Annotated in this window: 60 protein-coding genes (2 of these 60 running past the window's edge); 34 read left to right on the forward strand and 26 right to left on the reverse strand. The window is 61.1% G+C overall.

The window, feature by feature from the left end; genetic code table 11:
- A protein-coding gene (locus tag AB4048_RS08955) for a glycosyltransferase family 4 protein (RefSeq protein ID WP_442201587.1) crosses the window boundary here: on the forward strand, positions 1-242 show its final stretch. It extends 802 nt beyond the left edge of the window; the window shows 242 of its 1,044 coding nt (coding positions 803-1,044); the start codon falls outside the window, past its left edge; the stop codon is at positions 240-242.
- A 13-nt stretch (positions 243-255) separates the two neighbouring features.
- Here the strand turns inward: AB4048_RS08955 and AB4048_RS08960 are convergent, their stop codons facing one another.
- Positions 256-723: an Lrp/AsnC family transcriptional regulator gene (locus AB4048_RS08960; protein ID WP_442201588.1), complete on the reverse strand. Its 468-nt coding sequence runs from the start codon at positions 721-723 to the stop codon at positions 256-258.
- Between the two features lie 239 nt (positions 724-962).
- On the opposite strand from AB4048_RS08960, the gene trxB reads away from it, so the two are divergent.
- The 6 genes from trxB to AB4048_RS08990 all read left to right on the forward strand — a co-directional run bounded on the left by trxB (position 963) and on the right by AB4048_RS08990 (position 6,512).
- On the forward strand, positions 963-1,937 hold the full coding sequence (gene trxB / locus AB4048_RS08965) for a thioredoxin-disulfide reductase (RefSeq protein WP_442201589.1): 975 nt from the start codon (positions 963-965) through the stop codon (positions 1,935-1,937).
- A gap of 23 nt (positions 1,938-1,960) precedes the next feature.
- On the forward strand, positions 1,961-2,857 hold the full coding sequence (locus AB4048_RS08970) for a LysR family transcriptional regulator VtlR (protein WP_442201590.1): 897 nt from the start codon (positions 1,961-1,963) through the stop codon (positions 2,855-2,857).
- Positions 2,858-3,407: 550 nt separating this feature from the next.
- The gene (locus AB4048_RS08975; RefSeq protein ID WP_442201672.1) at positions 3,408-3,701 is read left to right on the forward strand and encodes an ArsR/SmtB family transcription factor; all 294 of its coding nucleotides are present in this window, start codon (positions 3,408-3,410) and stop codon (positions 3,699-3,701) included.
- 79 nt (positions 3,702-3,780) lie between these two features.
- Complete coding sequence (locus AB4048_RS08980) at positions 3,781-4,905, forward strand: alkene reductase (protein ID WP_442201591.1); 1,125 nt, start codon at positions 3,781-3,783, stop codon at positions 4,903-4,905.
- A gap of 297 nt (positions 4,906-5,202) precedes the next feature.
- On the forward strand, positions 5,203-6,135 hold the full coding sequence (locus AB4048_RS08985; protein ID WP_442201592.1) for a ferredoxin reductase family protein: 933 nt from the start codon (positions 5,203-5,205) through the stop codon (positions 6,133-6,135).
- Positions 6,123-6,512, forward strand: coding sequence for a ferredoxin--NADP reductase (locus AB4048_RS08990; RefSeq protein ID WP_442201593.1), 390 nt, complete (start codon positions 6,123-6,125; stop codon positions 6,510-6,512). The genes AB4048_RS08985 and AB4048_RS08990 overlap by 13 nt, the downstream gene beginning before the upstream one ends.
- 247 nt (positions 6,513-6,759) lie before the next feature.
- On the opposite strand, the gene AB4048_RS08995 is transcribed toward AB4048_RS08990, so the two are convergent.
- Positions 6,760-7,041 (reverse strand): DUF2188 domain-containing protein, encoded by a 282-nt coding sequence (locus tag AB4048_RS08995; protein ID WP_442201594.1) that lies wholly within the window; start codon positions 7,039-7,041, stop codon positions 6,760-6,762.
- 238 nt (positions 7,042-7,279) lie between these two features.
- On the opposite strand from AB4048_RS08995, the gene AB4048_RS09000 reads away from it, so the two are divergent.
- Complete coding sequence (locus AB4048_RS09000) at positions 7,280-8,377, forward strand: calcium:proton antiporter (RefSeq protein WP_442201595.1); 1,098 nt, start codon at positions 7,280-7,282, stop codon at positions 8,375-8,377.
- Positions 8,378-8,456: 79 nt separating this feature from the next.
- Here the strand turns inward: AB4048_RS09000 and AB4048_RS09005 are convergent, their stop codons facing one another.
- The 3 genes from AB4048_RS09005 to AB4048_RS09015 form a co-directional block, all read right to left on the reverse strand.
- Complete coding sequence (locus AB4048_RS09005) at positions 8,457-8,843, reverse strand: type II toxin-antitoxin system VapC family toxin (protein ID WP_442201673.1); 387 nt, start codon at positions 8,841-8,843, stop codon at positions 8,457-8,459.
- Positions 8,843-9,106, reverse strand: coding sequence for a type II toxin-antitoxin system Phd/YefM family antitoxin (locus AB4048_RS09010; protein WP_442201596.1), 264 nt, complete (start codon positions 9,104-9,106; stop codon positions 8,843-8,845). The genes AB4048_RS09005 and AB4048_RS09010 overlap by 1 nt, the downstream gene beginning before the upstream one ends.
- A 112-nt stretch (positions 9,107-9,218) precedes the next feature.
- Complete coding sequence (locus AB4048_RS09015; RefSeq protein WP_442201597.1) at positions 9,219-10,421, reverse strand: pyridoxal phosphate-dependent aminotransferase; 1,203 nt, start codon at positions 10,419-10,421, stop codon at positions 9,219-9,221.
- A 286-nt stretch (positions 10,422-10,707) separates the two neighbouring features.
- On the opposite strand from AB4048_RS09015, the gene AB4048_RS09020 reads away from it, so the two are divergent.
- The 4 genes from AB4048_RS09020 to AB4048_RS09035 all read left to right on the forward strand — a co-directional run bounded on the left by AB4048_RS09020 (position 10,708) and on the right by AB4048_RS09035 (position 14,329).
- Positions 10,708-11,820, forward strand: a complete 1,113-nt coding sequence (locus AB4048_RS09020; protein WP_442201674.1) for a PQQ-dependent sugar dehydrogenase — start codon at positions 10,708-10,710, stop codon at positions 11,818-11,820.
- A gap of 122 nt (positions 11,821-11,942) precedes the next feature.
- Positions 11,943-12,836 carry a DMT family transporter gene (locus AB4048_RS09025; protein ID WP_442201598.1) on the forward strand — a complete coding sequence of 298 codons (894 nt, stop codon included), beginning with the start codon at positions 11,943-11,945 and terminating at the stop codon, positions 12,834-12,836.
- Between the two features lie 509 nt (positions 12,837-13,345).
- A complete protein-coding gene (locus AB4048_RS09030; RefSeq protein ID WP_442201599.1) occupies positions 13,346-13,561 on the forward strand; it encodes a cold-shock protein in 216 nt (71 codons plus the stop codon).
- 342 nt (positions 13,562-13,903) lie between these two features.
- Positions 13,904-14,329 (forward strand): BA14K family protein, encoded by a 426-nt coding sequence (locus AB4048_RS09035; protein ID WP_442201600.1) that lies wholly within the window; start codon positions 13,904-13,906, stop codon positions 14,327-14,329.
- Between the two features lie 59 nt (positions 14,330-14,388).
- Here the strand turns inward: AB4048_RS09035 and AB4048_RS09040 are convergent, their stop codons facing one another.
- Positions 14,389-15,033, reverse strand: a complete 645-nt coding sequence (locus AB4048_RS09040) for an MBL fold metallo-hydrolase (protein WP_442201601.1) — start codon at positions 15,031-15,033, stop codon at positions 14,389-14,391.
- A gap of 203 nt (positions 15,034-15,236) precedes the next feature.
- On the opposite strand from AB4048_RS09040, the gene AB4048_RS09045 reads away from it, so the two are divergent.
- The 6 genes from AB4048_RS09045 (at position 15,237) to AB4048_RS09070 (ending at position 19,980) form a co-directional block, all read left to right on the forward strand.
- Positions 15,237-15,875 carry a DUF1236 domain-containing protein gene (locus AB4048_RS09045; RefSeq protein WP_442201602.1) on the forward strand — a complete coding sequence of 213 codons (639 nt, stop codon included), beginning with the start codon at positions 15,237-15,239 and terminating at the stop codon, positions 15,873-15,875.
- Positions 15,876-16,153: 278 nt separating this feature from the next.
- Complete coding sequence (locus AB4048_RS09050) at positions 16,154-16,420, forward strand: hypothetical protein (protein WP_442201603.1); 267 nt, start codon at positions 16,154-16,156, stop codon at positions 16,418-16,420.
- A 370-nt stretch (positions 16,421-16,790) separates the two neighbouring features.
- Positions 16,791-17,288, forward strand: a complete 498-nt coding sequence (locus tag AB4048_RS09055; protein WP_442201604.1) for a MarR family winged helix-turn-helix transcriptional regulator — start codon at positions 16,791-16,793, stop codon at positions 17,286-17,288.
- A complete protein-coding gene (locus AB4048_RS09060) occupies positions 17,288-17,989 on the forward strand; it encodes a response regulator (protein ID WP_442201605.1) in 702 nt (233 codons plus the stop codon). Before AB4048_RS09055 ends, AB4048_RS09060 begins: the two co-directional genes overlap by 1 nt.
- A 17-nt stretch (positions 17,990-18,006) precedes the next feature.
- Positions 18,007-19,386: an ATP-binding protein gene (locus AB4048_RS09065; protein ID WP_442201606.1), complete on the forward strand. Its 1,380-nt coding sequence runs from the start codon at positions 18,007-18,009 to the stop codon at positions 19,384-19,386.
- Between the two features lie 12 nt (positions 19,387-19,398).
- Positions 19,399-19,980, forward strand: a complete 582-nt coding sequence (locus tag AB4048_RS09070; protein WP_442201607.1) for a DUF1349 domain-containing protein — start codon at positions 19,399-19,401, stop codon at positions 19,978-19,980.
- A gap of 6 nt (positions 19,981-19,986) precedes the next feature.
- Here the strand turns inward: AB4048_RS09070 and AB4048_RS09075 are convergent, their stop codons facing one another.
- From AB4048_RS09075 to AB4048_RS09100, 6 genes are all read right to left on the reverse strand, one after another.
- Positions 19,987-20,319, reverse strand: coding sequence for a helix-turn-helix domain-containing protein (locus tag AB4048_RS09075; protein ID WP_442201608.1), 333 nt, complete (start codon positions 20,317-20,319; stop codon positions 19,987-19,989).
- Complete coding sequence (locus AB4048_RS09080; protein WP_442201609.1) at positions 20,297-20,668, reverse strand: type II toxin-antitoxin system RelE/ParE family toxin; 372 nt, start codon at positions 20,666-20,668, stop codon at positions 20,297-20,299. The genes AB4048_RS09075 and AB4048_RS09080 overlap by 23 nt, the downstream gene beginning before the upstream one ends.
- Before the next feature lie 144 nt (positions 20,669-20,812).
- A complete protein-coding gene (locus AB4048_RS09085) occupies positions 20,813-21,154 on the reverse strand; it encodes a tRNA-binding protein (RefSeq protein ID WP_442201610.1) in 342 nt (113 codons plus the stop codon).
- Between the two features lie 19 nt (positions 21,155-21,173).
- Positions 21,174-22,007 (reverse strand): pyrroline-5-carboxylate reductase, encoded by an 834-nt coding sequence (proC, locus tag AB4048_RS09090; protein ID WP_442201611.1) that lies wholly within the window; start codon positions 22,005-22,007, stop codon positions 21,174-21,176.
- 1 nt (position 22,008) lies between these two features.
- Entirely contained in the window at positions 22,009-22,509 is a 501-nt protein-coding gene (locus AB4048_RS09095; protein WP_442201612.1) for a YbjN domain-containing protein, read from the reverse strand.
- 375 nt (positions 22,510-22,884) lie between these two features.
- The gene (locus AB4048_RS09100) at positions 22,885-23,145 is read right to left on the reverse strand and encodes an accessory factor UbiK family protein (protein ID WP_442201613.1); all 261 of its coding nucleotides are present in this window, start codon (positions 23,143-23,145) and stop codon (positions 22,885-22,887) included.
- 204 nt (positions 23,146-23,349) lie between these two features.
- Between AB4048_RS09100 and lgt the strand changes: the two genes are divergently transcribed.
- The 6 genes from lgt to AB4048_RS09130 all read left to right on the forward strand — a co-directional run bounded on the left by lgt (position 23,350) and on the right by AB4048_RS09130 (position 29,357).
- Positions 23,350-24,198 carry a prolipoprotein diacylglyceryl transferase gene (gene lgt, locus AB4048_RS09105; protein ID WP_442201614.1) on the forward strand — a complete coding sequence of 283 codons (849 nt, stop codon included), beginning with the start codon at positions 23,350-23,352 and terminating at the stop codon, positions 24,196-24,198.
- An 11-nt stretch (positions 24,199-24,209) separates the two neighbouring features.
- Positions 24,210-25,310: a class I SAM-dependent methyltransferase gene (locus AB4048_RS09110; RefSeq protein WP_442201615.1), complete on the forward strand. Its 1,101-nt coding sequence runs from the start codon at positions 24,210-24,212 to the stop codon at positions 25,308-25,310.
- A gap of 94 nt (positions 25,311-25,404) precedes the next feature.
- A complete protein-coding gene (gene pgeF / locus AB4048_RS09115; RefSeq protein WP_442201616.1) occupies positions 25,405-26,202 on the forward strand; it encodes a peptidoglycan editing factor PgeF in 798 nt (265 codons plus the stop codon).
- The gene (locus AB4048_RS09120; protein WP_442201617.1) at positions 26,202-27,353 is read left to right on the forward strand and encodes a M24 family metallopeptidase; all 1,152 of its coding nucleotides are present in this window, start codon (positions 26,202-26,204) and stop codon (positions 27,351-27,353) included. The genes pgeF and AB4048_RS09120 overlap by 1 nt, the downstream gene beginning before the upstream one ends.
- A gap of 87 nt (positions 27,354-27,440) precedes the next feature.
- The gene (locus AB4048_RS09125; protein ID WP_442201618.1) at positions 27,441-28,319 is read left to right on the forward strand and encodes a hypothetical protein; all 879 of its coding nucleotides are present in this window, start codon (positions 27,441-27,443) and stop codon (positions 28,317-28,319) included.
- A 105-nt stretch (positions 28,320-28,424) separates the two neighbouring features.
- Positions 28,425-29,357, forward strand: coding sequence for a ribose-phosphate pyrophosphokinase (locus AB4048_RS09130; RefSeq protein ID WP_442201619.1), 933 nt, complete (start codon positions 28,425-28,427; stop codon positions 29,355-29,357).
- A gap of 14 nt (positions 29,358-29,371) precedes the next feature.
- Here the strand turns inward: AB4048_RS09130 and AB4048_RS09135 are convergent, their stop codons facing one another.
- The 5 genes from AB4048_RS09135 to AB4048_RS09155 all read right to left on the reverse strand — a co-directional run bounded on the left by AB4048_RS09135 (position 29,372) and on the right by AB4048_RS09155 (position 36,471).
- The gene (locus tag AB4048_RS09135; protein WP_442201620.1) at positions 29,372-29,761 is read right to left on the reverse strand and encodes a DUF779 domain-containing protein; all 390 of its coding nucleotides are present in this window, start codon (positions 29,759-29,761) and stop codon (positions 29,372-29,374) included.
- A gap of 248 nt (positions 29,762-30,009) precedes the next feature.
- Positions 30,010-31,518, reverse strand: a complete 1,509-nt coding sequence (gene adh / locus AB4048_RS09140; RefSeq protein WP_442201621.1) for an aldehyde dehydrogenase — start codon at positions 31,516-31,518, stop codon at positions 30,010-30,012.
- Positions 31,519-31,694: 176 nt separating this feature from the next.
- On the reverse strand, positions 31,695-32,654 hold the full coding sequence (locus AB4048_RS09145) for a helix-turn-helix domain-containing protein (RefSeq protein WP_442201622.1): 960 nt from the start codon (positions 32,652-32,654) through the stop codon (positions 31,695-31,697).
- Positions 32,655-32,801: 147 nt separating this feature from the next.
- Positions 32,802-34,277: a hypothetical protein gene (locus tag AB4048_RS09150; protein WP_442201623.1), complete on the reverse strand. Its 1,476-nt coding sequence runs from the start codon at positions 34,275-34,277 to the stop codon at positions 32,802-32,804.
- A 121-nt stretch (positions 34,278-34,398) separates the two neighbouring features.
- Complete coding sequence (locus tag AB4048_RS09155; RefSeq protein ID WP_442201624.1) at positions 34,399-36,471, reverse strand: putative bifunctional diguanylate cyclase/phosphodiesterase; 2,073 nt, start codon at positions 36,469-36,471, stop codon at positions 34,399-34,401.
- Positions 36,472-36,799: 328 nt separating this feature from the next.
- Here AB4048_RS09155 and AB4048_RS09160 point away from each other — a divergent pair, with 328 nt between their 5' ends.
- The 4 genes from AB4048_RS09160 to pth all read left to right on the forward strand — a co-directional run bounded on the left by AB4048_RS09160 (position 36,800) and on the right by pth (position 41,566).
- A complete protein-coding gene (locus AB4048_RS09160; RefSeq protein ID WP_442201625.1) occupies positions 36,800-37,414 on the forward strand; it encodes a 50S ribosomal protein L25/general stress protein Ctc in 615 nt (204 codons plus the stop codon).
- Positions 37,415-37,657: 243 nt separating this feature from the next.
- On the forward strand, positions 37,658-40,024 hold the full coding sequence (locus tag AB4048_RS09165) for a putative bifunctional diguanylate cyclase/phosphodiesterase (protein WP_442201626.1): 2,367 nt from the start codon (positions 37,658-37,660) through the stop codon (positions 40,022-40,024).
- A gap of 29 nt (positions 40,025-40,053) precedes the next feature.
- Entirely contained in the window at positions 40,054-40,770 is a 717-nt protein-coding gene (locus AB4048_RS09170) for a substrate-binding periplasmic protein (protein WP_442201627.1), read from the forward strand.
- A gap of 79 nt (positions 40,771-40,849) precedes the next feature.
- Entirely contained in the window at positions 40,850-41,566 is a 717-nt protein-coding gene (gene pth / locus AB4048_RS09175; protein ID WP_442201628.1) for an aminoacyl-tRNA hydrolase, read from the forward strand.
- Positions 41,567-41,605: 39 nt separating this feature from the next.
- Here pth and clpS read toward each other — a convergent pair whose 3' ends face one another.
- The 3 genes from clpS to AB4048_RS09190 all read right to left on the reverse strand — a co-directional run bounded on the left by clpS (position 41,606) and on the right by AB4048_RS09190 (position 42,652).
- On the reverse strand, positions 41,606-41,917 hold the full coding sequence (gene clpS, locus AB4048_RS09180) for an ATP-dependent Clp protease adapter ClpS (RefSeq protein ID WP_442201629.1): 312 nt from the start codon (positions 41,915-41,917) through the stop codon (positions 41,606-41,608).
- Between the two features lie 82 nt (positions 41,918-41,999).
- Positions 42,000-42,401 (reverse strand): type II toxin-antitoxin system VapC family toxin, encoded by a 402-nt coding sequence (locus AB4048_RS09185; protein WP_442201630.1) that lies wholly within the window; start codon positions 42,399-42,401, stop codon positions 42,000-42,002.
- Positions 42,398-42,652, reverse strand: a complete 255-nt coding sequence (locus AB4048_RS09190) for an AbrB/MazE/SpoVT family DNA-binding domain-containing protein (RefSeq protein ID WP_442201631.1) — start codon at positions 42,650-42,652, stop codon at positions 42,398-42,400. Before AB4048_RS09190 ends, AB4048_RS09185 begins: the two co-directional genes overlap by 4 nt.
- Positions 42,653-42,800: 148 nt before the next feature.
- Here AB4048_RS09190 and ychF point away from each other — a divergent pair, with 148 nt between their 5' ends.
- The 3 genes from ychF to AB4048_RS09205 are packed head-to-tail and all read left to right on the forward strand — an operon-like array spanning position 42,801 to position 44,875.
- Positions 42,801-43,904 (forward strand): redox-regulated ATPase YchF, encoded by a 1,104-nt coding sequence (ychF, locus tag AB4048_RS09195; RefSeq protein ID WP_442201632.1) that lies wholly within the window; start codon positions 42,801-42,803, stop codon positions 43,902-43,904.
- Between the two features lie 36 nt (positions 43,905-43,940).
- Positions 43,941-44,411: a MaoC family dehydratase gene (locus AB4048_RS09200; RefSeq protein ID WP_442201633.1), complete on the forward strand. Its 471-nt coding sequence runs from the start codon at positions 43,941-43,943 to the stop codon at positions 44,409-44,411.
- Complete coding sequence (locus AB4048_RS09205; protein ID WP_442201634.1) at positions 44,408-44,875, forward strand: MaoC family dehydratase; 468 nt, start codon at positions 44,408-44,410, stop codon at positions 44,873-44,875. Before AB4048_RS09200 ends, AB4048_RS09205 begins: the two co-directional genes overlap by 4 nt.
- 48 nt (positions 44,876-44,923) lie before the next feature.
- Here AB4048_RS09205 and AB4048_RS09210 read toward each other — a convergent pair whose 3' ends face one another.
- The 4 genes from AB4048_RS09210 to petA all read right to left on the reverse strand — a co-directional run bounded on the left by AB4048_RS09210 (position 44,924) and on the right by petA (position 48,342).
- A complete protein-coding gene (locus AB4048_RS09210; protein ID WP_442201635.1) occupies positions 44,924-45,466 on the reverse strand; it encodes an adenine phosphoribosyltransferase in 543 nt (180 codons plus the stop codon).
- A 120-nt stretch (positions 45,467-45,586) separates the two neighbouring features.
- Entirely contained in the window at positions 45,587-46,447 is an 861-nt protein-coding gene (locus AB4048_RS09215) for a cytochrome c1 (RefSeq protein WP_442201636.1), read from the reverse strand.
- A 23-nt stretch (positions 46,448-46,470) separates the two neighbouring features.
- On the reverse strand, positions 46,471-47,745 hold the full coding sequence (locus AB4048_RS09220) for a cytochrome b (RefSeq protein WP_442201637.1): 1,275 nt from the start codon (positions 47,743-47,745) through the stop codon (positions 46,471-46,473).
- 15 nt (positions 47,746-47,760) lie between these two features.
- On the reverse strand, positions 47,761-48,342 hold the full coding sequence (gene petA, locus AB4048_RS09225) for a ubiquinol-cytochrome c reductase iron-sulfur subunit (protein WP_442201638.1): 582 nt from the start codon (positions 48,340-48,342) through the stop codon (positions 47,761-47,763).
- A 342-nt stretch (positions 48,343-48,684) separates the two neighbouring features.
- On the opposite strand from petA, the gene AB4048_RS09230 reads away from it, so the two are divergent.
- Entirely contained in the window at positions 48,685-49,620 is a 936-nt protein-coding gene (locus tag AB4048_RS09230; protein ID WP_442201639.1) for an endonuclease/exonuclease/phosphatase family protein, read from the forward strand.
- On the opposite strand, the gene AB4048_RS09235 is transcribed toward AB4048_RS09230, so the two are convergent.
- Positions 49,607-51,496: an ABC transporter ATP-binding protein gene (locus tag AB4048_RS09235; protein ID WP_442201675.1), complete on the reverse strand. Its 1,890-nt coding sequence runs from the start codon at positions 51,494-51,496 to the stop codon at positions 49,607-49,609. The two genes, AB4048_RS09230 and AB4048_RS09235, sit on opposite strands and share 14 nt — an antisense overlap.
- Before the next feature lie 174 nt (positions 51,497-51,670).
- Here AB4048_RS09235 and AB4048_RS09240 point away from each other — a divergent pair, with 174 nt between their 5' ends.
- Both AB4048_RS09240 and AB4048_RS09245 read left to right on the forward strand, forming a co-directional pair.
- Positions 51,671-51,967 carry an addiction module antidote protein gene (locus AB4048_RS09240; protein WP_442201640.1) on the forward strand — a complete coding sequence of 99 codons (297 nt, stop codon included), beginning with the start codon at positions 51,671-51,673 and terminating at the stop codon, positions 51,965-51,967.
- Positions 51,968-52,064: 97 nt separating this feature from the next.
- A complete protein-coding gene (locus tag AB4048_RS09245) occupies positions 52,065-53,798 on the forward strand; it encodes an ABC transporter ATP-binding protein/permease (protein ID WP_442201641.1) in 1,734 nt (577 codons plus the stop codon).
- Between the two features lie 46 nt (positions 53,799-53,844).
- Here the strand turns inward: AB4048_RS09245 and AB4048_RS09250 are convergent, their stop codons facing one another.
- Positions 53,845-55,146, reverse strand: partial view of an ABC transporter ATP-binding protein gene (locus AB4048_RS09250; protein WP_442201642.1) — the 3' portion only. It continues 555 nt past the right edge of the window; only the last 1,302 of its 1,857 coding nucleotides appear in the window; the start codon falls outside the window, past its right edge; its stop codon occupies positions 53,845-53,847.

Genomic DNA, 55,146 nt, shown 5'->3' on the forward strand with positions numbered 1-55,146 from the left:
CCGTCGTCGCCTCCGACGCCGGCGCCTATTCCGAAATGATCGTGCCGGGCGAAACCGGCGCCGTCGTGCCGGCCGGCGACGGCGAGGCGCTGACACGCGCGATCGCGGCCTATCTGTCCGATCCGGAAGAAACGCTTCGCCAGGGCGACAATGCCGTGCGCCACGTGCGGCTGAACTTCGCGTTGGAAAAAGAGGCGACCGCGATCAGTGCGATCTACGACCAGCTGCTTGGCGGACGGTAGTCCGGCCGGAAGTTTAAAGCTCCACGAGCCCCAGCTTCTTCACCTGCCGGATGGTCAGCATGGTGCGGACCGTGTCGACGTGCTCGTTGGCGGTCAGCACCTCGATCACGAAGTCCTGGAAGCGGGTGAGGTTTTCCGCCACGCAATGCAGGAGAAAGTCGCTATCGCCGGAAACCATCCAGGCTTGGCGCACGAGCGGCCACTCGGCGGTGGCCGCCGCGAAGGCCTTCAGGTTGCTCTCCGACTGGTGCTTCAGGCCGACCATGCAGAAGGCGACGAGGTCGAAGCCGAGCCTGGGGCTGTTCAGCATGGCGTGGTAACCCTCGATGACCCCGCCTTCCTCGAGTTTGCGCACGCGGCGCAGGCAGGGCGGCGCGGAGATGCCGACCCGGTCGGCCAGCTCCACGTTGGTCATGCGTCCGTCGCGCTGTAGTTCCCGCAGTATCTTGATGTCGATGGCGTCGAGGTCAGCGCGCAACACGGGTGTCGCCTTTCTTTAAATTGCAGTTCGCAGCTTCTATATAAACCTGGGAGCGTTACGCAACAAAGTTTCGCAAGAGTGACCGAATCTTACTTCGGCGTCTGGATGCCCTGTTAGTAATGCAAAGCTGCCCTTGAATAAATGCATGCGACAATCATAAATGGGACAGCGGATCGCGAAGCTGCCTTGCACGCCAAGGTAAGTTCATTTCCGAAGCGCTATCGTTGAAAGGACTACTTATGCCTGCCCGCCATACCAAGGTGCTGATTATCGGTTCCGGCCCCGCCGGCTACACAGCGGCGGTTTACGCCGCGCGCGCCATGCTGAAGCCGGTCTTGATCGCCGGCATGGAACAGGGCGGCCAGTTGATGATCACGACCGACGTCGAGAACTATCCGGGCTTCGCCGATCCCATCCAGGGACCGTGGCTGATGGACCAGATGCTGAAGCAGGCGACCCATGTCGGCGCCGAGATCGTCAACGACCTCGTGACCGAAGTGGATACCAACCAGCGCCCCTTCGTCGTGCGCACCGATTCAGGAACGGTCTGGACCGCCGATACGCTGATCATCGCAACCGGCGCCAAGGCGAAATGGCTGGGCATCGAGAGCGAACAGCACTTCCAGGGCTTTGGCGTTTCGGCCTGCGCCACCTGCGACGGCTTCTTCTATCGCAACAAGGATGTGATCGTGGTCGGTGGCGGCAACAGCGCCGTCGAGGAAGCGCTCTATCTGTCGAATATCGCGAAATCCGTGACCGTCGTGCATCGCCGCGACAGCTTCCGGTCGGAAAAGATCCTGCAGGAGCGCCTGTTCGCCAAGGCCAACATCAAGGTTCTCTGGAACACGGAAATCGCTGAAATCACCGGCACAACTGCCAAGCCGCCGATGCCGCCCTCCGTCTCGGGCGTACGTTTGCGCGACGCGCGAACCGGCGTGGTGAGCGACGTCACGATCGACGGTGTCTTCGTTGCAATCGGCCATGCGCCGGCAACCGAGCTCTTCAAGGGCAAGCTGAAACTCAAGGACAACGGCTATCTCTGGACCGCGCCGGATTCCACGGCGACGAGCCTTGAGGGTGTCTATGCCGCCGGCGACGTCACCGACGACACCTTCCGCCAGGCAATCACCGCCGCCGGCTTGGGCTGCATGGCAGCTCTCGAAGCCGAACGCTATCTCGCCGGGCATCTGCCGGTGGCCGTGGCTGCGGAGTAACGCAGCCGATGAGGGGACCGGGCATGCCATTGGATTGGGACAAGCTGCGTATCTTTCACGCAGCTGCGGAAGCAGGCTCGTTCACCCATGCGGCAGACAAGCTGCATCTGTCTCAATCGGCCATCAGCCGGCAGGTGAGTTCGTTGGAGCAGGATGTCGGCATCAAGCTCTTCCATCGCCATGCCCGCGGCCTCATCCTCACCGAGCAGGGCGAGCTTCTCTACCGCACGGCCCATGACGTGCTCCTGAAGCTCGAAACGGTGAAGATGCAGCTTACCGAGACGACCGACAAGCCGAGCGGCAAGCTGCGCGTGACGACGACGGTGGGTCTTGGCCAGGGCTGGCTCACCGACAAGATCCAGGAGTTCCTGAACCTCTATCCGGACATGCAGATCCAGCTCATCCTCGACAACGAGGAGCTGGACGTGAACATGCGGCACGCCGACTGCGCTATCCGCCTTCGCCAGCCGCAACAGTCGGACCTCATCCAGCGCAAGCTGTTTACCGTGCATATGCACGTCTATGCGGCCCCCTCCTATATCAACCGTCACGGCGAGCCCCAGTCGGTCGAGGATCTGGACGACCACCGCATCATTTCCTTCGGCGAGCCGGCGCCGAACTACCTTCTGGACGTCAACTGGCTGGAAATCGCCGGGCGCTCCTCCGACAACAAACGAATCCCGCATCTGCAGATCAACAGTCAGACATCCATCAAGCGCGCCTGCCTGCTGGGAATAGGTGTCGCCTGTCTGCCAGACTATATCGTCGGCCGCGATCCGGGGTTGATCCAGCTCGCGATCAACGCCGACGTCCCCTCGTTCGACACTTATTTTTGCTATCCGGACGAAATGAAAAACGCGGCAAAGCTGAAGGTCTTCCGCGACTTTATCGTAGCAAAAGCCCGTAACTGGAACTTCTGATTGTCTTATTCCCCCGACGAAATATACGGGCGTGCATAACGCGCATAGCTGCTATGCACCAAACGGAATTGTAGTCTGCCCATTAAAGAACCATATCGCTCATAGCTGATGCATATGGTGGCTTTCCTCCCAGTTCCACCGCAGCAGCTGTTCCCCTCTGGAGGTTTTAACCTTCACACCTATAAAGGGCCCTGGTTCATCCGGTGGCCCTCTTTTTTTGCATTTTCTTCTTTGACCTGTCCCGACCGTGCGAATGCATAGCTGCTATGCACAAAAATTCATTGCGCACTGCACAAATTGACAGCATATAGCACATAGCTGATGCACATGGTGGCTTTCCTCCCAGTTCCACCGCAGCAGCTGTTCCCCTCTGGAGGTTTTAACCTTCACACCTATAAGGGCCCGGGTTCACTCCTGTGGCCCTCTTTTTTTGCCTTAAATTTCAGCAGTTCATCAAAGCGCCGTGCTCACGGGCATGTGATGTTTCTCCTCTTGTCGTATCGGTAATGATCGATATATGTATCGCCACAATCAAATATTGCGGGGCGGCATGGACCGGGACGATATACTCAAAGCATTGGCGCATCCGGCGCGGCTGGAGATCCTCAACTGGCTGAAAAAACCAGAAGAGCATTTCTCCGGCCAGGAGCATCCGCTCGAAATGGGCGTCTGCGCCGGTCAGTTCGAGCGCTGCGGCCTGTCGCAATCCACCGTCTCTGCGCATCTGAGCACCCTTCAGCGTGCCGACCTCGTCACCACCCGCCGTGTAGGCCAGTGGATTTTCTACAAGCGCAACGAGGAAACGATCGCCGCTTTCCTTGCTTGTCTGCAGAAGGAACTTTGACGGACCGCCTCCCCTTCCCGTCCCGGCATAGCCCGCGCGGAATTTCGCCTGCCACTTTCAAAAAAGGAAAGGACTTTCCATGGCCAAACTATTCGAACCGACAAAGCTCGGCGATATTGCCATCGCCAACCGCGTCGTCATGGCACCCCTGACGCGCAACCGCTCGCCGAACGCCGTTCCGAACGATCTGAACGTCAAGTATTACACACAGCGCGCCAGCGCCGGCCTGATCATCACCGAGGCCACCGCGATTACGCATCAGGGTCAGGGCTACGCCGACGTTCCGGGGCTTTATAGCAAGGAAGCGTTGGCGGGCTGGAAGCGCGTAACCGATGCCGTTCACGCCAACGGCGGCAAGATCGTCGTGCAGCTCTGGCACGTCGGCCGCATCTCCCACACGACGCTGCAGCCCAACGGCGGCAAGCCGGTATCCTCGACATCGAAGACTGCCAAGTCGAAGACCTATCTCGTCAATCCCGACGGCACCGGCAGCTTTGTGCCCACCTCCGAGCCGCGCGCGCTCGAAACCTCCGAAATTCCGGGCATTGTCGAGGATTTCCGCAAGGCCGCACGCGCCGCGATCGACACCGGCTTCGACGGCGTCGAAATCCATGGCGCCAACGGCTATCTCATCGACCAGTTCCTGCGCGCCGACATCAATGACCGGGCGGACCAATACGGCGGTTCGATCGAAAACCGTGCCCGCCTCCTCTTTGAGGTCGTCGATGCCGTGACGAAGGAAATCGGTGCGGGCCGCACGGCCATTCGCATTTCGCCGGTAACGCCCGCCAACGATGCATCGGATACCGATCCGCAGACGCTGTTCACCTATGTGGTCGAGGGTCTTGCCAAGTATGGTCTCTCCTACATCCACGTGGTCGAAGGCCAGACCGGCGGCGCCCGCGACTACCAGCAGGGTGACAAGCCCTTCGACTGGGACGCGTTGCACGCCGCCTACAAGGCAGCAAGCGGCAAGTCCGCCTGGATGCTCAACAACGGCTATACGCGCGAGATGGCTATCGAAGCTGTCAAGAGCGGCAAGGCCGATACGATCGCCTTCGGCAAGCTCTTCATCGCCAATCCGGATCTGGTCCAGCGCTTGAAGGACAACGCACCGCTCAACACGCTCGACACGGCGACCCTCTACGGCGGCGGCGCACACGGCTATGCCGACTATCCGACGCTGGAAACGGTAGCGGCGTAGGGCCTCGCCGCCCAAGCGAGCACCTCGGACCCCGCCACCGGCGGGGTCTTCATTTGAGGAGCACGATTTCGCCCGCGGCCTCCGACTTTGTCCTTTGCATCGTAGAGCCCGCATGATCAGGCGCGAAGTCACGCAGCTAGTCCGCTCAAAAAGCAATTGCATCTGTCGTCGCTCCAGACGAAAGTTCCGTCGGAGGCCGGGACGTATCTCTCTTCTTGACGGTTTGACATCGCAAGCGATGGGGCGTCTGGACGATTGAGGCGAAGCAGCGGCGTTGGGTTCTCTGGAGGGGGGGCGATGAGTTACGCCGCGCGCAGCACCATCTGGATCATTCTCTACCTGCTCTTCATCCTCGCGCCCCTGTTCATCCTGCTTGCCGGCCCCACGCCGCCGGCGCGCGATTTCTGGACCGAGTTCTCCGCCGCCCTCGGCTACGCCGGCTTGTCGATGATGGGCCTCCAATTCGGCCTCACCGCCCGCTTCCGCTACGTCACGGAGCCCTGGGGCGAGGACGTGATCTATCACTTCCACCGCAAGATCTCGCTGATCGCGGTCGCCCTGGTGATCGCCCACCCGTTGATCCTGTTTGCCGTACGGCCGGAGCTGCTGGCGCTGCTCAATTCGTTCACCGCGCCGTGGCGGGCGCGCTTCGCCGCGATCTCCACCTATTCGCTGATCGCCATCGTCGTCATGGCGCTCTGGCGGGTGAAGCTGAGGATCAGCTACGAAACTTGGCATATCAGCCATATCGTCCTTGCCGTTGTCGCGGTGACGGCGGGTCTCGCTCACATGGTCGGATGGGGCGTCTATCTGGTCGACCCCTGGAAGCGCGCACTGTGGCTTGCGCTGACGCTATTCTGGATCGCGCTGCTGCTCCATGTGCGCATCGTCAAGCCGCTTTTCATGCTGCGGCGGCCCTACCGTGTCGCGGAACTCAGGCAGGAGCGCGGCGACACCTTTACGCTGGCGATGGACCCGGTCGGCCATGCGGGCTTCCGGTTCCGTCCCGGCCAGTTCGGCTGGCTCACGGTCCGCAACAGCCCTTTCAGGATCACGGGTCACCCGTTCTCCTTCTCCTCCAGTGCCGAGGCACAGGGCGGCCGGGTCGAAATGTCGATCCGCAAACTCGGCGACTTCACCAGCGGCATCAACCCGTCGGCCAGCGCGTCTACCTCGACGGCCCCTACGGCGCCTTCACCATCGGCAATCCGGCCGACATGCATGTGCTGATCGCCGGCGGCGTCGGCATCACCCCGATGATGAGCATGATCCGCACGCTCGCCGACCGGGGCGACCGGCGGCCCGTCGTGCTCCTCTACGGCAGCAAGGACTGGGACTCGATCACGTTTCGCGAGGAACTGGAGGCGATGAAATCACGGCTGGATCTCACCCTCGTCCACGTGCTGTCGCAGCCGCCGGCGGACTGGACGGGAGAGCGCGGCTATGTCGACGCCGAAGTGTTCCGGCGTCACCTGCCCCCGCCCTATGCCAGCCACGAATATTTTATCTGCGGACCCGATGTGATGATGGATTCGATCGAGAATGCGCTCGAGGAACTCGGCGTACCGATGTCGAAATACCATTCCGAACGCTATAGTTTCGTCTGATCCAGACGCCTTGCCGTATCGTAAAATGCTGGATCTGTTTTGAGGAGATCTCAATGCGCCGCCTGTTTGCTGACCGCCTGGTGCTCTTCACGGGAGCGATCATCATTGTCATGGCCGCCCTCTTCGCGTTCAGCCGGGTCTTCGGCTGAGTGGCATCGAGCCGAGCAATCGTCACGGTCGCGGGGCGTTGTTCGCCCGAGGGAGGCGACTGGCGTAGCCGCCGTTACTCCAGCGGGTTGCGGCAAACTCAAGCGCGGGGCGCGGTATCGGCTGGCGGGACGCGCATCTGGCCGTCTATGACCTCGGTCTCGGGCCGGTCACCCCCATCGGTGTATTCCTCGTGCCACTTGCCTTTTTCGTCCTGGTAGCTGATCTCGGCCGAGTCGCCGCCTACCTGCTGTTCGGCGGCAACGATACGGGCGGCCTCCACCGCCTCGGCATGCGTTGGAAACGCTTCGGAATAAACACCGGCGAATCGATACGCCCAGCCGCCGTCGTGCGGCACCACTTCGTAAGTGACCTTGACCATTTATCTGCCTCCTCTTCTTCCCAAGGCCGCGCGTTCCGGAAGGGTCCGGTGTGATCGCCCTTTTTGCGTGAAGAGATCCGGCAGGCCGCAGGTGGCACCGGCAGGCGATAGCCGCAGTATTCCATCAAAAGCGCGCGACTGCAAATTTCGCGAGACCTCTCCAATGCGTCATCGACACTTGATGTGAGAAATCATTGCCTTAGAGTGTCATGATGAATCGAGATGAGAGAGAGAGCTGGTGCGGATATCGTCGATCCTGAGGGAGGAAAGATTTCTTCTTCTCGCGCTGGTCGTGGCAATCGTCGCTTACACAGGCGAACATGCCGCGCTGGAGGGGGGACGTCTGCCGGCGCTCATCGCCGCCACGGCGCTCATCGTCACAATCGTGCTCGTTTCCATCCGGGTTGCTCACCACGCCGAAATCCTTGCCGTCAAGGTCGGCGACCCCTACGGAACCATGATCCTGACGCTGTCGGCCGTCGTCGTCGAGGTCATCATCCTCGCTATCCTCATGAGCGGGGAAAGCTCGCCGACGCTGGTGCGCGACACGATCTATTCCGCAGTGATGCTCGACATCAACGGCATCCTCGGCCTTGCGGCTCTGCTCGGAGGCCTAAAGCACGGCGAACAGCCCTATAACGACGATTCCAGCAGGACCTACGGCGTGATGATCCTGACCGCCATGGGCATCTCGATGATCGTCCCGGAATTCATTCCCGACGCGAAGTGGCACTACTATTCCGTCTTCACCATCTGCGCGATGATCGCGCTTTATGCGCTGTTCCTGCGCATGCAGGTCGGCCAGCACAGTTATTTCTTCAGCTACAGCTATCCCCGCGTCGAGAGGAAGAAGCAGGACGCCGAGGACGGGCATGGCGACGAGTCGACGTGGGCGTCCGTCGCGACCATTCTGGTCGGCGTCGTGCTGATCGGCGTCCTTGCCGAGTTCATGTCCGCCTTCATGTCGACAGGCCTCAGCGGCAGCGGCACCCCGCCGGCCGTCGCCGCTTTCGTCGTTGCCGCGATCTCGGCAGCGCCGGAGATCCTGACCGCGTTACGCGCCGGGCTGCGCAACCGAATGCAGGCAACGGTCAACATTGCCATGGGCGCTTCGCTCTCGACCGTCATTCTGACGGTGCCGGTCATGGAGGCGATCGCGCTCTATACCGGCCAGCCCTTCATCATGGCGATGTCGCCGGTCCAGACAGTGATGGTCGCCATCACCCTGGTCGCCGCCGCGATCAACCTCAACGACGGCGAGACCAACGCCATCGAAGGCATGACGCATTTCATCCTCTTCGCCACCTTCATCATGCTGACGGCGCTCGGACTTTGAATCCGATTCCAAGAGGTTGAGCGGTAAAGCGGAATCGAAACAGGAAGGCGTTGAAGCGGGACGCGAAGGCGATCCGAACTCAAAATTGCAGCGCCATGGGGTGATTTTCCAGCGCCCTGTCGATTGTGACGAGCCGCAATCCTTCGATCTGACACTGAGCAAGCAGCAACCGATCAAAGGGGTCGCGCGTCTCGGGCTCAGGGTCGGCAGCGGCCAGAACATGACGCAACTCAATTTGCAAAAACGACAACTCCGCTGCTTCGAGCGATTGCGCCATGTCCTCAAGCGGCATGCCCGGATCGAGTTTCCCCAGCCGAGTCTTGATCGCCGTTTCCCAAAGACTTGCCACGCTCACAAAGGCTTCCGTCTCGTCGTCTGCCAGCAGTTGCGCAACATCAGGAAAGCGCTGCGCGACATCCTTGCGTAAGATCGCCAGAACGATGTGAGTATCGAGCAGAAGCCTCATCACTCCGGAAGCGGCCTCAACAGAAAGTCCTCGGGAAGAGGATCGTCGAAGTCATCAGCGATGAAGGGAACGGGATTGGTGATCCCTTTTGACCGAAGATAGGCTTGCCCCGCCTCCAGATCGATCCCCCCGCGCTTGCGGTGCGGCACGAGATCGAAAACGGGTTTGCCGTTTCGCGTCACGACGACAACCTCTCCGCTCTCGACCTCACGGGCAAGTTCGGTCAGGCGGTTCTTCGCGTCTCGGATCGATACGGTTTTCATGCGTTAAATGTAGCTACATGCGGCCACATCGTCAACGACGGGCCCGACGCCATTCCTAAACGCAAAAGGCCCGCCATCGCTGGCGGGCCTTCAATCCGTGGGCTCGATCCACTTACTTGCAGGCGGCGCAGAAGCGCTGGATGCGACGGCCTGCCTCTTCGAGCAGTTCCTCTGACGTGGCGTAGGAGATGCGGAAGTTCGGGCCGAGACCGAAGGCCGAGCCGTGGACGACGGCCACGCCTTCGGCGTCCAGAAGCTCGGAGACGAAATCCTCGTCGGTCTCGATGACCTTGCCGGACGGCGCGGTCTTGCCGATCAGGCCGGCGCAGGACGGATAGACGTAGAAGGCGCCCTCCGGCGACGGGCAAGAAATGCCCTTGGCCTGGTTGAGCATCGAGACGATTAGGTCGCGACGGCCCTGGAAGATCGCCTTGTTCTTGGCGACGAAATCCTGCGGGCCGTTCAGCGCTTCCACTGCAGCCCACTGGGCGATCGAGGTCGCACCGGAGGTCTGCTGGCCCTGAATCATGTCCATCGCCTTGATCAGCGGCAAGGGGCCGGCAGCATAGCCGATGCGCCAGCCGGTCATGGCGTAGGCCTTGGATACGCCGTTCATCGTTAGCGTGCGGTCATAGAGCTTGGGCTCGACTTCCACCGGTGTCGCGAACTTGAAGTCGCCATAGGTCAGGTGTTCGTACATGTCGTCGGTCAGCACCCAGACATGCGGGTGCCGGACGAGCACATCGGTCAGCGCCTTCAGTTCGTCGTGGCTGTAGGCCGCACCCGACGGGTTGGACGGCGAATTGAAGACCAACCACTTCGTCTTCGGCGTGATGGCCTTATCGAGGTCTTCGGGCTTGAGCTTGAAGTTGTTTGCCTGCGTCGTGGCCACAAAGACCGGCGTGCCGCCGCACAGCGCCACCATTTCCGGATAGGAGACCCAGTAAGGTGTCGGGATGACGACTTCATCGCCTGGATTGAGGGTCGCCATGAAGGCGTTGAAAAGAATCTGCTTTCCGCCCGTGCCGACGATCGTCTGCTCCGGCGCGTACTCCAGATTGTTCTCGCGCTTGAACTTGGCGGCAATCGCCTTGCGCAGTTCCGGAATGCCGGCGACCGGCGTGTACTTCGTCTCGCCGCGATTGATCGCGTCGATGGCGGCCTTCTTGACGTTGTCAGGCGTATCGAAATCGGGCTCACCGGCGCCGAGGCCGATCACATCGCGTCCTTTTGCTTTCAGTTCGCGTGCTTTCTGGGAAACGGCGATGGTGGCAGAAGGCTTTACACGGGAAAGAGCGTCGGCAAGGAAGGCCATGGTGATCGGTCCTGTTCGGTTGAAATGGGCAGAAAGCCTGCGGACCAGATTTCTGCGCTAAGGTCTATGTCGAATGTGGGCCGACGTTTCAAGGGAAAAGGCGTCACGGTGACACAGATTAGCAAGGCTTCACGGGCCATTTGAAGCAAGACCGGCAACACAATGGTGTGACCCAGCCCCGGCACGGCTTGAATCCGCCGACCGTTCTCCCAGCTTGTCGGGGAGATCAGAAACGGAGCCTATCTTGCTCTACACGCGCGTGACAGGACACTTTCTGGGTTTTGCGATGGGGCTCGCGATAGCCGCCGAGGCGGCTGCGTCCGAAGCGCCAACGACAGTCAAGACGCAGGATGTCACGGTCAAGGTCGAGACGATCGCCAGCGGTCTCGAGCATCCCTGGGCCGTTGCAGTGCTGCCCGACGGCGGCTATCTGGTAACCGAGCGGCCGGGGCGTATGCGCCTCGTTCGAGACGGCAAGATATCGCCACCGATTGCCGGTCTCCCGCCGATTGCCGCTCGCGGCCAGGGTGGCCTCCTCGACGTCGAACTCGACCCCGGCTTCGCTGCTAGCCGCACGCTCTATTTCACCGCCAGCATTGCCGGCAAGGGCGGGTTTGGGACGGCGGTATTTCGCGCGGTGCTGTCGTCGGAGGAAACAAAGCTTTCCGATGTCAGGCGGATCTTCCTGATGCATCGCCTTTCGACGGGCGCGCTGCAGTTCGGCTCGCGCATCGCCATTGCTCGCGACGGCAGTCTGTTCGTCAGCCTCGGCGACCGCTACGAGATGAACCGCGCACAGGATTTTCACGACGACGCCGGTTCGATCATCCATATCAACGCCGACGGCAGCATCCCGGCCGACAACCCTTTCGCGGACGGCGTTAAGGCCCTGCCGGAGATCTGGTCCAAGGGGCACCGTAACCCGCAAGGCATCGCCTTCGATGCGGCGGACGGCCGCCTCTACACCGCTGAGCACGGCGCACGCGGCGGCGATGAAATCAATGCCCCAGAGGCAGGCAAGAACTACGGCTGGCCGGTCATCACCTATGGGCGCGACTATTCCGGCGCCGAGATAGGCGTCGGCACTGCCAAGAAAGGCATGGAACAACCGCTCTTCTATTGGGACCCTTCCATCGCCCCTGGAGCGATTGCCGTCTATCGCGGCAGGATGTTTCCCGAATGGAACGGCGACTTCATCGTGACGGCGCTGAAGTTCGCACTCGTTTCCCGTCTCTCGCGCGGAACGGACGGCAAGATCACGGAGCGGGAACGGATGTTCGACGGTGAGTTCGGCCGGCTGCGCGACGTTGTAGTCGCGCCTGATGGCGCGCTGTTGATCACCACCGACGAGGACGACGGCGCGCTCCTGCGCGTTTCGCGCGCCTCCCCCGGCGACTGAATGGCGGCCGTTGCCGCGCGGCTTTTTGAGCTCAAGGCGTACCGCTTTGCCGCGGTCGGACTTGCCCCGGAAAGCGTCAACTGCTAACGCTCCGGCAAATATCCTCCGACATCAGGGTCAAAATGACGCGCGTTCAGGCGAATCTACTTCTGTTGCTTGCCGCTGCCATCTGGGGCGGCGGCTTTGTCGCGCAATCGACCGCCATGCACTCGATCGGCCCATTCTGGTTCATCGGGCTCCGTTTCGTCGTCGCCACCGTCGTCGTCCTCCCCTTCGCCTGGCTGGAAGCTCGCAAGGCAGCGGCCCCGCTGAAGCCAAAGCATATGCGCGCCTTCATCCTGGTCGGGCTTGCCCTGTTCGGTGGCGCTGCCACCCAGCAGATCGGGCTTCAGACCACGACGGTTACCAATTCGAGCTTCATCACCGGTCTCTATGTCGTCTTTGTGCCGCTGATCGCCGTCATCTTCCTTCGCAAGCCGCCGCATTGGATCATTTGGCCGGCGGCCCTGATGGCTCTGACCGGCATCTATCTTCTCTCGGGCGGCGCGCTTTCCGGACTTTCGGTCGGCGACATGCTGACCGTCGTCTGCGCCGTCTTCTGGGCAATCCAGATCACGCTTGCCGGCATCGCGGTCAAGGAGACGGACCGTCCGCTCGGTCTCTCGGCAACGCAGTTTGCGGTCACGGCCGCGGGCGGCCTCGCCTTTGCGATCGTACGCGAACCGATCAGCCTCGACGTCATCAGGGCGGCACTCGGCGAAATCCTTTATGTCGGCATCTTCTCCTCAGGGCTCGCTTTTGCGCTGCAGGTTATCGGCCAGCGCTACACGACGTCGTCGCAGGCCGCGATCTTCCTGTCGTCGGAGGCGCTTTTCGGCGCGGCGCTCGGCGCTCTCCTGCTCGGGGAGACGATCTCGCCGCTCGGCTACATCGGCTGTGCGCTGATGTTTTCGGCAATGCTGGTGGTCGAGGTTCTTCCAGAGCTGGCACGCCGTCGCACCGCCGCAACGTCCTGATTCCCGTTATCGGACAATAATTTCGGCGAAAATGGCAGGATCTCGCACAGTGTATTAAGGATTTTTTTAATCCGGACTGAAATCTAATTCCGACCTGACATTTGGGACAAATTCACGGAAATTACATCGTAGACAATACAAAATCGGTTATCCGGCCACACAAAATGTGAGAAATTTTCGTTTTAGGTCCGCTCGGGCGGTTTCGCCCGCGGACTTTTGCGCTTCTGCAAAAAACTTTTGCTTGCCAAGTTTTAATAAACACAGCAGTCTACGGGCTGTTCGGGCAATTTACGAGCATGGGAAGTCCTTATAAAAATATGCGTGCCGGGAACGCAAATATTCCGGTCAGCCGGGTTAAGGAGCAGATGCGCAGCCGTCGCGTCGCGATTGCAGCCTTGGCGGATGGGACCTTTTCCTCAAATTTCGAGAACTGCCTGCCAGCGCCCTTCCTGGGCAATACTGCAATGCTGCCCGTGTGGATGGCGGGCAGAGAGAAAAGGACCTGACGCATGGCCGAGACTGGGACTGTAAAATTCTTCAATACCGATAAGGGCTTCGGCTTCATCAAGCCGGACAAGGGTGGCGCGGACATTTTCGTGCACATTTCCGCCGTACAAGCCTCTGGCTTGGCAGGACTTTCAGAAAACCAGAAGGTGAGCTTCGATACCGAGCCGGATCGCCGCGGCAAAGGGCCGAAAGCAGTCAACCTGCAGATTTCCGGCTAACGCATATCGTTGGATCGGGACCGATCTAGCGACGAAATTGCGGGCAGCGTTGAAGCGTCCCATACGCGTTGGGGACGACTGTGGCGCTTTATAACGTCAAGAGTCTAGGCATACGAACCCGGCAGGAATGCCGGGTTTTGTCGTTTCTGGCTGTCCCCTCACATTCAGCCTGCATTCAGCATCGAGCCACTAGATTGACGCAATGAAAGCCTACTGCATAACGCCTCAGATCAGCATTGATTCAGGGCTCGAACACGCAGCGGCTTGACGTTGCTAGGGCGTTTTCTCGACGGCAAATGACGCTCTACGCATCGGGTACCGACTTTTCACGAGGACAGCACTATGAACAGTTTCGGAAAATCCATCCTAGTCTCCGCCGCAGCCGCTGCGTTGACGCTGACGTCGATCTCGGCAGCCTTTGCGGACGATCATTGGCACCACTACCACAACAATAGTGACGGCTGGGTCGCCGGCGCTGCCGGTCTAGCCACTGGTCTGATCGTGGGTTCCGCCATCGCCAGCCAGCCAAGGTACGTCGAACCGGCACCCTACTACGCCGAGCCCGAATACGCGCCTCCGCCGCGGCGTTACTATCGCGCGCCGGTCTATGCCGCACCGCGCGAAGCCTACTATCAGCCGGGTTACGACCTGCGTCCGTGGTCGCCGGAATGGCAGCGCTATTGCTACGATCGCTACCGCTCGTTCGACGGCCGAAGCGGCACCTATGTCGGCTATGACGGCATGCGCCATTTCTGCACGGCCGGCTGACGTCCGCTCTGATGATTACGAGAACGCCGCCCTCATGGGCGGCGTTTTGCATTTAACGCTCAAAGCCCGCGCAGGAACGGATTGGTCCGGCGTTCCTCGCCGATCTGGCTGCCCGGCCCATGGCCGCAAATGAAGCCGACGTCGTCTCCGAGCGGCAGCACCTTGTCACGGATGGAGTCGAGCAGCTGCTGATGATTGCCGCCCGGCAGGTCCGTGCGCCCGATCGACCCGTGGAACAGGACATCGCCGAGATGTGCGAAGTTCTGGCTGCGGTTGAAGAAGATCACATGGCCCGGCGAATGGCCGGGGCAGTGGTAGACCTCGAATTCGTGCTCGCCGAAGGAGAGCTTGTCGCCCTCCTTCAGGAAGCGGTCCGGCGTGACATTGCGAACGCCGGGAATTTGGAAGCCCTGCCCCCTTTGCTCGATGAGCTGTAGCAGCGGCAGGTCATCCTCATGCGGGCCGATCACCTTGATGCCGAGGTTGTCGCGCAGTTCGCTGGCACCGCCGGCGTGGTCGATATGCCCATGCGTCAGCCAAATCTCCTGAAGCGTGATCTCGTTTTCGCGAACCGTCTCCAGAATGACCTCGACGTCGCCACCGGGATCGACGATGACGCCCTGCTTGGTATCGGGATCGAACAGGATGGTGCAATTCTGCTGGAAGGGTGTGACCGGAATGATGCCGGCCTGAAGCATGGCCATGATCGCCTCATGAGTTTAAATGTCTGGTGCCGGTATAGTATCAAAGCCAGCTCAAGGCAGCCTCTTTTTCAAGATTTAGATTTCATATTGAAATTCAAATAGATGCAGATAGAACCAGAACTTCGCGCCCGCAACCGAGGGAACATCCCTGCCTTTCGCGGCGTTTCCCGGCCATCGATCCATCGACAGCCTAGGAGAATTCCATGTCCCTCAAGAAAAGCATGCTTTTGACCGGTATGCTGATCGCGGCGAGTGCCGGCCTTGCGCAAGCCGAGATGTCGGCCACGACTGTCACCGACCTCCAGGTGCGCACCGGCCCCGGTCAGCAATATCCCATCGTCGGCATCGCCACGCGGGGTTCGCAGGCCATCATCGACGGCTGCATCAGAAACAGCCGCTGGTGCCGCGTGCAGCTCGACCAGAGCGGCATTCGCGGCTGGGCATATGCGCAATATCTGAGTGTTGATCAGAACGGCAGCCCGGTGGTTGTCGAAGAGCATGGCGCAGCGCTCGGTATTCCCATCGTCACCGACGAGGAGATGGATCAAAACACGACCGGCGCCGTTGTCCTTCCGCCCGTTCAGCCAAGCCCGGACGATGAATTGATCGGCCGGGTCGGAAAGGTGGAGACGATCGTCCCGCCTGAGACTGTGCGCACCTATATCGATGAAAATCCTGGGGACACGGTGCGCTTGAACGGTGACGTCGTCGTGGGCGCAGGTCTTCCTGATACCGTGACCGTGCGGGCGATCCCCGACTATCGCTACAGCTATGCCCGCGTCAACGATCAGCCCGTGCTCGTGGACCCCGGCTCCCGCCGCATCGTCTACGTCTATCGCTGAGGAGGCGGACGTGAACGACGGCGGCTGACGAAGGCGGGCGATGATCCCCGAAAAGGAGCCGACCACCATGGTGCGGCGCGGGCAACTGCGCCGTAGCTTTGTTCTCGCCTCGTCGAACAAGAGACACGACCTTGCAGGTCAAAATCTCTCGCATGGGTTGCCGTTGGTGTTCAATCTCAGGAATTTATGCTAGCTTTTCCATGCAGATGGCGATTCTCTAGGGGGTATCCGCCTCAGGCCGAGCGCGGGCCCAGTCGCCTGAACATGGAGGGGACCTCATGGAAGCTCTGATGCCGATCATCACTCAGCTGATCGCAGGCGCAGTCGGCGGCAATGCCGTTAGCGCAGTTCTAAAGCAGGAAGCCATCAGCGTGGTGGCCAGAACCATCGCAGGCGCCATCGGCGGCATCGGCGGCGGGATCATTCTCAACATGGTCGGCGGGGAAGCCGGTTTGAGCGCAATCGTTGCCAATGGCATCGGCGGCCTCGTTGGCGGTGGCGTTCTCTCGGCAATCGTCGGGGCGGTAATGAACCGCTCGCGATAGGTCATTTTGCTACAAGCGTCGGATGGGCGGTTCGCGGCCATCCGACGCGTTATCATTGCCGGCGCTCTTCTGGCGCCTTGCGGCACGCGACTTCCGCAAGCATCGGCTGAGATGCTGTCGCCAATCCCAGATAAGGCAAGCCACCGCAGGCTCGATGGAGCGCCGTTGCCCTTCCTCACTAGCGGTTCCGCGCCGATGGTTGATTGTTGTCTCCAATTCGGCTCTATCCGCTGCTACGGAAGACAAAGACGTGTGATTGCGTCGAGGTCGTGTCCTCAGAGGAATTGCAGATGACGCAAATTTACGTCAACAAAACTGACATATTCTGCGAGAATGTCCTGACCGCCTGAAACGTTGAAAGGAATGCCGAGTGCCACGACAGACGAGCCAGAAGGCAGCCAAACCGGAGCCGCTCGCCACGCCGCTGGGAAATACGGAAACCATCGATTTCGAGATCATCGAGCTTCTGTTTTTCGCCTATCGCGACTTCGTTTCGGACCCGGACGCCATTCTGCTGAAGAGCGGCTTCGGCCGTGCTCACCATCGCGTCGTGCACTTCGTCAACCGCGAGCCCGGCATGACGGTCGCCGATCTCTTGGATACGCTGCGGATCACCAAACAGAGCCTGGCGCGGGTCCTCAAACAATTGATCGATTCAGGCTATATTCGACAGGTGGCGGGTCCAGAGGACCGCCGGCAGCGCAAGCTCTATCCGACCAAGGCGGGCCGTGAGCTGGCGTTGGCGCTGGCGGAACCGCAGTCGCGCCGCATCGAAAGCGCTTTCGCCGATGCCTCTAGCGAGGTGCGCGAGGGCGTGAAGAAGTTTCTGCGAGGCATGCAGGACAGATACAGAAGCGAGACGGGCTGATGACGACGAAGACAGCGATTTCCGACGATGCCGCCCATCTGCTCGTGGTCGACGACGATACGCGCATTCGCGCGCTGCTTAATCGCTACCTGATGGAGAAGGGATTTCGGGTGACTGTCGCCGCCGACGGCGCCGAAGCCCGTCGCAAGCTGGCCGGGCTCGATTTCGACCTGATCATCATGGACGTGATGATGCCCGGCGAATCCGGCATCTCGCTGACGGAGGCGTTGCGCGCCATAAAGAACGTCCCGATCATCATGCTGACGGCGCTGGCGGAGGCGGATTCGCGCATTGCCGGGCTGGAAGCAGGCGCCGACGACTATCTCTCGAAACCCTTCGATCCGCGCGAACTGGTGCTGCGCATCAACAACATCCTCAGGCGCAACACGCCCGCCGACGCGCCGAAGATCGAGCAGGTCATGTTCGGCCCCTACACCTTCTCGCTCACCCGCAAGGAACTGAAGAAGGCTTCGGAGCTTATCCGCCTGACCGACCGCGAGCAGGAGATCATGCTGCTGTTCGCCAAGCGCGCCGGCGACACGATCGCCCGCCACGAACTGATCGGCGACGAGGCGGACGTCGGCGAGCGCACCATCGACGTTCAGATCAACCGGCTGCGCCGCAAGATCGAGGACGACCCGGCCAATCCGGTCTGGCTGCAGACCGTGCGCGGCATCGGTTATCGGCTGAGCATCGACTAGATAGGACCGACGGCACCATGGCGGCATTCGATACGATCAGGCGCGAGCACGACCATTCGCCATCCTCGGGATTGCGCTGGTTCATTCGCTGGCTGCGCCGGCAACTGCCGACGGGCCTCTATGCCCGCTCGCTGCTGATCATCATCATCCCAATGGTCCTGTTGCAGGCGGTGGTGGCGACCGTCTTCATGGAGCGCCACTGGCAAATGGTCACGCAGCGCCTCTCTATGGGCGTGACGCGCGATATCGCCGCCATCATCTCGGTCATCGAAACCTATCCCCAGGATGCCGACTACACGGATATCACCCGGATCGCGCACGAAAAACTCGACCTGACGATCTCGATCGAGCCTGGAGGCGAACTCCCGCCGCCGCGAGAAAAGCCTTTCTTCTCGATTCTCGACGGGATCTTGAGCGACGAGATCCGGGATCAGATCGACCATCCTTTCTGGATCGATACGCTCGGCGATTCCCAGCTGGTGGAGATCCGCATCAAGCTGCCGGACAAGGTGCTGCGCGTGTTGGCGCGGCGCAGCCAGACCTACGCGTCGAACACCCACATCTTCATTCTCTGGATGGTCGGCACATCGCTCGTGCTCATCGGCATTTCGGTGCTTTTCCTGCGCGGCCAGATACGGCCAATCCTCTCCCTGGCGCACGCGGCGGAGAACTTCGGCAAGGGCCAGAAGCCGGACCATTTTTCGCCGCGCGGCGCCGACGAGGTGCGTCGTGCAGGCCTCGCCTTCATCCTCATGCGCGAGCGCATCGAGCGGCAGATCGAACAGCGCACCGCGATGCTGAGCGGCGTCAGCCACGACCTGCGCACGGTCTTGACCCGCTTCAAGCTACAGCTCGCGCTCGCGGGCGAGCGTCCGGATCTGCAGGGCCTCAACGAGGACGTCGAGGACATGCAGAGTATGCTGGAAGGCTATATCGCCTTTGCCCGGGGCGAAGCGGAAGAGGATGTCGGCACGCTGAAGCTCAGCGACGTGCTCGAGAAGATCGAGGCCGACTTCCTGCTGCACGATAAAAAGATCACCTTTGCGATCGAGGGCGAAGACGAGATCTCGGTGCGCCCGAACGCCTTTACCCGTCTCGTCGCGAATCTCGCGACCAACGCGCGCCGCTATGCCGATACGCTTCGCGTCGAAGCGAAACACAGCGCCAAATGGCTGACGCTGGTCTTCGACGATGATGGGCCGGGCATTCCCTCGCAGGCGCGCGAGGACGTCTTCAAACCGTTCTTCCGGCTCGACGAGGCGCGCAATCTCGACAATTCCGGCACTGGCCTTGGCCTTGCCATCGCCCGCGACATCGCCCGCAGCCACGGCGGCAACGTCACGCTCGGAGACAGTCCGCTCGGAGGCCTCAGGGCTACCATCCGTATCCCCGCATAAGGAGCCCGCACGATGGCGATCGATGCCGCAGACATGACCTGGCTGAACCCGCCTGCCCGTACCGAGACACGCGGCGGCAGCCTCGTGGTTGCCTCAGGCGACAAGACCGATTTCTGGCAAGGCACCTACTACGGCTTTCACCGGGACAACGGCCATTTCCTTTCGAAGCGCCGGCGCGGCGATTTCACTGCGGAAGTGACGTTTATCGGCCACTACAGCGAACTCTACGATCAGGCCGGGCTGATGGTCCGCCACGACGCCACGCATTGGATGAAATGCGGAATAGAATATACCGACGGCGCCAGGCATTTCAGCGTCGTCGTCACGACCGGCCATTCCGACTGGTCGGCATTCCGTCTCGATCACGATTTCGAACGCATGTCGGTCCGCGTCACCCGCAACGGCGATGCGCTGTTCATCCAGTACCGTACCGACCGGATGGCCGAATGGCGCATGGCGCGCCTTGCCTATTTTAATCCGGCATACGAGGAAGTGTCCGTAGGTCCGGCTTTCTGCTCGCCACAACGTCAAGGCTTCGAAGCGGAGTTCTTGGAGTTCTCGCTCACGGACGCCCTATCGCGGGATATTCATTGATGTAGCTCAGCTAACCTCGCGCAACATCTGCAAACCATGCTTCCGGACGAGAGAAAGAAGCTTCAACGCAGGCCCGCTGGGACGCTTGGCACCGGTTTCCCATTTCTGAACCGTGGACTCGCTGGTGTTCAGATAGCGCGCGAAGACCGGCTGGCTCACGTGGTTGCTTTCCCGAAGTGCCTTGATCTCGATCGGAGAGAGCTCCATGGGCACGGAAAGGCAATTCTCGTCAAAAGACCGCATCGTTTCCTTATCGATGGTGCCGGCTGCATGCATGCCTTCCACAGCGCTATGAATCGCTTCAAACGCGTCACTCTTAAACCTGCGCTTTGTTGCCATTGCAAATCTCCACTAGCGCGCCGACTTTGATTTCGGCTTCCAGATCGGCTTTCGTCTTTCGTCGATAAAGGTCAGCCAGCCTTCGGAATGCCTGCAATTCATCATCGTCGATATTCGCTCTATCCTTTTTTGCGAAGAGATAGGTGAACACCCAGAATTCACCGGCCTTTGCCAGGATGATGGATCGATACATGTTATCGTTCAGGCGTTTCTTGAAGACGCCCCCGCCGAGATCATCCACCTGGCCACGCGCGGCTTGTTCAATCGCGGTGCAAAGCGCTCTATCCGCAATGCGAGCCTTCATTGCCGCTTTCGCAAACCAGGCGGTTTTGAATATGCGTTCCGACATGAATATATAGCACCAAGTGCTACCTTTATCAAGAAGCGAATTGCAATCAAAGGCGAAGCCGACGGCTTCGAATATTGGGAATTAGATAACTGCTGACGACCTTGAGACGGCTGTATGGCCCGCACCGAACGGCAGGATAAGTAACTACATCAGCTTTCTGCCATTCGGCACCGGCCGTTCAGCCGCCGCAAGCACGATGGCTCCAGCTTCGTCCTCGAAGCCGAGTGTCAGGACTTCTGAGCGGTAGGGGCCGATCTGGCGTGGCGGGAAGTTGACGACGCCGAGCACCTGGCGTCCGACCAGCCGTTCCGGCGCGTAGTGCGCGGTGATTTGGGCGGAGGATTTCTTGACGCCGATCTCCGGCCCGAAATCGATCTTCAGCTTGATGGCAGGCTTGCGCGCCTCGGGAAACGGCTCGGCCTCGACGATCGTGCCGACGCGGATGTCGACCCGTTCAAAGTCGACATAGGTGATTTCATCCGCCATGGGTTCCCTCTTTAAGCGATTAGCCGGCCAGTTCCTCGGCGCGCTTGCGCGCTGCGGCAATCGCCTCGTCGAACAGCGGCTGCATGCCGTTTTCGGCCATCAGCACGGAAAGGGCGGCAGCCGTCGTGCCGCCCGGCGACGTCACGTTCTGACGCAGCCGCGACGCCTCGTCGGAGGATTGATGCAGGAGTTCGCCGGCACCCGACACGGTCTCGCGGGCAAGACGCATGGCAAGGTCGGCCGGCAGGCCGAGCTTGCGGCCGGCTTCAGCCATGCACTCGACGAGATAGAATACGTAGGCCGGACCGCTTCCAGAAACGGCCGTGACGGCATCGATGTCAGCTTCGCTCGCAACCCATTCCACGGGACCGGAGACCTGCAGGAGGCTGTGCACGAGGCCGCGCTGAGCCGCACTGACGCCCGCGTTGCCGAAGGCGCCGGTGACGCCGCGGCCGATCATCGCCGGCGTGTTCGGCATGGCGCGGACCATCGCGGCCTCGCCCAACTGCGCTTCGAAGAAGGCAAGCGTCTTTCCGGCGGCGACCGAAACCACGACGGTGTCCGCTCCCACTGCGTCCTTCACCGTAGGAAGCACGGCTTCCATGACCTGGGGCTTGAGCGCCAGGAAGAGCACGCCCGCTTTCGTGCCAGAGGCAAGCTTGGTCACATGCGTTGCGCCGCATTCCGCGATCAACGCCGCCATCTTCTCGGAAGGCGCCGGGTCGACGACGATGACCGACGAACCCGGAATACCGCTCTTCAGCCAGCCGGCAAGCATCGCGCCGCCCATATTGCCGGCACCGACGAGAACGATCGGCCGGGAGGCCGACATGCCGGATAAAGCTGCAGTCATTTCACGCCTCGCCTACGGTCTCGAAGAGCACGGCCTCCATGGCCTTGCTTGCCTCCATACCGGACCATACGACGAATTGAAACGCCTGATAATAGGCCTCGCAGGCATCGAGCGCATTGGAAAGCAGCGCCTCCACCTGACGATTGGTCGGCTCCACACCGCCCGAAAGCAGCAGCGACTGGCGGAATATCACCACATCTTCCTGGCGCCAAAGGTCGAAATGACCCATCAGCACCTGACCGTTGATATGGGAAAGCAGCTTGATGACCTCGTTCACCCGAATTTCGGGCACCTTGATATCGAAGGCGCAGGCAATGTGCAGCGCCTCGAACTCCTCCATCCAGGAAAAGGAAACGTGATAATCCGCCCAGCGACCTTCGACGGTCATGGCGATTTCGTCCTCTCCCGACCGCTCGAACGACCAGTCGTTATGGGAGGCCACGAATTCGATCGTATCGACCGGGTTCGACTGCCGTTCAACTTCCATTTCCATCAGGCTCATGCAGCACCTTCTAAACCGGAGTAAATGCAGCTTCCTCGTGACCGAACACAAAAAGACGCGAACACCCTTACCGGAATTACCTGGGACGATATCGAACGGCTGCCAGAACTAACGCACTCACCATGCCCGGAGCTTACCAAGTCCATTTCGAATCATCATTTAAAATCAGTGTATAACGCGATCGGCGTGGCGCCAGCCCTTCCCCTCGAAATTGCGGAAAGGCGCTGTGGAAAGGTCTTCCGAATTTGATTCAGAAGGGAGTCATAACCGACTCTGGCCATTGGCTTTTTTGGAAGTGTCCACAGGGGCATAAAAAAAATTCAAAAAGGCGCGGCACTGCCGTGCCGCGCGACGCGCCGAAATGGCACGGAGCGTCTACTTGCCCTTGGCGGCGAGACGCGCTTCGAGCGCTTCGATCCGGGCGAGCAGCGCTTCGTTTTCGTCGCGCGCCTTGATCGCCATCTCGCGAACGGCCTCGAATTCCTCGCGTTTGACGATGTCCATGCTGTTCAGCCAGCGCTCGGCTTGCGCGTTGAACGCCGTCTCGATCTCTCGCCGCACGCCTTGCGCGGCACCCGCGGCATCGGTCATGAGCTTGGCGAATTCGTCCATGATGCGGTTCGGTCCTGAGGTCATAGCGCTCTCCCTGTACGTCGGTCGGTCCGGGACGAAGCTCGCGCCGCCCACGGCTGGATAGAATGGAGGTAAGGTCTAGCACCCCGGTATGCAAGCTGTTTGAAAGGCTTGAGGGGGACCATCTCAGGCATCGTCCGAACTATCGACTTGACCGTTTCGCCGGCCAGCGCCATCTTCCGCCGACATCAAACGGACCCGACCCCCTTGCACACAGCCGCCAGCCTCCTTGCCATCCTACCCTACCCCGAGATCGATCCGATCGCCTTTTCGCTCGGCCCGATGGCGATCCATTGGTATGGTCTCGCTTATGTCGTGGGCATTTTGCTCGGCTGGGCCTATGCCCGCAGGCTCCTTGCCAATCCGTCGCTCTGGGGGCGGTCGATGGCGCCGACCAGCCAGCAACTCGACGACTTCATCGTCTGGGTGGCGCTCGGCATCGTGCTCGGCGGGCGCATCGGCTATGTGCTCTTCTACGATCTGCAGGCGGTGATTGAGAACCCCGTGCGCGCACTTCAGATCTGGAACGGCGGCATGTCCTTCCATGGCGGACTGATCGGCACCACGATTGCGATGCTTTTGTTTGCCCGGCGAAACGGCCTCGCCGTCTGGACAATGTTCGATATCGTCGCCGCCGTTACGCCTATCGGCCTGTTCTTCGGCCGCATTGCCAATTTCGTCAACGGCGAGCTCTGGGGCAGGATCACCGACGTTCCCTGGGCTATGGTATTCCCCACAGGCGGCCCCTTCGCGCGCCACCCGAGCCAGCTCTATGAAGCGGGGCTCGAAGGCATCGTGCTATTCCTCGTGCTCAGGTTCGCGACTCACCGGCTGCTGGCGCTGAAAACGCCGGGAACAGTGTCCGGCATCTTCGTGATCGGCTATGCGCTGTCACGGATTTTTGTCGAGTTCTTCCGCGAGCCCGATGCCCAGCTCGGCTATCTGGCCGGCACCGGCTGGCTGACCATGGGCATGGTGTTGTCGTTCCCGATGGCCCTGTTCGGACTTTGGGCAATTTTTCGCGCGCGCCGCGCCGCGGCCAAGCTTGCGACCTGAGGAGCAACGCGATGACGACGGCGCTTGGGGAAAAAATAAAGACCATCATCCGGGCCAACGGGCCGATCAGCGTCACCGACTATTTTTCGCTGTGCCTCGCCGATCCGCAACACGGTTACTACCGCACGCGCGAGCCCTTCGGCCGCGCCGGTGATTTCGTCACCGCGCCGGAAATCAGCCAGCTCTTCGGCGAAATGATCGGCATCTTCATGGTGCATGCCTGGCAGCGGCACGGCACGCCCGCCAATGTCCGCTTCGTCGAGATTGGCCCCGGCCGCGGCACGATGATGTCGGACATGCTGCGCGTGATTGCGCGCCTGGCGCCGCCGCTTTACGAGACCTTGACCGTCCACCTGGTCGAAACCAGCGAGCGCCTTCGCGATATTCAGCAGGAAAAGCTTGCCGGCCATGGCGACAAGCTTTCCTGGCACACCGATTTCGACACGGTACCCGCTGGCTTCACCCTGATTGCCGCCAATGAGCTTTTCGACGCGATCCCGATCCGCCAGTTCGTTCACACTCCGACCGGTTTTCGCGAACGCGTCGTAGGCCTGGACACCGACGACGAGCTGGGCTTCACCGCTGGCGTCGCGACCCTTGACCCGGCACTTCTCCCGGGGGGTACGCAGAAGCTGCCGCTCGGCACTGTCTTCGAGGTCGCGCCCGCTCGTCAGGCCGTGATGACAGCGCTCTGCGAGCGGCTGGGCAACCATGGCGGAACGGCGCTGATCATCGACTATGGCTACATGGCGACTGCCTTCGGCGATACCTTGCAGGCCGTGCGCATGCATGAATACGACCCGACGCTTGCGCACCCCGGCGAAGCGGACCTCACGAGCCATGTGGACTTTCAGCATCTTGCGGAAACCGCGCGGGCTGCCGGCATCTATATCAACGGCTGCGTCCACCAGGGCGACTTTCTGATCGGGCTGGGGTTGATGGAGCGGGCCGGCGCGCTCGGTCACGATCGGGAGGCCGACGTGCAGCACGGCATCCAGCTTGCTGTGGACCGGCTGGCCGGCGCGGGCGAGGGAAAGATGGGCGAGCTCTTCAAGGTGCTGGCGGTATCGAGCTCCGCCATCGACCTCCTGCCGTTTCGCCCGGTGGATTGACAGAGCGCGCGCGTCTGGGCCAACATCCGCCCCGACCAAACGCTTCGCGACATGCGCGTGGCGCCAACCTCATCTCACCCAAAATACAAGCAGGATGAGCGAGAACCCATTGCCCCATCCCCTCGAAAGCGCGCTGCTCACCCCCGCACGGGAGGCAGGAATTCGCCACGGATATTTCACGCGCCACGGCGGAGTTTCCGAAGGCATCTATCGTGGGCTGAACGTCGGCCTCGGATCCAATGACGACCGCGAACGGGTGCTGGAAAATCGCAGGCGCGTCGCGGCCTGGTTCGACCTGCCGCTCGAACGGCTTGCAACGGCCCATCAGATCCATTCGTCCGATGTCGTCACGATCGACGGCGCCTATGACGGTACGAGGCAGGAGGCCGACGCATTGGTGACGGCAACCCCTGGCATCGCGCTCGGGGTGCTTGCCGCCGATTGCGGCCCGATCCTCTTTGCGGACGCCGAAAACCGTGTCATCGGCGCGGCGCATGCGGGCTGGAAGGGCGCACTCTACGGCGTTCTCGAAAACACCATCGAGGCGATGATCAGGCTGGGGGCACGGCGCGAAGCGATCGCGGCCTGCCTCGGCCCGTCGATCAGCCAGGCGAGTTACGAGGTGGGGCCGGAATTCATCGAGCGCTTTACGCGTTACGACCAGGCCTATGACGTCTATTTCGCGGCCTCGCAGCGGCCGGACCACGCCATGTTCGACCTGCAGAAGCTGACGGTTGACCGGCTCACCGCGGCTGGCGTCGCGGCCGACAGGCTCGGCCTTTGCACTTATCCCGACGTCGAGCGTTTCTTCTCATATCGCCGGACGACGCATGCGAAGGAAGCCGATTACGGCCGGCAGATTTCCGCAATCGCAATCGAGGAAACAGTCTGATGGCACTCAACTTCGAACGCAGCGAGTATGGCGAGCGTCTCACCCGTGTGCTTGCCAAGATGCAGGAAGAGAAGCTCGATGCCCTGCTGATCTTCGCTCAGGAAAGCATGTACTGGCTGACCGGCTACGATACGTTCGGCTACTGCTTTTTCCAGACGCTGGTGGTCAAGGTCGATGGGACGATGGCGCTGATCACCCGCTCGGCCGATCTCAGGCAGGCGCGCCAGACTTCCGTTCTCGACGACATCCACATCTGGGTCGACCGGGTGAACGCCGATCCGACGGCGGACCTGCGCAACCTTCTTGTCGAGATGGACCTGCTCGGCGCGCGCATCGGCGTCGAATACGACACGCACGGCATGACCGGCCGGATCGCCCGACTGCTCGACAGCCAGCTTGCGACCTTCGGCCAGATCACGGACGCATCCTACCTCGTCAGCCGGCTGCGCCTTATCAAGAGCCCGACGGAGATCGCCTACGTCGAGCGCGCCGCCGCCCTTGCCGACAATGCGCTCGATGCAGCACTTGCGCTGATCGCACCCGACGCCGATGAGGCCGAGATCCTGGCGGCGATGCAAGGCGCGATCTTTGCCGGCGGCGGCGACTATCCCGCCAACGAGTTCACAATCGGCTCCGGCGCCGACGCACTGCTTTGCCGCTACAAGACGGGGCGGCGCAAGCTCGACGCCAACGATCAACTGACGTTGGAATGGGCCGGCGTCTATGCCCACTATCATGCAGCCATGATGCGCACCGTCGTCGTGGGCGATCCCTCGCATCGCCACCGCGAGCTATACAGCGCCTGCCGCGAGACCATCGAGGCGGTCGAGACGGTCCTGAAGCCCGGGCACACCTTCGGCGACGTTTTCGATATGCACGCCAGGATCATGGACGAGCGCGGCCTTGCAAGACATCGTTTCAACGCCTGTGGCCATTCCGTGGGTGCGCGTTTTTCGCCCTCCTGGATGGAGCATCAGATGTTCCACGTCGGCAATACGCAGGAAATCGAGCCGAACATGTCGCTGTTCGTGCACATGATCGTCATGGATTCCGACAGCGGCACCGCCATGACGCTCGGCCACACCTACCTCACGACCACCGACGCGCCCAGGTCGCTTTCGCGGCATTCGCTCGACTTTCTTAACCGTTGATCCGCTAAAGTTCCGCCGATGGCTTGGAGAGACGCGCTAGCGCCTCCCCGGCGACCTGTTCGGACACGAGAAAGGGTGGATCGGGCGATGGGACTTGGCAGAACGATATCAGCGCTCGCTGTTGTCTCAGCCTTGATCTCGGCGTGCAACACCACCGACGCGATGATCCCGCGCGTCGGTGTCGGCGAAGACGCCACTGCCCTCAACTCATCTCCGGTGACGCAGGACGACACCGAACGCATGGCAAGGGCCCCTGCCCGCCAGCAGGCGCTTTCCGCCCCATCGGGCGAGGTGCAACACGGCGGCGGTCAGAGTTTCGAGCAGGCCCAGGCCTATCCCTCGGGTTCGGGCTCAGCTACGCTCGAAGAACAGGCCGATGCGCTTCGCACCACCGGCAGCAACCCTTACCGGTCCGCACCTCTTGCCGATGCGGCGGCGGCACAGGCCTCTCAGGCTGACGAGCAGCAGGAGGCCGACCGGCGTCTTTCGGAAACGCCGTCGACCCAGGCGCAGCAGGAGGAGCAACCGGCTCAGCCCGCGACCGAGGAGCAAGCGCCGCAGCAGCAGGCCTCCCTTCCCCCGGCTCCAGCCGCTGTCGACGGCAATACCATCCGTTTCCTGCCGATTATCGGAGCGCCGGTCGAGGCCGTCACACCGCTCTCGCGCCAGCTTGGCGCCGAGGCGCGCGCCCGGGGCCTCGCGATCAAGGGGTCGACCGACACCAGCGCCAACTACATACTGAAGGGCTATCTGTCCGCCTTCGAGGATGGGCCGCAGATCACCGTTTCCTACGTCTGGGATGTCCTCAACGGCAATGGCGAGCGCCTACACCGCATCCAGGGCAATGAAAGCACACCGCTAAAGGCAGGTGATCCCTGGACTGCCGTTCCGGCCTCGGTGATGCAGAAAATCGCCAACGAGACCATGGAGGAGTTTTCCTCCTGGCGGCAAACGCACGGTGGATAGCGCCCTCACCTTACAGAAATGTTAGGTTTTTGCAGGCCTTGCCCCTTGCATTCGAGTGCAAGCTGGGTAAAAGCGCGGCATCACTTTGAATACAGGCGGACCAAGATGAAGGTTTTCGCAGGGAATTCGAACCGGCACCTCGCCGAGGCGGTTTGCAATTATCTGAATGTTCCCTTGGGCAAGGCCAGCGTTCGCCGATTTGCGGACCAGGAAATCTTCGTAGAAATACAAGAGAACGTACGCGGCGAGGACGTCTTCGTTGTGCAGTCGACGTCGTTTCCGGCCAATGACCATCTCATGGAACTGCTGATCATGATCGACGCCATGCGTCGGTCTTCGGCGCGCCGCATCACGGCCGTCCTGCCCTACTTCGGCTACGCCCGCCAGGATCGCAAGCCCGGTCCGCGCACGCCGATCTCGGCCAAGCTGGTCGCCAACCTGATCACCGAAGCCGGCGCGGATCGCGTCCTGACGCTCGACCTGCATGCCGGCCAGATCCAGGGCTTTTTCGACATCCCGACCGATAATCTCTACGCGATCCCGATTCTCGCTCGCGACATCAAGGCCAACTACGACATCTCCAACGTCATGGTCGTTTCGCCGGACGTGGGCGGTGTCGTGCGCGCGCGTTCGCTGGCGAAGCGCCTCGACTGTCTGCTGGCGATCGTCGACAAGCGCCGCGACCGGCCGGGCGAGTCCGAGGTCATGAACGTCATCGGCGACGTGACCGGGAAGGACTGTATTCTGATCGACGACATCGTCGATTCCGGCGGTACGCTGGTCAATGCGGGAGAAGCGTTGCTGAAGCACGGCGCCACCAGCGTGACCGCCTACATCACCCATGGCGTGCTGTCCGGAGGCGCGGTCACCCGCGTCACCTCCTCGAAGTTGCGTGAACTGGTGATAACCGACTCGATCCAGCCGACCACAAACGTCCAGTCGGCCCACAACATCCGCGTCATCACGACAGCGAACCTGATCGGCGAAGCCATCAACCGCACCAGCCAGGAAGAATCGGTTTCCAGCCTGTTTGATTGACCGCCGTCAGCGGCTCAAGCGGGCGTGACGGAGGGAATGGCGCAAGCCTCGCCGCCGCCGAAAAGCCGGGACCGTGTCAGGAAGCGCCTTTCCCGGCCATTGTCGAGCGAGAACATCCCGCCCCTGCCGGGCACGACATCGATGATCAGTTGCGTGTGCTTCCAGGCTTCGAACTGGCTGGCGCTGATATAGACCGGAACACCGCCGATCTCCCCAAGTTTGATGTCGTTGTCACCGACCAGAAAATCGTCGGTGGGATAGCACATCGGCGACGACCCGTCGCAGCAGCCGCCAGACTGGTGAAAGAGGATATTCGGGTAGTCCGCCTGTATCTCATCGATGAACGCAAGCGCAGCGTCGGTCGCAAGCACGCGCGGTTCACCGTTGATGGTCGTTTCAGTCATGATACCTGCTCCTCGAATCCCGGTCCGCGGAAGGGGGATTACATGCCGGCTCGCCGTCTTCCAGGGTTCGGGTCGCCGCTTCGATCCCGCCTGCCCGCACCCTGTCGTCATCCTCGGTTTGTCCCGAGGATGACGGAGAAAAGTGGGTGCCGCGCCAGCGACAGCCGTTGCGGCGACGGATATTCCGCTTAAGCCCGGCGCCCACTCCCCGACAGGAAGTGGGCCACCGATACTGACACAAGCCTTTCTCAGAAGAACCCGAGCGCTTTCGGGCTGTAGCTTACCAGCATGTTCTTGGTCTGCTGGTAGTGATCGAGCATCATCTTGTGGTTTTCGCGCCCGACGCCCGACTGCTTGTAACCGCCGAAGGCCGCGTGAGCGGGATAGGCGTGGTAGCAGTTGGTCCAGACGCGGCCGGCCTGAATGCCGCGGCCGAAGTTGTAGCAACGGTTGGCGTCACGGCTCCACACGCCCGCACCAAGGCCGTAGAGCGTGTCGTTGGCGATTTCGAGCGCTTCCTTGTCATCCTTGAAGGTCGTGACCGATACGACCGGCCCGAAGATCTCCTCCTGGAAGATGCGCATCTTGTTGTGGCCTTCGAAGACCGTCGGCTTGACGTAGTAGCCGTCCTTCAGCTCGCCGCCGAGATCGTTGCGCGAGCCGCCGGTCAGCACCTTGGCGCCTTCCTGCTTGCCGATATCGAGATAGGCGAGGATCTTTTCCAGCTGCTCGCTCGATGCCTGCGCGCCGATCATGGTTGCCGGATCGAGCGGATTGCCCTGCTTGATGGCTTCGACGCGCTTGATGGCGCGTTCCATGAAGCGGTCGTAAATGCTCTGCTGAACGAGCGCGCGGCTCGGGCAGGTGCAGACCTCTCCCTGGTTGAGCGCGAACATGGCAAAGCCTTCCAACGCCTTGTCGAAATAGTCGTCGTCTTCCGCCATGACGTCGGCGAAGAAGATGTTCGGCGACTTGCCGCCGAGTTCCAGCGTGACGGGGATCAGGTTCTGGCTGGCATATTGCATGATCAGCCGGCCCGTCGTCGTCTCACCGGTAAATGCGATCTTGGCGATGCGCGGGCTCGATGCTAGTGGCTTGCCGGCCTCGACGCCGAAGCCGTTGACAATATTCAGCACGCCTGGCGGCAGCAGATCGCCGATGATCTCCGCCCAGAGCAGTATCGAGGCGGGCGTCTGTTCCGCCGGCTTGAGGACGACGCAGTTGCCGGCGGCAAGCGCCGGAGCGAGTTTCCAGGTCGCCATCAGCAACGGGAAGTTCCACGGGATGATCTGGCCGACCACGCCGAGAGGCTCATGGAAGTGATAGGCGATCGTGTCGCGATCTATTTCACTGATCCCGCCTTCCTGGGCGCGGATGCATGATGCGAAATATCGGAAATGGTCGATTGCGAGCGGCAAGTCGGCCGCCATGGTTTCACGGATCGGCTTGCCGTTGTCCCAGGTTTCTGCCTGAGCCAGGAGCTCGATCTTGTCTTCCATGCGCTGGGCGATCTTCATGAGGATATTGCCGCGCTCGGTCGTCGAGGTGCGGCCCCAGGCGTCCTTGGCGGCATGGGCCGCATCGAGCGCGGCGTTGATGTCCTTTTCGTCGGAGCGCGGAATCTCGCAAAGTTTGCCGCCGGTCACCGGCGTGATGTTGTCGAAATACTTGCCCGAAATCGGTTCGCGCCATTCGCCACCGATGAAGTTTCCGTATTTGAGCTTGAACGGAGATTCGACGATTTTCTGATGCAGCATTTTCATCCTCCCTGATGAGGTCCGGTTTTGGACCGATCAGATGAAATCTGCGCCGGCATTGCGGGAATAGGTAGGGTGCCCAGACAATGCCGCACCGCACAGTGTTTCACCTGTGCGACAGGAGATAGGGCGCTGTGCCGGTTTTTCGAGCATCGGGGAGTGCCTGCTGCACTGTTTCAATGCACGTCGAGCCGCTTCATCTTCCGGTGCATGGTGGCCCGGCTGATGCCAAGCAGCGTCGCGGCCTGCGAGACGTTGCCATTGGTGCGTGACAAGACGCGGCGCAGCGCTGCGCGTTCCGCCTCCGCAAGATCCGTTCCCCGGTCGTCACGCTCTTCGTTGAGCGCATCGGATGCCGGCAGCCCGGCCGCTATGCGCGCATCGTCGAGCTTCAGCGCAGCCCGGGCCGCCCTGGTCGCCCCGAGCACGAGATCGTCCTTGTCGACGGCAAGGAGTGCCGCGAAAGCATAGGTGCTTGTCGGCACCATAACGAAACGGGCACCGGGAAAGGCGCTGCGGAACAGGTTCGTCTCGATACGCATCGCCGAATCCCGAACCGCGTGCGAAAGTATCGCCAGCCCCACCTCGCTGACGTCTTCGCGGCAGGTGGAGATGTCGAGCGCCGCGGCGAGCTGGCCACGATGGTCGCGGATCGGCGCCGTGGTGCAGCTGAGCCGGATATTGGCCGAGAGAAAATGCTGGTCACGGAAGATTGCGACGGCCCGCTCGTCGGCGATCGCCGTGCCTATGCCGTTGGTGCCGACGCTTGCCTCGGTCCAAACGGATCCGGGCCAGAGCCCGAGCGCGTGAAAATCCTTGTCGTCGCCACCCGCGCCGCGCCGGTCGAGCGCGACACCGTTGCGATCGGTCAACAGCAGGCAGCAGCCAGCCTTTCCCACCGTCAAGAACAGCCGATCGAGTTCGTCGCTGGCGTCAGCGATCAGACGGGTGGACTGCTCGCGCGCGGTCCGAAACTCATACTCGGTCAATTGCAGAGGCGACCTGTTTTCCTCCGGCGCCAGCAGATGCATCATCATGCAGCGGCGCCAGGAGGCGACGATCGGAGAGCTCGCAGCAGCGGATTTGCGCTGTGCGGTCGCATAGACCCGTTCGGCGTGCGCCGTTTCCTCCGACATCGGCTCCTCCACTCTCCCGGCGCCGATAGTGTCGCGGAACGGAGACAGTTGCAATTGCCATCGTCGCCTCGCCGTCCGCACACATTAGCGGCAGCGCAGAAACTGTCTCAAGGTTGCGACATTCCTAGATGGGATGGACGAGGATCGTCAGTCCGCGTCGGCCTTCTTCATCACCTGTCCGTTGACCGTGACCGAGCCGTCGTCGGCAACCGCCACTTCCCAGCGCTGACGGCCGTCAGGATCGGTCTTTGCAAAGCCTTTGGCCATCATCATTCCAAAGGAAACCTGGTTGAGGCTCGCATCAGCCTTGGCCGCATTCTGAACGAACGCGATCGTCTTGTCGTAATCGCGGGCAAGAATCGTCGCCTGCAGCGAATGACGGTCGCTGCGACGGACGTCCGTCGTCAGCTTTCCCATCACATCGAGATCGTAGGCGGCGGACTTTGCGACGAACTTCGGCACCTCGACGACGAGCGTCCCGCCCGGAAAGATCATTCGGCCGATACGCTCGCTCTCCTCCTTGGAGAGCGGCATCTCCTTCGAAAGATCCGCTTCCAGCAGGGCGTCGATCGCATCGGCGAAGTTGAGATCCGGGACTGCAAACTGGACATCCATCACGCTCGGGATGAGCGCCGTGAAGGCCGCCGGCACCACGCCCTCGGTGATGGTCAGCTCCTCGGCATGCATGCCGAAATCGAGGCGCGATGCCTTGGTCAGTCCGGTCATGCCGAAAGAATAGCCAAGCTTCCCAAGATTGGCTTTCAGGCTCTTCTCGCTGTTACCGACGGACACGGTCAGATTGGCAGCCGTCAACTCCTCCTTCAGCGAAGAGAACAGCGGCAAGGCTGCGCGGACCAATCCCTCGAAATGGTCGCTACCCGTCTTCGAAAGCCGCTTTGCCTTGACGTGCTTGACGAGAAACCGAATGAGGTCGCGGACCTCATGAACCGGCACGCCCACCGCATCGGCGGTGAAATCGAGCGAATCCGCCGTCACTTCCGTGTCGGGAGAATTGGCCGTGGAAACCGTTTCCTTGAGAGAGGGTATGTTGCCGGTCGCATGAAAATCGACTCTATGCGGCTGCGTGCTGTCGATCGCCGCCATCTTGTAGGTCATTCCGGCGGCCGTTCCCACGGTCTTTTGCGGCCCGGCGTTCGAGGAGAAGCGGACATCCTTTGCATTCACGTCCGCCGAGCGCAGATAGCTGATCGCCGGGTCGAAGACGCCGCTGTAAAGCAGCGAGGCCAGCGAATAGTCGGCCGTCGCCTCCGGATGATGGCCAAGCTTCGAGCGCATGGAAATATCGAGGCTGGTTTTTCCTTCGATGCTCCAGAGACCGCCTTCGAGCGGCCCGACGAGCATGGTCAGCGGCTTGAAGCCGGTGACGGCAAAATCGGCGGAACTGATCTTGTCGAAGAATTTCGCCAGATCGAAGGTGACTTCGTAGATGTTCGTGGCCGGTTTGACGGTGACGAAACCGCTTTTGACGAGATCGTCGGAGAGCACCTGCCCCAACTGGGCCTTAAGCTCCCGCGCTCCCTGCTCGCTCACTTCGGCGGCCTTAGCGCCACCCGAAAGGCCGAAAGCGACAAGGCCGGCTGCAACAATTACCACTGGACGCATGTTCGTTCTCCCGCGCCCGCTTCCCGAGAAGCCAAGCCTCGCCACAGCCGACGCAAATTTGAAAGAGACGGAGAGCGGATGTCAACCCGGATGGTGGTCACGAAACGGCGACCGGAAGATATCAGGCTGCCGCGGCGCTATCCGGCGATCTCGCCGGCGACAGTTCGGTCCATCCGTTGACGACGTCTTCGATCCCCTCGCGCGGGGTCGGTCGTCCGAAGAGGTACCCCTGCACCTGGTGGCATCCCTCCTTGTGAAGAAAGTCGATATGCTCCTCGCGCTCCACGCCTTCGGCTAGAACCGGAATGTCGAGGCTGGCGGCGAGGATGAGCGTCGAGCGCACGATGGCCGCCGACTGCCTGTTGGTGGTCACGCCTTCGACGAAGGCGCGATCGATCTTGATCTTGTCAAAGGGAAAGCTCTGCAACGTCGACAAAGACGAATAGCCGGTGCCGTAGTCGTCCATCGCCACCCGGACGCCAAGCTTCTTTATCTGGCGAATTGCCTGCAGCGCATGCTGGTGATCGGCAATGATGCTGGTTTCGGTGATTTCAAGCTCAAGCCGGGACGGTGAAAGGCCGGTTTCGTCGAGGATCTCCCGGACAAGCTGCGGCAGGCGGACGTCGGCGAGCTGCTGCGGTGCGACGTTGACGGCGATGTTCAAAGGCTTCGCCCAGCTCGCCGCCTCGACGCAGGCTCTGCGCAAAACCCATTCGCCGAGCTCCAGAATGAAACCGGTTTTTTCGGCGATCGGGATGAACTCCGAGGGCTGGACCATGCCGCGCTGCGGATGACGCCAGCGCAAAAGCGCCTCGAAACCCACGATCTCGCGTGTCCCGGCATCGTTCTGCTGCTGATAGAAGAGTTCGAACTCGCCGTTCTTCACGCCGTCGCGCATCTCGAGCGCCATCAGATTGCGCTCGCGAACGGCCCGATCCATCGAAGGATCATAAAAGCAGATCAGATTGGTCGCCGTGCTCTTGGCGCGATACATGGCGGTGTCGGCCTGGGACAGTAAGTCGTCCAGGTTCGATGCCATATCCGGATACTTGCATATGCCGACGCTCGAACCGACGGACAGGACCTGATCGTGCCATTGGATCGGCTTGCCGATCTCGTCGAGGATGCTCTGTGCCAGATCGCTCGTATCGGCACGCAGAATATGGCTGCCGTGCATCACCGCCACGAACTCGTCGCCCCCGATGCGCGCGACGAACTCGGAAGGCGTCAGCGTGGCGCCCAATCGCTCGGCGACGGCGCGCAGGACCGCATCGCCCGCCGCATGGCCGTGAACGTCGTTGATGTCCTTGAACCGGTCGAGATCGAAACAGAGGACCGCGATCTGCGCCGCAGTGCTCTTGGGGTTGTTCATCAGGGCGCTCAAATGTTCGTTGAGGGCGGCTCTGTTCGGCAAATGGGTCAGGGGATCATGCAGAGAAAGGTGCCGGTAGCGCTCCACGGCTGCCTGCGTCGACTGCATGTCGATGATGTAGGTCGAGGCGCCGAGCATGAGAATGACGGCCATGGCCGCACAGACGATACCCGTCATGATGCCCGTCGAAATCATCTCCTGGGGCGGCGCCACCATGGGATCGACGACGATCGTCAGGCCGGCCATGCCGGTGAAGTGGGCGAGGACGATCGCAAGAACCAGCGCCAGCGACGCGTAGTGTTTGCAATAGCGGGTTGCCGGCCGCACCATGCGGTTGACGGCGACCGCGCCGAAAATCGCCGCCAGAAAGATCGAAGCGACGACATAGGACCGATCCCATTCCAGATGCCCCGCCGCGCGATAGGCCGCGATGCCGACATAGTGCATGACGACGACGCCAAGCCCGACGATTACTCCGCCCGCCTCGACCAGCGCGCTCTTCTGCCCATGGGACGCGATCGCAAATCCGGCCAGCGTCACGAACACGGCAAGCAGCAGCGAAATCAGCGTCAGAACAGGGTCATAACCGTTAACGACGGGGGTCTCATAGCCAAGCATGGCGACGAAATGCGTGGTCCAGATGCTGCTTCCCCCGACAAAGCCCGAAAGAAACAGCCAGTTCAGCTTTTGCAGCCCCTGTGTTCTGCGAACCCGCGAAAACAGCCGCATCGTCAGCATCGCCCCCATGACGCAGATGACGGCGGCAAAGATCAGGTGGAGCAGATCGTGCTGAACGGCGATGCAGGAGACGATGCGAAGCATGGGTGGGGCCAGTTGCGAGAGTGATAGCAACCGCTTTATATTCGGGGGAAAAGTCCGATTTATTAATATATTCGAGATTCGTCATAGATGGTTAAGGCTTCAAACAGCCTTGCGACAACAGCGGGGCGCATTCGGAAATAACCCATGCGGCATGGGATTGTGGCCCGTCCCTCCGGACCTTGCGTTTCCTGACGACATGCACTATAGGGCACGCGTCCGCGTAGACACCCTTGGAGGCAACGCGGATGAGGCTTTACGCCTCGGTTCAATCGGAAAGCGTTAAACCGCAACCGGTCGAACTCTCCAAATAACCTCGAAAGGAATAGCTATGAGCCACGAAAGCTACGAGCTCAAGGCCGAGGCGCGCGAACGGGTTGGTAAGGGGTCCGCCCGTGAACTCCGCCGCAATGGTCTTATCCCGGCTGTCATCTACGGTGACAAGCAGGCCCCCGTTTCTATCGCACTGTCCACCAAGGACGTGACGAAGCGCATTCATGCCGGTGGTTTCCTCACCACGATCGCGACGATCGACGTCGACGGCACGAAGTACCAGGTTCTGCCGAAGGACTACCAGCTGGATCCGGTGCGCGACTTCACTGTCCACGTCGACTTCCTGCGCGTTTCGGGCAACACCAAGGTTACCGTCGAAGTGCCGGTTCACTTCGAGAACAATGAGCAGTCCCCGGGCCTGAAGGCTGGCGGCGTTCTGAACATCGTTCGTCACGAAATCGAAGTTAGCTGCCCGGCCGACGCCATTCCGGAAGCCTTCACGGTTGACCTGAAGGGCTGCAAGATCGGCGACAGCATCCACATTTCGGACATTTCTCTGCCGAAGGGCGTTACCCCGACCATCCACGATCGCGACTTCACCGTCGCAACGATCGTCGCCCCGGGCGGCCGCGCCAAGGAAGAAGGCGCAGGCGAGGAAGCCACCGAGGCTTGATCGCTTTCGAAATTCTTCGAAACAAGGAACCCGCCTCCATTCCGGACGGCGGGTTTTTTCATGCCGTTTTCAAGGGCTGTTCGCGGGCCCCCGCCTCGTCGCCAACGCGTCGCACGGGCCGTTGCAGAAACCGTTAACCCCCTCATTTCAACAACATTTAACATATTGATGAAAGTATATTTTTCAAAGGAATGACGGAGCCCAACAGCGGCGGCGTCGCCGACGCCAGAGATTACGGAAGCAATGAACAAGTCCGTCGAGAATAGATTTTTTGCAATAGTCTGCGGCGCATTGCTTATCTTCGTCGCCCCCCTGTTCCTCCTTTTCCTGTTTCTTTCTTCCGAGCGCGCCGACAAGGAAATAAAGGATCATATTTCCGTCCTGCTGGTCGCCAATGCCCAGGCGCTGGCGAAGCCGCTCTGGGACCTCGACGAAGACAGCGTCACGCAGATCAGCGCCACAACGGTCGCCGAAGGCGCGATCGTAAAGGTCAATGTCCGCGACACCTCCGGCCAGCTCGACGTCACCCAGTCGACGATCCCGAAATCCTATAGCGGCAAGCTCGAAGCGATCTCGCGGCCCATCCTCTACAATTCGGTCGGTGGAACGAAAAACCTCGGCTCCATTACCGTCTTCTATCCGCCGCTCGGCCTGTTCGACGGCTTGAACCATGAAGAGATCGTCTTCGTCTCGATCTTCATCTTCGCGGTTCTGACTGTCTTCGGTACCGCGTTGATCGGCAACCGCATCTTCGTGATCCAGCCGCTGATGCGTCTGACCTATGCGATCGAGGCGACCCGGCAGCTCGGCTCCCGCCACCACGTCGACTGGCAGTCCAACGACGAAATGGGGCGGCTCGCCCGCAGCTTCAACGACATGCAAATCAAGCTCGAGCGCGAGGAGAAGGAACTGAAGCGCGCGCACCGCCGCGCGACGGATACCTATAACCTGACGCCGGCGATGCTCTTCTCGCTCGACAAGGACGATTGCATCGCGGCCGTCAGCGACTACTGGCTCGCCGCGACCGGATACGAACGGTCGCAGGTCGTCGGACGCAAACTTGCAAGTCTTGTCCTGCCGGAATCTCGCGACGACTACGAACAGCGCAAGATCAAGCCCAACGCCATGTCGCCGCGCATCGAGGTGACGGTAAAGTTCCAATGCAGCGACGGCCGGGTGATCGACGTCCTCATTTTGGAATCCACGGCAATTCAGGGCGGCTTGTCGCTCTCGGTCATGACCGACGTCACCGACCTCAAGCATTCCGAGAACCGCAATCTGCGGTTGGCGACCACCGATCACCTCACTGGTCTTCTCAATCGCCAGGGCTTCGAAACCGCCCTCGACGCCAAAATCTGCGAAGTTGATGTCGGACAGGGAGAACTGGCCTGCCTCTTCGTCGATCTCGATCGTTTCAAGTGGATCAACGACAATCTCGGACATGCGGCAGGCGACGAGGCGCTGCGCGAGTTCGTCGCCCGCTTGCAGCGCCGCTTGGGGCCCGCCGACATCGCCGCCCGCCTCGGCGGCGACGAATTCGCGATCCTGCTCGTCTCGGACGATGCGGAAGCGGGTGCTCTCAAGCTTGCCACAGCTATCGCCAAGATCTTCGACAAGCCCTTCGTCGGCGATACGCGGCTCAGTGCCAGCATCGGGATTGCCGTCTATCCGCGCCACGCCTCCAACGCGGCCGAACTGCTGCAGAAATCCGACATGGCGATGTACGCCAAGAAACGCGATGGCAAGAACGGCGCGCAGATCTTCGATATCGCCATGCTCGACGATGCCCGCCGGCGCTCCGAATTCGAAAGCTATATCGAGAACGGCCTTGCCGAGGACTGGTTCGAGGCCCACCTGCAGCCGATCGTAAAGCTGCAGGATCGCGAGATCGCCGGCTTCGAGGCGCTGATGAGGCTGCACCATCCGCACAAGGGCGTGCTGCCGCCGAGCGCCATCATCGACGTCGCCGAGGAGACAGGCTCCATCATCCGCATCGGCAACCGCATCATGGAAAAGGCGATCGGCCATTTGGCAAGCTTGTCGCGGCTGAGTGGCCTGGAAAACACCTACCTCGCGATCAACTTCTCGCCGCTGCAATTCGAGCCGGCGCTCCCCGCTCGCATGGCGGCGCTTCTCGCGCGCCACGACATCCGCCCGGAAAGGATCGTGGTTGAGATCACCGAAGCGGTGCTGATGGACGACAATCCCGAAATACGGGCCGTCATCAACGAACTCTGCCGTTATGGCTGCCGCATCGCGCTCGACGATTTCGGCACCGGCTATTCGTCGCTGAGCTATATCAACCGCTTCCCCGTCGATATCATCAAGATCGACCAGTCGTTTACCCGCGCCATCAACGACAACGCCCAGGATGTCCGCCGAAAGAGCCGCATGCTGGTCGAAGCCATCACCACCTTGTCGCACAAGATGAATTGCACCGTTATTGCGGAGGGGATCGAGGCGGAAGACGAGTGCGCGGCGTTCGTCGCGATGGGCCTGGACTACGGTCAAGGCTACCTCTTCCACCGGCCGCAGCATCCGACCGATCTCCTGCAGAAACTCGCCACGCTGCCGGCGGAAAGCCCGGGCGCGGTCGTCCGAGCCTCATAGCACCCGTCAACAACCTGAGGAGAAGGCACATGCGAAAGCTTCTTTTTCTGATTTTCCTCAGCCTTGCTTCCGCTGCGAGCGCCGCGACCGTCTCGTTCACCACCGAAAGCTACCCGCCCTTCAACTACGAGGACGGTGGCGTGCTCAAAGGCACGGATATCGAGCAGGTGCAGATGATGATGGCGGCAATCGGCACGGACTACACGATTGCCATTCTCCCCTGGGCCCGTGCCTACATGCTGGCACAGACTACGCCGATGACCTGCGTCATCGGCACGGCGCACAACGCCGAGCGCGACAAGCTTTTCAAATGGATCGAGCCGCTGCTGGTCGACCGCAACGTCCTCGTCGCCCGCGAGGGCTCGGGCGTCCATGCAAGCTCGCTGGATCAGGCGAAGTTCTATACAGTTGGCACCTGGCGCGGTGACTACACGCAGGCCGTCCTGCGCGAGAAAGGTTTTCCGAAGGTCGACATCTCCACCGAATTCAAGGCGACGCTCAAGAAGCTCATGAACGATCGAATCGACCTCATGCCAATCTCGGAAATGTCGATCGCCAAGCTCAATCGTGATGGCAACACGCTGAAGACAGCCACCGTGCTTTCCACACAATCCATTGGAATTGCCTGCCAAAAAGACTTCCCCGAAGATCTGTTGAAAAAGATGCAGGCAACGCTGGATCAGCTCATCCGTAACGGAACGCAGAAGGCGATCTTCGAAAAATACGAGATCGAACCGCCGCAATAGGGGCCTCTCTCCCTTTTCCTCCTTGACTTTGCCCTCAATTCGCGGTGGGGAACGGCATCGTCATCTTGAGGAGCGGCGCATGCTTCTTATCGCAGGCCTCGGCAATCCCGGCGCGAAATACCAAGGCAATCGCCACAATATCGGCTTCATGGCGGCGGACGCCATTCATCGCCGGCATAGCTTTGCTCCGTGGTCGAAGAAGTTCCGCTCGGTGATCGCCGAAGGCGAGCTTGGCGGCCAGAAGGTGCTGTTGATCAAGCCGCAGACCTTCATGAACCTCTCCGGCGAAGCGGTCGGCGAGGCGATGCGTTTCTACAAGCTTCAACCCTCCGACCTCGCGGTCATCTACGACGAGCTGGACCTGCCGGCGGGCAAGGCACGGATCAAGGTCGGCGGCGGCAATGGCGGCCACAACGGCATTCGCTCGATCGACGCGCATTGCGACAAGAACTATCGCCGCCTGCGCCTGGGCATCGGGCATCCCGGCGTCAAGGAACTGGTGCACAACTATGTTCTCGGCGATTTCGCGAAAGCCGACCGGAGCTGGCTCGATCCCCTGCTCGACGCGCTTGCCGACAATGCGGACATGCTGGCGCGCGGCGAGGATTCGCAACTGATGAACAAGCTGGCGCTCGCCGTCGGCGGCAAACCGGAGGCGGAAGCGCCGAAGCAGCCCAAGAAACCAACCGCGCAGTCGCACATCCACCAGGCGCGCGGCCATGGGCAGCCGCGACTGCCCGAGACGGGACCGATGGCTGAGATGCTGAAGCGCATGTTCGGCAAGAAGGACGGCTGAGATACGACCGGCCACAAGATCCGCCGGCCGTCGCGCCGCCTATTCCTCCGGCTCAGTCGTGAACATCAGCGGGAAACCCGCCTGCTTGGCCAGATCCGTGGCCTCTTTCGCCCGTGTCTCGGCGATATCCCTGGCGCAAACGACGACGACGCAGGATCCGAGCTTGTGCGCCGTCATCATCACGCGATAACCGGCTTCCTCGCTCATTCTGAAGACCGCTTTCAGGACGAGGATGACGAATTCGCGCGGCGTATAATCATCGTTGAGCAAGATGACCTTGTGAAGCTTCGGCCAATCGAGCTTCGGCTTGGTCGCGGTTTTCGGTTTTAGAGCTGTATCGCTACCACTCATCGGTTTGCCGCCCGTTGATGACGTGAGGTGCCGGCATTGCGGCGCGTAATTATATTGTGCCGCCGCGCGGCACTTCAATGCCCTATCCGGCCGATAGGAGCAGGCAATCCTGTCCCGCCTTTTCGAGAAGTGCTGCCGCCTTGCGGTCGAAAGTCGCAATGGTTGCGCTGCCGAGCCGCCTGCCCTCATAGGCGATGACCCCATCGGCAAAATCGCCGCCGGCGTCCATGAACAGAAGCCCGTTCGTCACAGCGGCGCTATCCAGCGTCACACTCTGCGCAAGCGTCAGATAGGTGATCGCCTGCCGCAGCTCGGCTGCATTGAACTTGTAAAGACGCCGAAGCACCCATAGCAATTCGCATAGGGTCTGATTGCCGACGACGATGTCGTGCTCCCGCAAGAAAGCTTCCGCCTTCGGACTTTCCTGCGGATGGTCGCGTGTAAACATGCGGACGAGGATGTTCGTATCGACGACGACCTTCACTTGATCTCGCCCGCCCATCCGGCTTCGATTGCCTGATTGATCTCTTCAATCGTGTAGGCTCTGTCGGCTTTGTAAGCGAAACTGCCGAAGAAATTCTCAATCGGCCGCTTGAGTTCGACGGCGTGAATCTTCCCGCCTCCCTTAGGCAGGAGGTCGACTTCTATCTCATCCCCGGGCCGAACGCCCAAATGGTCGAGGACCTCACGCTTCAAGGTTACCTGGCCCTTCGCAGTAATTTTCAACCGTACCATGATCGTTGCTCCCTGCATTGAAAGTAAGGCAATGTCGCCTTACTTTCAATGCCTGCCGGCAGCGCTTTCAAATCGAATCTCCTTGACCAGCCACTGCCCTTCCCCCATAGGCAATGACAAAATTTCTCCAGGACTACGGACACCAGCCATGGGCTTCAAATGCGGTATCGTCGGACTCCCGAATGTGGGCAAGTCCACCCTCTTTAACGCGCTGACCAAGACGGCGGCGGCGCAAGCGGCCAACTATCCTTTCTGCACGATCGAGCCGAACACCGGCGAAGTCGCTGTGCCCGATCCGCGCATGAAGGCGCTTTCGGACATCGCCAAGTCGAAGGAAATCATCCCGACGCGTATCTCCTTCGTCGACATCGCCGGCCTCGTGCGCGGCGCCTCGAAGGGTGAAGGCCTCGGCAACCAGTTCCTCGCCAACATCCGCGAAGTCGACGCCATCGTGCATGTGTTGCGCTGCTTCGAAGACAGCGACATCACCCATGTCGAAGGTCGTATCAACCCGGTCGCCGACGCCGAAACGATCGAGACCGAGCTGATGCTCGCCGATCTCGAAAGCCTCGAGCGCCGCACCGAGCAGACCCGCAAGCGAGCGGTCGGCAAGGACAAGGATTCCATGGCGATGCTACCGCTCATGGAAGCCTCGCTGAAGCTTCTGAACGAAGGCAAGCCGGTTCGCACGATGCTCTCCAAGCTCGACCCGGAAGAGACCCGCGTCCTCAAGACCCTCAACCTTTTGACGTCGCATCCCGTGCTCTACGTCTGCAACGTCGCCGAAGCCGAAGCTGCGACCGGCAACGAGCACACGACGGCGGTCGAGGCGATGGCCAGGGAACAGGGTGCCGAGACTGTGGTCATTTCGGCCGCGATCGAATCCGAAGTCGCGCAGCTGCCCGAGGACGAAGCCAAGGAATTCCTTGCCGCGCTTGGTCTCGACGAAGCCGGCCTCGACCGGCTGATCCGCGCCGGCTACAAGCTCCTGCACCTCATCACCTATTTCACCGTCGGCCCGAAGGAAACCCGCGCCTGGACGATCGAGCGCGGCACCAAGGCTCCGGCCGCCGCCGGCGTCATCCACTCGGATTTCGAACGCGGCTTCATCCGCGCCAACACCATCGCCTACGACGACTACATCGCCTTCAACGGCGAGACGGGCGCCAAGGACGCTGGCAAGGCCCGCGACGAAGGCAAGGAATACGTCGTCCAGGACGGCGACGTCATCCATTTCCGCTTCAACACTTGAAGTCCAACGGTGCAAGCGAGCGGAGAAGCGCCGGCAATGATCGACGGCAAGCTGTTTTTCGAAGACTTTGAAGTTGGCCGGCAATTCCCGCTCGGTCCGAGGCCGGTGACGGCCGAAGAGATCGTCGAGTTCGCCACCGAGTTCGATCCTCAGCCCATGCATGTCGACCAGAGGGCCGGCGAAGCGAGCATTCTCGGCGGGCTTGCCGCTTCCGGCTGGCACACCTCGGCGATGTTCATGCGGATGATGATCGACAGCTTTCTGTTGAACTCGCATTCGCAAGGTGCGCCGGGCATCGATTTTCTGGAATGGAAGAAGGCGGTGCTTGCCGGCGACACGCTTTCCGGCCGCTCGACCGTTGTCGAGGCAAGGGCACTGCGCTCGCGTCCGGGCATCGGCATCGTCAAAATGCGCCACGAAGTGGTGAACCAGCGCGACGAACTCGTCTGCCTTGGCGAAAACTCGGTCATGTTCCGCATGCGGGAGACGCTGGAGATGCCGGCATGACGCTGGAAGACCTTTATCCGGCCGGAGAGAAGATCGAGCTCGGCAGCCGCACGTTCACGGCGGAAGACATCATCCGTTTCGCATCGCTCTACGACCCGCAACCGTTTCATGTTGATCCCGAAGCGGCAAAGCATTCGCTCTTCGGTGGGCTCTGCGCCTCGGGCTGGCACACCTGCGCCGCCTGGATGCGTTGCTTCGTCGACCACTACAGCGGCGAAGTCGCGCGTCTGACCAGCGAGGGGATCGCACCGCCGAAGGTCGGTCCCTCCCCGGGTTTTCGCAATCTGCAATGGCTGCGGCCGGTCTTTGCCGGCGACACGATCCGCTTCTTCGCGACGCTGACAGGCAGCCGCACACTTGCCACGCGCCCAGGCTGGCGGCTCGTCAGCATGGTGAACGAGGGCGTCAACCAGCACGATGAGACCGTCATGCGCTTCGACGGCAGCGTTCTCGAATTCGAATAGGCTGCCCATGGCAGTCAGAGCGCGTTGCATCGCCGCGCCCGTTTTCTGTCAATGCCCCGAGAATTCCACCAGCGTGTGCACGGGTACGTTGAGTTCTTCCAGCTTCTTGCGGCCGCCGAGATCCGGCAGGTCGATGACGAAGCAGGCGGCAACCACCTCGGCACCCATCTGGCGCAGCAGTTGCGTCGCCCCCACTGCCGTTCCCCCGGTCGCGATCAAGTCGTCGACCAGGACCACCTTTTCACCGGCATTGACGGCATCGCGATGCATCTCCATCTCATCGACGCCGTATTCCAGGCTGTAGGCGATGCGCACCGTTTCGTGCGGCAGCTTGCCCTTCTTGCGGATCGGAACGAAGCCCGCCGAAAGCTGGTGCGCCACGGCCCCGCCGAGAATGAAGCCACGCGCCTCCATGCCCGCGACCTTGTCGATCTTGGTGCCGGCATAGGGCTGCACGAGCGCGTCAACAGCGCGGCGGAAGGCCCGTGCGTCGCCGAGCAGCGTGGTGATGTCACGAAAGATGATGCCGGGCTTGGGGTAATCCGGGATCGAGCGAATGCTGGCGGCAAGCTCGGAAGCGACTGTATTCATGAAAATCCGTACTCTCGCAAAAGGCTGATATGGTCGGCCGCACCCTAGCAGCGAGCGCCGTTCGGACCAACAAAAAAGGCGGCCCGGAGGCCGCCTTTCGAGTGCGAAACAGAGCGTGGCTCAGTGTTCCTTGTTGGCGTAGACCGACCGCTTGGTGAGGTAGATCAGGCCGGTAAAGATCAGCAGGAACACCATCACCATGAAGCCGGTGTGCTTGCGCTCCACGAGCTTAGGCTCGGCGGCCCACATCAGGAAGGCAGACACGTCGTGCGCGTACTGCTCGACCGTCTGCGGCGAGCCGTCGTCATAGGTGACCTGGCCGTCGGAGAGCGGCTTCGGCATGGCGAAGACCGCAGCGGCGTGGAAGTACGGATTGTAGTGCGACCCTTGCGGCACCTGCACCCCTGCCGGCGGCTCTTCATAACCGGTCAGCAGCGAGTAGATGTAGTCCGGCCCGGCTTCCTGATACTGCGAGAAGATGTCGAAGACGAAACGCGGGAAGCCGCGCTCGATCTCGCGCGCCTTTGCGATCAGCGAGAAGTCCGGCGGAGCCGCACCGTTGTTGGCCACAGCAGCTGCTTGCGGGTTCGGGAACGGCGCCGGGAAGTGGTCCGACGGAAGGGCCTTGCGCGTAAACATTTCGCCCTGCGGGTTCGGTCCGTCCTGCGTCTCGTAGTTGGCCGCGAAAAGCTTGACCTGCGATGGCGTGTAGCCGAGGTCGGCAAGCGTGCGGAACGCGACCAGGTCCATCGAATGGCAGGCGGAACAGACTTCGGTGTAGACCTTCAGACCGCGCTGCAGCTGCTGCTTGTCATAGGCGCCGAAGGGACCCGAGAAGGACCAGTGCTGTTCCCGCGGTTCCTTGATCGGGTAGGTCTGTTCTGCCGCCTCAGCAGCCGGCTTGCTTTCTTCCGCGAACACTGCGGTCGCAAGGCTGCCGACGACGGCAAGCGACAGAAGGGTGGCAACGAGCTTTTTCATTGTTCTTATCCCTCTATGACCGCTTATGCCTGAACCGGCACGGCAGACTTGCCATTCTTCTTCTCCAGAACCGCTTCCGTGATCGAATTCGGAATGCGTCTCGGGGTCTCGACCAGGCCAAGAACCGGCATGATGACGAGGAAGAAGCCGAAGTAGTAGAGGGTGCCGAGCTGGGCCATCAGCGTGTAGGTATCGGTCGGATGACGCGAACCCAGCCAGCCGAGAAGGATGGAGTCGGCGACGAAGAGCCAGAAGAACAGCTTGTACCACGGACGGTAAACGGCCGAACGAACCTTCGACGTATCGAGCCACGGCACGAAGAACAACACGATGATCGCACCGAACATCACCAGAACGCCGGCGAGCTTGGAATCGATCGGGCCGACGTTGAAGGTGATTGCGCGAAGCATCGCGTAGAACGGCAGGAAGTACCATTCCGGAACGATGTGGGCGGGCGTCTTCAGCGGATCAGCCGGGATGTAGTTGTCGGCGTGGCCGAGATAGTTCGGCAGGTAGAAGACGAAGTAGGCGTAGACCAGCAGGAAGATCGAAACGCCGAGCGCATCCTTCAAGGTCGCATAGGGCGTGAACTTCACGGTATCGGTCTTCGACTTGACCTCGACGCCTGTCGGGTTCGTCTGGCCGACCACGTGCAGCGCCCAGATGTGCAGGACCACCACGCCGGCGATGACGAACGGCAGGAGGTAGTGCAGCGAGAAGAAGCGGTTCAGCGTCGGGTTGTCGACGGCAAAGCCGCCGAGCAGGAACTGCTGTACCCACTCCCCGACGATCGGGAAGGCCGAGAAGAAGCCGGTGATGACGGTCGCGCCCCAGAAGGACATCTGACCCCAGGGCAGCACGTAGCCCATGAAGCCGGTCGCCATCATCAGGAGGTAGATGAGAACGCCGAGGATCCAAAGGATTTCGCGCGGCGCCTTGTAGGAGCCGTAGTAGAGACCGCGTGCAATGTGCAGATAGACGGCGACGAAGAAGAACGACGCGCCGTTCGCGTGCATGTAGCGCAGCAGCCAACCGTGGTTGACGTCGCGCATGATTTTTTCGACGGCGTTGAACGCAATCGTCGTTTCGGCGGCATAGTGCATGGCGAGAACGACGCCGGTCAGGATCTGCACGATCAGCATAACGGCAAGCATGGCGCCGAAGGTGTAGGCGTAGTTGAGGTTACGCGGCACCGGATAGGCGACGAAGCTGTCGTAGACCATACGCGGGAGCGGTAGCCGCGCATCGACCCATTTTTCTAGCCCAGTAGAGGGCTCATAAGACGAATGATCACTCATGATTCAGTATCCCCCTCAACCGATCTTGATCACTTTATCGGAAGTAAATGAGTATTGCGGAATGAAGAGGTTCATCGGCGCGGGACCCTTGCGGATACGACCGGCAGTGTCATAGACCGAACCATGGCAGGGACAGAACCAGCCACCATATTCACCGGCCGTGCCGAGCGGAACGCAGCCCAGATGGGTGCACGAGCCGATCATGACGATCCAGTTTTCCTTGCCCTCGCCTGCCGAACGGGCAACGTCGGTCGCCTCCGCGTCGGCGGCCAGGTTTGCGTTGCGCGCATTCGGATCCTTCAGATCGGCGATCGGCGCATTCTTGGCTTCGTCGATTTCCTTCGGGGTGCGATTGCGGATGAAGATCGGCTTGCCGCGCCACTTGGCCGTCAACGACATGCCGGGCTCGAGGCTGGACACATCTACTTCGATCGAGGCGAGAGCCAGCGTCGACGCATCCGGACGCATCTGATCGATGAACGGCCACGCAACCGAAGCGGCACCCACCGCGCCCGCCATGCCCGTGGTCAGATACAGGAAATCGCGGCGAGTGGGCTCGCCTCCCGTTGTTTCAGTATTGGTGCTGTGCTCGCTCACGGCTAAACCATCCTTATTTACGCGAAACTGCGGCTTCAACCGCGGTATCCCCCTGACGCCGGCGAATCATTGCGACCATAATTCCGCCATAGATTCCTCCGTAACCCGGCGCGTTCTATGCTTGATCGCAAATTATGTCCAGTCTTGGCAAGGGCCTGCGCACAATGTCGCGGCAAAACACGGCAATTTGTCAAAGACCTCGCCCATTGCTCGCGACTTCTTGACGCTACATCTGACTAACCACATGAAATGATGGATGATTTTTGGGCAACGCCAACACATTGCGCCATCCGCCCCGTCAATTTTGTTGCATTGCGATATCACGGCAGCCAAGCTGGAAGCATGAGATATACCGTTTATTGCATACTCTGCGTCATCGTCACCTTCGCGCTCGGCCTCCTGTCCATGCGCTACGTGACCCGCCATTGGCTCCTGACCTTCTTCGGTTCGGCACAAATCCACCTTGCCTTCGCCTGTGCGATACTTGCGGCGTTGGCGCTTGTCGTCAGACCGCATTGGTATGCCGGCGCGTTGCTGCTCGTTTCAGCCGGGCTCGCGGCACATTCGTTCATGATGCTGCGGGAGCACGCAGCCCCGGCACTTGGCGTCGTTTCAGCGGAAGGGTCACCGTTGCGCCTTCTCTCCTTCAATATCGACACCACCAATCTGGAAAACGGCGGGCGCATTGCCGATGAAATCCTCGCATCCCAGGCGGATATCGTCGCCATCTACGAGGCCGCGTCGCTCCCATCAGAGATGGAGCGCCTGTCGAAAATCTATCCCTATCGGATAGGCTGCGGCGTTAAGAGCGAGGATTGCGATTCTCTCGTGATGTCGAAGCGACCCTTCCTCAGGCAGGAGATGCGCGATCTCGACATGCTCTGGCGCAATCGGTTGATCGTGGCGACCATGGAAATCGACGGCAAGCCGCTAACCCTCGTCTCGGCCCATCTCAGCAAGCCCTATTTCGACGCCTTCCACCGCGACGAGCTGGCGATGCTTCACCATGTGCTCGACGAGATCGAGGGGCCGGTGATCCTCGCCGGCGATTTCAACGCATCGGTGCTCGCCCCCGACATGCGTTTCTTCCTGACGCAAACGGGCCTCAGGCACGCATTTCCAGAACCTTCGACCTGGCCGGTCGCCGCCGGCAATTTCGGTATCAGCATCGACCACGTCTTCGTCCGCACGCCTGTTGAGATCCAATCCGTCCGGCGCATTCCCGACAACATGGGATCGAACCACTACGGCCTCGTTACTGACGTCATCCTGAAATAGCCGGCTCTTCCTCATCCTCGGCATCAACAGCGATGAAGCCGCCGGACTGGCGCGCCCAGAGTTGCGCGTAGAGCCCGCCCTTCGAGACGAGTTCGGCGTGCGTTCCTTCCTCGACGATTCTGCCCTTGTCGATGACGATCAACCGATCGAGGGCTGCGATCGTCGACAGGCGATGAGCGATAGCAACGACGGTCTTGCCTTCCATGACCCGGTTGAGGTTGTCTTGAATGACATGCTCCACCTCGGAGTCGAGCGCCGAGGTCGCCTCGTCGAGGACAAGGATCGGCGCGTCCTTGAGCATCACGCGGGCGATGGCAATGCGCTGGCGCTGGCCGCCCGAGAGTTTTACGCCGCGCTCGCCGACATGCGAGTCAAAGCCCGAGCGTCCCTGCTGATCCTGCAGGCGCTCGATGAAACCAAGCGCTTCCGCACGACGTGCGGCTTCGATCAAGCGCGCCTCGCCCGCATCAGGACGCCCGAAAAGGATATTGTCGCGCACCGAACGGTGGAGCAGCGCCGTATCCTGGCCGACGACGCCGATCTGCATGCGAAGCGATTCCTGGCTGACCTCGGAGACATCCTGGCCGTCGACCAGAATGCGGCCGCCCTCCACGTCGTAGAGGCGCAAAAGCAGGTTCACGAGCGTGGACTTTCCCGCGCCGGAGCGGCCGACGATGCCGATCTTCTCGCCGGGATGGACGGTCAGAGACAAGTTGTCGATCACCCCTTTCTCCCGGCCGTAGTGGAAGGAAACGTTTTCGAAGCGAATGCCGGGCCGCCGGACGATCAGGGCCGGCGCATCGGGCTTGTCAACGAGTCCGAGCGGCTGCGAAATCATCTCCGCCGCGTTCTGGACAGTCCCGAGGTTGCGCATGATGCCGCTGAACTGCGTCATCAGCCGACCAAGCAGGAAGTTCAACCGCAGCACCAGCGCCAGCGAGAAGGCGACGGCGCCGGAGCTGACGAGGCCGAGCAGCCACAAATGCACACTGATGGCCGCCGTCATGACGATCATCAGGCCGGAAAGCAGCGCCATCGACGCCCGCACGCCGGTGATGAAGCGGGTGAAACGCAGGACGGTGTCCTGATAGATGTCGAAGCCGTGACGCATATAGCGGTCGCTCTCTTCGTCACGGGCAAAGAGTTTCAGCGTCTGGATATTGCTGTAGGCGTCCACCATTCGCCCGTTGAGAAGCGATGCCGCCTCCGCCGTCTCGCGCGCATGGAAACGGATGCGCGGCACGAAATAGCGAGCCAGCACGCCGAACGCGCCAAGCCAGAACACCACCACGGCCGCCAGCTTGAAATCGAGGCGCGCCACAAGAAAGATCGTCGTCGCCGCATAGATGCCGACGAACCAAACGCTCTCCATCAGCGACGTCACGAGGTCGCCGGCCGCCTGCCCGGCCGACCAGACCTTGGTGACGATGCGCCCGGAAAAATCGCTCTGGAAGAACGAAAGCGATTGCCGGGAGACGTGCAGATAGGATTGCCAGCGCGCCAGATTGTAGAAACCGGGAGTGATCACCTGCTGGTCGATCAGCGCGATCAGGAAGGCGACGACGAACCGCACGATGCCGATGAGCACCAGCATGCCGAAGATTTCCCGGTGGTGCATGGCGAGCAAACCCGTCCATCCGTCACCGGGCTTGATCGTCGCCAGAATGTCGACGAGGCGTCCGACGAACCAGAAGAGCGCCGCCTCGATCGCGGCCGACAGGCCGCCCAGAACCAGCATGGCGAGAAAAGGCCACTTCGCCTGGCCGACATAAAACCAGATGAATCCCCCCGCCGACCGTGGCGGCTGGAGATTGTCGCGCGGGCCGAACGGATCGATCCAGGTTTCGAAGCGGCGAAAGACGGTGCGGAGCAACATGCTGGCGATATAGGCCGTTTGCGTCGGCAAGCAAAGGAAGGTCGGGAAACGGGCAGGTTAAATTTTCGTGATGACCGCAATCTGATGTTGTGTAGATATGTATCGATATTCGGCGCGAGTTCACAAGCGATACTAAGAAGGCGAAGTTGCTCGCCAAGGATTTGGATGAATTCGATGAGTAAGACGCTGATCCCATACGACCCCGCCGAGGCACTGACTTCGAACGAAGCTATCGACGAATTCATGAAAGATGCGTTTGAAAGCGGCAACGCCGGCTACATCGCCTATGCCTTGGGTATCGTCGCGCGGGCCAGAGGCATGACGGAAATCGCGAAGGAAACGGGCCTGGCCCGGGAGGCACTCTACCGGTCCTTTGCTGCCGAAGGAAACCCGACGCTTAAATCCGTGCTCGCCATCATGCAATCGCTCGGCTTGGAACTGACGATGAAGCGATCAGGGCCTTCGATTTAGTCCTCTCGCCAATCACCGCGTCTGGCACCGTTCGACTATTGCGCACGGTTCTGGCATGCTCGGCCTTGTCCCTTCCAGTGGCAACCGGAGCTTGCCCGTGCGCTCGACCTCGGAACCTTCAGCTGGCAGCCAAACCGGCGGAAGCGGCCATGTTCCGCTGAAGGTCACCGCAAGGCGTCTTTGGCAGACGATCAGGAACTTTCTTGGTTCGGAGGATGCCGGCCCGAAGGCGAAGCTGATGCTCGGAGGACTTGTTGGCCTTTTGTGCGGGGTCAACGGGCTGAACGTCGTCAACAGCTACGTCGGCCGCAATTTCATGACGGCGATCGCCGAGCGCAACACAACCGGCTTCGTCAACTATGCGATCCTCTACGTCGGCGTCTTCGCGGCTCTGACCTTCGTCTCGGTGCTGGCGAGATATGCGGAGGAGGCTCTCGGGCTCCTCTGGCGGGAGTTCCTGACCAAACGGGTCGTCACGCTCTATCTGGCCAAGGGAACCTACTATCGCCTGGACGCCTCCGGCAAGCTGACCCACCCGGACCAGCGGATCGCAGAAGATATCCGCGCGTTCACCGTAACGACGCTTTCCTTCCTCATCATGGCTCTCGGCAGCTGCCTGACCATACTGGCCTTCTCGGGCGTTCTCTGGTCGATCAGCCCCCTGCTGTTCATCGTGGCGGTCCTTTACGCCGCCTGCGGCTCTTATCTCACGATCTCTCTTGGGCGCCCGCTGATCGCATTGAACTACGATCGCCTCGACAAGGAGGCGACCTTCCGGTCCGGCCTCATCCACGTTCGCGAGAACGCCGAAGCGATCATGGCGACCGGCAGCGAGGGGCGGCAAACCGAGCGGCTGATGGAGCAGCTCGGCGAACTGGTCGCCAACTTTCGAACCATCATCGTCGTCAATCGAAACGTCGGATTCTTCACCACGGGATATAACTGGCTTATCCAGCTCATTCCGGCGCTGATCGTTGCACCCGCCTTCATCAGCGGACGCATCGAATTTGGCGTCATCACGCAATCCTCGATGGCGTTTGCGGCCGTCGTTGCGGCGTTTTCGCTGATCGTTACGCAGTTCCAGTCTATTTCCACATTCGCCGCCGTCGTTTCCCGGCTTGAATCGCTGGCCGATGCTGTCGAACAGGCGCAGGCAACCGACGGATCGTCTGCCATCGAGATCATCGAGCAGGACGATGCGTTTGCCTATGAAGCATTGACGCTGACGTCGCCTGAGAGCTCCGTCCACCTGGTCAAGGATTTGTCCGCGTCCATTCCGCCAGGGTGGTGTGTCCTCTTGAAGGCAGCAAATCCCGCAGCCGGCACGGCGCTGTTCAGCGCAACAGCCGGCGTCTGGACGGCAGGCGCCGGGCGTATCCTTCGCCCCAAGACGAACGACATCCTGTTCTTGCCGCAGCGGCCCTACCTTCCCTACGGGACGCTACGGCAGATCCTCGTCGCAAGCGACCGGAGCGACACGGTCCCGGACGAGCTGGTGCTCGATCTTCTCAGCCGTTTCAATCTCCGGCACATCGCCGCTGCCGCTCAAGGACTTAAGAACGAAGAGGATTGGGCGACCCACCTTTCGCTGCGCGAGCAGCAGCTGTTGGCGGTGACGAGAACGCTGATAGCCGCGCCACGCGTGGCCTTCCTCGACCGGATCGAGACAACGCTCGGACCAGATCATTTCGCGAGCGCGCTGCGGATGTTTCAGGAGCGATCGATCGCCTTCATCCACCACGCCGAAGCGGACGTGCCGCGCGACCCCTATGACGCCTTTCTCGAGCTCGCCGACGACGGCGGCTGGACCTGGGCGACAAGAAGTGGTTGACGCGCCCGCAAGAAGGCGGGCGACGCCAGCTTTAAGACGGCGCGGCCTATTCCGCGGCAACCTCGGTCTCGTCGGCATGATCGGCGATGAAGCCACCGGACTGGCGGCTCCAGAGATCGGCGTAGATCCCGCCGCCGTCGACCAACTCGCCATGCGAGCCGGTCTCCACGATGCGGCCCTTGTCGAGCACGACGAGACGATCCATCTCGGTGAGCGTCGACAGGCGATGAGCGATCGCGATCACCGTCTTTCCTTTCATCAGCGCGAAGAGGTTTTCCTGGATCGCTGCTTCCACTTCTGAGTCGAGCGCCGAGGTTGCCTCGTCGAGCACCAGGATCGGCGCGTCCTTCAGGAAGACGCGGGCGATCGCGACGCGCTGGCGCTGGCCGCCGGAGAGCTTCACGCCACGCTCGCCCACCTGCGCATCCAGTCCCTTGCGGCCCTGTTGGTCGACCAGGCCGTCGATGAACTCCCAGGCGTTGGCGCGCTTGGCGGCCTCGACCACCTCGGCATCGCTCGCATCCGGCCTGCCGTAGGCGATGTTGTCGCGGATCGAGCGGTGCAGCAGCGAGGTGTCCTGCGTGACGACGCCGATCAGCGAGCGCAGGCTTTCCTGCGTCACCTTGGAGATGTCGTGACTGTCGATGCTGATGCGGCCGCTCTCCAGCTCGTAAAAGCGCAGGAGCAGGTTCATCAGCGTCGTCTTGCCGGCACCCGAGCGACCGACGAGACCGACCTTTTCGCCGGCGCGGATATCCAGCGACAAATCCTCGATCACGCCCTTGGCCTTGCCGTAGTGGAAGCGGATATGGTCGAAGCGGATCGCGCCCTGCCGTGCCGCGATGGCTGACGCGGCCGGCGCGTCGACGATGTCGTGGCGCTGGGTCATCATCTCCATGCCGTCATAGACGGTGCCGATGTTTTCGAAGAGCGCCGAGACTTCCCACATGATCCACTGCGACATGCCGTTGACGCGCATGGCAAGGCCGATCGCGATCGCGATCGCGCCGACCGAGATCGATCCCGTCAGCCAGAACCAGATGGAAAGCGAGGCGATCACGAAGAGCGCGATGCAGTTGTTCATGTAGACGCAGATGTGGAACAGCGTCACCTTGCGCATCTGCTGGTAGACCGTATTCAGGAAGTCCACCATGCCTGACTTGGCATAGCCCTCCTCGCGGCCCGCATGCGAAAACAGCTTCACCGTCGCGATATTGGTATAGCTGTCGACGACGCGGCCGGTCATCGACGAGCGCGCATCTGCCTGCCGTTCGGCGATCTTGCGCAGCCGCGGCACGAAGTAAGAAACGATGCCGATATAGATCGCCAGCCATACCAGGATCGGAAC

Source organism: Rhizobium sp. RAF56 (genome assembly GCF_052113965.1).
Lineage (GTDB): Bacteria > Pseudomonadota > Alphaproteobacteria > Rhizobiales > Rhizobiaceae > Rhizobium.

What these genes read in the sequence shown, in the direction of transcription:
- trxB (WP_442201589.1), top strand. Translation starts at nt 963, where the DNA reads ATGCCTGCCCGCCATACCAAGGTGCTGATTATCGGTTCCGGCCCCGCC.
- AB4048_RS08970 (WP_442201590.1), top strand. Translation starts at nt 1,961, where the DNA reads ATGCCATTGGATTGGGACAAGCTGCGTATCTTTCACGCAGCTGCGGAA.
- AB4048_RS08975 (WP_442201672.1), top strand. Translation starts at nt 3,408, where the DNA reads ATGGACCGGGACGATATACTCAAAGCATTGGCGCATCCGGCGCGGCTG.
- AB4048_RS08980 (WP_442201591.1), top strand. Translation starts at nt 3,781, where the DNA reads ATGGCCAAACTATTCGAACCGACAAAGCTCGGCGATATTGCCATCGCC.
- AB4048_RS08985 (WP_442201592.1), top strand. Translation starts at nt 5,203, where the DNA reads ATGAGTTACGCCGCGCGCAGCACCATCTGGATCATTCTCTACCTGCTC.
- AB4048_RS08990 (WP_442201593.1), top strand. Translation starts at nt 6,123, where the DNA reads ATGCATGTGCTGATCGCCGGCGGCGTCGGCATCACCCCGATGATGAGC.
- AB4048_RS08995 (WP_442201594.1), bottom strand. Translation starts at nt 7,041, where the DNA reads ATGGTCAAGGTCACTTACGAAGTGGTGCCGCACGACGGCGGCTGGGCG.
- AB4048_RS09005 (WP_442201673.1), bottom strand. Translation starts at nt 8,843, where the DNA reads ATGAGGCTTCTGCTCGATACTCACATCGTTCTGGCGATCTTACGCAAG.
- AB4048_RS09010 (WP_442201596.1), bottom strand. Translation starts at nt 9,106, where the DNA reads ATGAAAACCGTATCGATCCGAGACGCGAAGAACCGCCTGACCGAACTT.
- AB4048_RS09015 (WP_442201597.1), bottom strand. Translation starts at nt 10,421, where the DNA reads ATGGCCTTCCTTGCCGACGCTCTTTCCCGTGTAAAGCCTTCTGCCACC.
- AB4048_RS09020 (WP_442201674.1), top strand. Translation starts at nt 10,708, where the DNA reads ATGGGGCTCGCGATAGCCGCCGAGGCGGCTGCGTCCGAAGCGCCAACG.
- AB4048_RS09025 (WP_442201598.1), top strand. Translation starts at nt 11,943, where the DNA reads ATGACGCGCGTTCAGGCGAATCTACTTCTGTTGCTTGCCGCTGCCATC.
- AB4048_RS09030 (WP_442201599.1), top strand. Translation starts at nt 13,346, where the DNA reads ATGGCCGAGACTGGGACTGTAAAATTCTTCAATACCGATAAGGGCTTC.
- AB4048_RS09035 (WP_442201600.1), top strand. Translation starts at nt 13,904, where the DNA reads ATGAACAGTTTCGGAAAATCCATCCTAGTCTCCGCCGCAGCCGCTGCG.
- AB4048_RS09040 (WP_442201601.1), bottom strand. Translation starts at nt 15,033, where the DNA reads ATGGCCATGCTTCAGGCCGGCATCATTCCGGTCACACCCTTCCAGCAG.
- AB4048_RS09045 (WP_442201602.1), top strand. Translation starts at nt 15,237, where the DNA reads ATGTCCCTCAAGAAAAGCATGCTTTTGACCGGTATGCTGATCGCGGCG.
- AB4048_RS09050 (WP_442201603.1), top strand. Translation starts at nt 16,154, where the DNA reads ATGGAAGCTCTGATGCCGATCATCACTCAGCTGATCGCAGGCGCAGTC.
- AB4048_RS09060 (WP_442201605.1), top strand. Translation starts at nt 17,288, where the DNA reads ATGACGACGAAGACAGCGATTTCCGACGATGCCGCCCATCTGCTCGTG.
- AB4048_RS09065 (WP_442201606.1), top strand. Translation starts at nt 18,007, where the DNA reads ATGGCGGCATTCGATACGATCAGGCGCGAGCACGACCATTCGCCATCC.
- AB4048_RS09070 (WP_442201607.1), top strand. Translation starts at nt 19,399, where the DNA reads ATGGCGATCGATGCCGCAGACATGACCTGGCTGAACCCGCCTGCCCGT.
- AB4048_RS09075 (WP_442201608.1), bottom strand. Translation starts at nt 20,319, where the DNA reads ATGGCAACAAAGCGCAGGTTTAAGAGTGACGCGTTTGAAGCGATTCAT.
- AB4048_RS09080 (WP_442201609.1), bottom strand. Translation starts at nt 20,668, where the DNA reads ATGTCGGAACGCATATTCAAAACCGCCTGGTTTGCGAAAGCGGCAATG.
- AB4048_RS09085 (WP_442201610.1), bottom strand. Translation starts at nt 21,154, where the DNA reads ATGGCGGATGAAATCACCTATGTCGACTTTGAACGGGTCGACATCCGC.
- proC (WP_442201611.1), bottom strand. Translation starts at nt 22,007, where the DNA reads ATGACTGCAGCTTTATCCGGCATGTCGGCCTCCCGGCCGATCGTTCTC.
- AB4048_RS09095 (WP_442201612.1), bottom strand. Translation starts at nt 22,509, where the DNA reads ATGAGCCTGATGGAAATGGAAGTTGAACGGCAGTCGAACCCGGTCGAT.
- AB4048_RS09100 (WP_442201613.1), bottom strand. Translation starts at nt 23,145, where the DNA reads ATGACCTCAGGACCGAACCGCATCATGGACGAATTCGCCAAGCTCATG.
- AB4048_RS09110 (WP_442201615.1), top strand. Translation starts at nt 24,210, where the DNA reads ATGACGACGGCGCTTGGGGAAAAAATAAAGACCATCATCCGGGCCAAC.
- pgeF (WP_442201616.1), top strand. Translation starts at nt 25,405, where the DNA reads ATGAGCGAGAACCCATTGCCCCATCCCCTCGAAAGCGCGCTGCTCACC.
- AB4048_RS09120 (WP_442201617.1), top strand. Translation starts at nt 26,202, where the DNA reads ATGGCACTCAACTTCGAACGCAGCGAGTATGGCGAGCGTCTCACCCGT.
- AB4048_RS09125 (WP_442201618.1), top strand. Translation starts at nt 27,441, where the DNA reads ATGGGACTTGGCAGAACGATATCAGCGCTCGCTGTTGTCTCAGCCTTG.
- AB4048_RS09130 (WP_442201619.1), top strand. Translation starts at nt 28,425, where the DNA reads ATGAAGGTTTTCGCAGGGAATTCGAACCGGCACCTCGCCGAGGCGGTT.
- AB4048_RS09135 (WP_442201620.1), bottom strand. Translation starts at nt 29,761, where the DNA reads ATGACTGAAACGACCATCAACGGTGAACCGCGCGTGCTTGCGACCGAC.
- adh (WP_442201621.1), bottom strand. Translation starts at nt 31,518, where the DNA reads ATGCTGCATCAGAAAATCGTCGAATCTCCGTTCAAGCTCAAATACGGA.
- AB4048_RS09145 (WP_442201622.1), bottom strand. Translation starts at nt 32,654, where the DNA reads ATGTCGGAGGAAACGGCGCACGCCGAACGGGTCTATGCGACCGCACAG.
- AB4048_RS09150 (WP_442201623.1), bottom strand. Translation starts at nt 34,277, where the DNA reads ATGCGTCCAGTGGTAATTGTTGCAGCCGGCCTTGTCGCTTTCGGCCTT.
- AB4048_RS09155 (WP_442201624.1), bottom strand. Translation starts at nt 36,471, where the DNA reads ATGCTTCGCATCGTCTCCTGCATCGCCGTTCAGCACGATCTGCTCCAC.
- AB4048_RS09160 (WP_442201625.1), top strand. Translation starts at nt 36,800, where the DNA reads ATGAGCCACGAAAGCTACGAGCTCAAGGCCGAGGCGCGCGAACGGGTT.
- AB4048_RS09165 (WP_442201626.1), top strand. Translation starts at nt 37,658, where the DNA reads ATGAACAAGTCCGTCGAGAATAGATTTTTTGCAATAGTCTGCGGCGCA.
- AB4048_RS09170 (WP_442201627.1), top strand. Translation starts at nt 40,054, where the DNA reads ATGCGAAAGCTTCTTTTTCTGATTTTCCTCAGCCTTGCTTCCGCTGCG.
- pth (WP_442201628.1), top strand. Translation starts at nt 40,850, where the DNA reads ATGCTTCTTATCGCAGGCCTCGGCAATCCCGGCGCGAAATACCAAGGC.
- clpS (WP_442201629.1), bottom strand. Translation starts at nt 41,917, where the DNA reads ATGAGTGGTAGCGATACAGCTCTAAAACCGAAAACCGCGACCAAGCCG.
- AB4048_RS09190 (WP_442201631.1), bottom strand. Translation starts at nt 42,652, where the DNA reads ATGGTACGGTTGAAAATTACTGCGAAGGGCCAGGTAACCTTGAAGCGT.
- ychF (WP_442201632.1), top strand. Translation starts at nt 42,801, where the DNA reads ATGGGCTTCAAATGCGGTATCGTCGGACTCCCGAATGTGGGCAAGTCC.
- AB4048_RS09200 (WP_442201633.1), top strand. Translation starts at nt 43,941, where the DNA reads ATGATCGACGGCAAGCTGTTTTTCGAAGACTTTGAAGTTGGCCGGCAA.
- AB4048_RS09205 (WP_442201634.1), top strand. Translation starts at nt 44,408, where the DNA reads ATGACGCTGGAAGACCTTTATCCGGCCGGAGAGAAGATCGAGCTCGGC.
- AB4048_RS09210 (WP_442201635.1), bottom strand. Translation starts at nt 45,466, where the DNA reads ATGAATACAGTCGCTTCCGAGCTTGCCGCCAGCATTCGCTCGATCCCG.
- AB4048_RS09215 (WP_442201636.1), bottom strand. Translation starts at nt 46,447, where the DNA reads ATGAAAAAGCTCGTTGCCACCCTTCTGTCGCTTGCCGTCGTCGGCAGC.
- AB4048_RS09220 (WP_442201637.1), bottom strand. Translation starts at nt 47,745, where the DNA reads ATGAGTGATCATTCGTCTTATGAGCCCTCTACTGGGCTAGAAAAATGG.
- AB4048_RS09230 (WP_442201639.1), top strand. Translation starts at nt 48,685, where the DNA reads ATGAGATATACCGTTTATTGCATACTCTGCGTCATCGTCACCTTCGCG.
- AB4048_RS09235 (WP_442201675.1), bottom strand. Translation starts at nt 51,496, where the DNA reads ATGTTGCTCCGCACCGTCTTTCGCCGCTTCGAAACCTGGATCGATCCG.
- AB4048_RS09240 (WP_442201640.1), top strand. Translation starts at nt 51,671, where the DNA reads ATGAGTAAGACGCTGATCCCATACGACCCCGCCGAGGCACTGACTTCG.